54 protein-coding genes and 1 pseudogene (2 of these 55 cut by a window edge) are annotated in these 57,671 nt (G+C 45.3%); 9 read left to right on the forward strand and 46 right to left on the reverse strand.

What is annotated here, in order from left to right; all coding sequences use genetic code 11:
• The 3 genes from AB6E51_RS10215 to AB6E51_RS10225 form a co-directional block, all read left to right on the forward strand.
• Positions 1–174: the end of a 1-acylglycerol-3-phosphate O-acyltransferase gene (locus AB6E51_RS10215; protein WP_017059735.1), read on the forward strand. It extends 594 nt beyond the left edge of the window; the window shows 174 of its 768 coding nt (coding positions 595–768); its start codon lies off the left edge, out of view; the stop codon is at positions 172–174.
• Between the two features lie 147 nt (positions 175–321).
• The gene (locus AB6E51_RS10220) at positions 322–1,692 is read left to right on the forward strand and encodes an MBL fold metallo-hydrolase (RefSeq protein ID WP_372057536.1); all 1,371 of its coding nucleotides are present in this window, start codon (positions 322–324) and stop codon (positions 1,690–1,692) included.
• Between the two features lie 470 nt (positions 1,693–2,162).
• Positions 2,163–3,710 (forward strand): sodium:alanine symporter family protein, encoded by a 1,548-nt coding sequence (locus tag AB6E51_RS10225; protein ID WP_102428291.1) that lies wholly within the window; start codon positions 2,163–2,165, stop codon positions 3,708–3,710.
• Positions 3,711–3,855: 145 nt separating this feature from the next.
• On the opposite strand, the gene AB6E51_RS10230 is transcribed toward AB6E51_RS10225, so the two are convergent.
• From AB6E51_RS10230 to guaB, 5 genes are all read right to left on the reverse strand, one after another.
• Positions 3,856–4,449 (reverse strand): acetate uptake transporter, encoded by a 594-nt coding sequence (locus tag AB6E51_RS10230; protein ID WP_010440610.1) that lies wholly within the window; start codon positions 4,447–4,449, stop codon positions 3,856–3,858.
• Positions 4,450–4,977: 528 nt separating this feature from the next.
• The gene (locus AB6E51_RS10235) at positions 4,978–6,528 is read right to left on the reverse strand and encodes a Na+/H+ antiporter NhaC family protein (RefSeq protein ID WP_102428292.1); all 1,551 of its coding nucleotides are present in this window, start codon (positions 6,526–6,528) and stop codon (positions 4,978–4,980) included.
• A 274-nt stretch (positions 6,529–6,802) separates the two neighbouring features.
• A complete protein-coding gene (locus tag AB6E51_RS10240) occupies positions 6,803–8,500 on the reverse strand; it encodes a glycoside hydrolase family 19 protein (RefSeq protein ID WP_372057535.1) in 1,698 nt (565 codons plus the stop codon).
• Positions 8,501–8,824: 324 nt separating this feature from the next.
• Positions 8,825–10,378: a glutamine-hydrolyzing GMP synthase gene (guaA, locus tag AB6E51_RS10245; RefSeq protein ID WP_372057534.1), complete on the reverse strand. Its 1,554-nt coding sequence runs from the start codon at positions 10,376–10,378 to the stop codon at positions 8,825–8,827.
• A 365-nt stretch (positions 10,379–10,743) separates the two neighbouring features.
• Positions 10,744–12,207, reverse strand: a complete 1,464-nt coding sequence (gene guaB, locus AB6E51_RS10250) for an IMP dehydrogenase (protein ID WP_017062496.1) — start codon at positions 12,205–12,207, stop codon at positions 10,744–10,746.
• A 244-nt stretch (positions 12,208–12,451) separates the two neighbouring features.
• Between guaB and xseA the strand changes: the two genes are divergently transcribed.
• On the forward strand, positions 12,452–13,798 hold the full coding sequence (gene xseA / locus AB6E51_RS10255) for an exodeoxyribonuclease VII large subunit (protein ID WP_065584650.1): 1,347 nt from the start codon (positions 12,452–12,454) through the stop codon (positions 13,796–13,798).
• A gap of 93 nt (positions 13,799–13,891) precedes the next feature.
• Here the strand turns inward: xseA and ureG are convergent, their stop codons facing one another.
• The 34 genes from ureG to trmJ form a co-directional block, all read right to left on the reverse strand.
• Positions 13,892–14,530 (reverse strand): urease accessory protein UreG, encoded by a 639-nt coding sequence (ureG, locus tag AB6E51_RS10260; protein WP_017062498.1) that lies wholly within the window; start codon positions 14,528–14,530, stop codon positions 13,892–13,894.
• Positions 14,531–14,576: 46 nt separating this feature from the next.
• Positions 14,577–15,257, reverse strand: a complete 681-nt coding sequence (locus AB6E51_RS10265; RefSeq protein WP_372057533.1) for an urease accessory protein UreF — start codon at positions 15,255–15,257, stop codon at positions 14,577–14,579.
• A gap of 42 nt (positions 15,258–15,299) precedes the next feature.
• The gene (locus AB6E51_RS10270) at positions 15,300–15,896 is read right to left on the reverse strand and encodes a HupE/UreJ family protein (protein WP_372057532.1); all 597 of its coding nucleotides are present in this window, start codon (positions 15,894–15,896) and stop codon (positions 15,300–15,302) included.
• Between the two features lie 74 nt (positions 15,897–15,970).
• Positions 15,971–16,423 (reverse strand): urease accessory protein UreE, encoded by a 453-nt coding sequence (ureE, locus tag AB6E51_RS10275; RefSeq protein ID WP_017062501.1) that lies wholly within the window; start codon positions 16,421–16,423, stop codon positions 15,971–15,973.
• 130 nt (positions 16,424–16,553) lie between these two features.
• Positions 16,554–18,257: an urease subunit alpha gene (ureC, locus tag AB6E51_RS10280; protein WP_017084416.1), complete on the reverse strand. Its 1,704-nt coding sequence runs from the start codon at positions 18,255–18,257 to the stop codon at positions 16,554–16,556.
• 39 nt (positions 18,258–18,296) lie between these two features.
• Positions 18,297–18,632: an urease subunit beta gene (locus AB6E51_RS10285; protein ID WP_102320707.1), complete on the reverse strand. Its 336-nt coding sequence runs from the start codon at positions 18,630–18,632 to the stop codon at positions 18,297–18,299.
• Between the two features lie 11 nt (positions 18,633–18,643).
• Positions 18,644–18,946, reverse strand: a complete 303-nt coding sequence (gene ureA, locus AB6E51_RS10290; RefSeq protein WP_004735119.1) for an urease subunit gamma — start codon at positions 18,944–18,946, stop codon at positions 18,644–18,646.
• A 133-nt stretch (positions 18,947–19,079) separates the two neighbouring features.
• Positions 19,080–20,027 carry an urease accessory protein UreD gene (locus AB6E51_RS10295; RefSeq protein ID WP_017062825.1) on the reverse strand — a complete coding sequence of 316 codons (948 nt, stop codon included), beginning with the start codon at positions 20,025–20,027 and terminating at the stop codon, positions 19,080–19,082.
• Complete coding sequence (gene urtE, locus AB6E51_RS10300) at positions 20,024–20,719, reverse strand: urea ABC transporter ATP-binding subunit UrtE (RefSeq protein ID WP_017062505.1); 696 nt, start codon at positions 20,717–20,719, stop codon at positions 20,024–20,026. Before urtE ends, AB6E51_RS10295 begins: the two co-directional genes overlap by 4 nt.
• A gap of 1 nt (position 20,720) precedes the next feature.
• Positions 20,721–21,563, reverse strand: a complete 843-nt coding sequence (gene urtD / locus AB6E51_RS10305) for an urea ABC transporter ATP-binding protein UrtD (protein WP_372057531.1) — start codon at positions 21,561–21,563, stop codon at positions 20,721–20,723.
• On the reverse strand, positions 21,560–22,732 hold the full coding sequence (urtC, locus tag AB6E51_RS10310; protein ID WP_372057530.1) for an urea ABC transporter permease subunit UrtC: 1,173 nt from the start codon (positions 22,730–22,732) through the stop codon (positions 21,560–21,562). Before urtC ends, urtD begins: the two co-directional genes overlap by 4 nt.
• Before the next feature lie 10 nt (positions 22,733–22,742).
• The gene (gene urtB, locus AB6E51_RS10315; protein WP_372057529.1) at positions 22,743–24,371 is read right to left on the reverse strand and encodes an urea ABC transporter permease subunit UrtB; all 1,629 of its coding nucleotides are present in this window, start codon (positions 24,369–24,371) and stop codon (positions 22,743–22,745) included.
• 235 nt (positions 24,372–24,606) lie between these two features.
• On the reverse strand, positions 24,607–25,893 hold the full coding sequence (gene urtA, locus AB6E51_RS10320; RefSeq protein ID WP_010440568.1) for an urea ABC transporter substrate-binding protein: 1,287 nt from the start codon (positions 25,891–25,893) through the stop codon (positions 24,607–24,609).
• A 295-nt stretch (positions 25,894–26,188) separates the two neighbouring features.
• A complete protein-coding gene (locus AB6E51_RS10325; RefSeq protein ID WP_010440564.1) occupies positions 26,189–26,416 on the reverse strand; it encodes a zinc ribbon domain-containing protein in 228 nt (75 codons plus the stop codon).
• 40 nt (positions 26,417–26,456) lie between these two features.
• Positions 26,457–27,461 carry a sensor domain-containing diguanylate cyclase gene (locus tag AB6E51_RS10330; protein WP_065584656.1) on the reverse strand — a complete coding sequence of 335 codons (1,005 nt, stop codon included), beginning with the start codon at positions 27,459–27,461 and terminating at the stop codon, positions 26,457–26,459.
• Between the two features lie 289 nt (positions 27,462–27,750).
• Positions 27,751–28,653, reverse strand: a complete 903-nt coding sequence (locus tag AB6E51_RS10335; RefSeq protein WP_102428298.1) for a metal-dependent hydrolase — start codon at positions 28,651–28,653, stop codon at positions 27,751–27,753.
• A gap of 131 nt (positions 28,654–28,784) precedes the next feature.
• Positions 28,785–30,266: a ribosome biogenesis GTPase Der gene (der, locus tag AB6E51_RS10340; RefSeq protein ID WP_017062511.1), complete on the reverse strand. Its 1,482-nt coding sequence runs from the start codon at positions 30,264–30,266 to the stop codon at positions 28,785–28,787.
• 158 nt (positions 30,267–30,424) lie between these two features.
• Positions 30,425–31,585, reverse strand: a complete 1,161-nt coding sequence (gene bamB, locus AB6E51_RS10345) for an outer membrane protein assembly factor BamB (RefSeq protein WP_017062512.1) — start codon at positions 31,583–31,585, stop codon at positions 30,425–30,427.
• A gap of 10 nt (positions 31,586–31,595) precedes the next feature.
• Positions 31,596–32,210, reverse strand: coding sequence for a YfgM family protein (locus tag AB6E51_RS10350; RefSeq protein WP_017062513.1), 615 nt, complete (start codon positions 32,208–32,210; stop codon positions 31,596–31,598).
• A 79-nt stretch (positions 32,211–32,289) separates the two neighbouring features.
• The gene (gene hisS / locus AB6E51_RS10355; RefSeq protein ID WP_017062514.1) at positions 32,290–33,558 is read right to left on the reverse strand and encodes a histidine--tRNA ligase; all 1,269 of its coding nucleotides are present in this window, start codon (positions 33,556–33,558) and stop codon (positions 32,290–32,292) included.
• A gap of 70 nt (positions 33,559–33,628) precedes the next feature.
• The gene (gene ispG, locus AB6E51_RS10360) at positions 33,629–34,750 is read right to left on the reverse strand and encodes a flavodoxin-dependent (E)-4-hydroxy-3-methylbut-2-enyl-diphosphate synthase (protein WP_009848294.1); all 1,122 of its coding nucleotides are present in this window, start codon (positions 34,748–34,750) and stop codon (positions 33,629–33,631) included.
• A 7-nt stretch (positions 34,751–34,757) separates the two neighbouring features.
• Entirely contained in the window at positions 34,758–35,714 is a 957-nt protein-coding gene (gene rodZ / locus AB6E51_RS10365) for a cytoskeleton protein RodZ (RefSeq protein ID WP_372057528.1), read from the reverse strand.
• 440 nt (positions 35,715–36,154) lie between these two features.
• Positions 36,155–37,297, reverse strand: coding sequence for a bifunctional tRNA (adenosine(37)-C2)-methyltransferase TrmG/ribosomal RNA large subunit methyltransferase RlmN (locus AB6E51_RS10370; protein WP_017062516.1), 1,143 nt, complete (start codon positions 37,295–37,297; stop codon positions 36,155–36,157).
• A gap of 441 nt (positions 37,298–37,738) precedes the next feature.
• A complete protein-coding gene (gene ndk / locus AB6E51_RS10375) occupies positions 37,739–38,173 on the reverse strand; it encodes a nucleoside-diphosphate kinase (protein WP_016797173.1) in 435 nt (144 codons plus the stop codon).
• A gap of 106 nt (positions 38,174–38,279) precedes the next feature.
• The gene (pepB, locus tag AB6E51_RS10380) at positions 38,280–39,575 is read right to left on the reverse strand and encodes an aminopeptidase PepB (protein ID WP_065584659.1); all 1,296 of its coding nucleotides are present in this window, start codon (positions 39,573–39,575) and stop codon (positions 38,280–38,282) included.
• 206 nt (positions 39,576–39,781) lie between these two features.
• Positions 39,782–39,982, reverse strand: coding sequence for a Fe-S cluster assembly protein IscX (gene iscX, locus AB6E51_RS10385; protein WP_004740335.1), 201 nt, complete (start codon positions 39,980–39,982; stop codon positions 39,782–39,784).
• 134 nt (positions 39,983–40,116) lie between these two features.
• Positions 40,117–40,455 (reverse strand): ISC system 2Fe-2S type ferredoxin, encoded by a 339-nt coding sequence (fdx, locus tag AB6E51_RS10390; protein WP_010440525.1) that lies wholly within the window; start codon positions 40,453–40,455, stop codon positions 40,117–40,119.
• A gap of 20 nt (positions 40,456–40,475) precedes the next feature.
• Complete coding sequence (gene hscA / locus AB6E51_RS10395) at positions 40,476–42,326, reverse strand: Fe-S protein assembly chaperone HscA (protein WP_017062518.1); 1,851 nt, start codon at positions 42,324–42,326, stop codon at positions 40,476–40,478.
• A gap of 22 nt (positions 42,327–42,348) precedes the next feature.
• Positions 42,349–42,864 carry a co-chaperone HscB gene (hscB, locus tag AB6E51_RS10400; protein WP_010440522.1) on the reverse strand — a complete coding sequence of 172 codons (516 nt, stop codon included), beginning with the start codon at positions 42,862–42,864 and terminating at the stop codon, positions 42,349–42,351.
• 84 nt (positions 42,865–42,948) lie between these two features.
• Complete coding sequence (iscA, locus tag AB6E51_RS10405) at positions 42,949–43,272, reverse strand: iron-sulfur cluster assembly protein IscA (protein ID WP_010440519.1); 324 nt, start codon at positions 43,270–43,272, stop codon at positions 42,949–42,951.
• A 97-nt stretch (positions 43,273–43,369) separates the two neighbouring features.
• Positions 43,370–43,747, reverse strand: a complete 378-nt coding sequence (gene iscU / locus AB6E51_RS10410) for a Fe-S cluster assembly scaffold IscU (RefSeq protein ID WP_004740340.1) — start codon at positions 43,745–43,747, stop codon at positions 43,370–43,372.
• A 33-nt stretch (positions 43,748–43,780) separates the two neighbouring features.
• Positions 43,781–44,995 (reverse strand): IscS subfamily cysteine desulfurase, encoded by a 1,215-nt coding sequence (locus tag AB6E51_RS10415; RefSeq protein ID WP_372057527.1) that lies wholly within the window; start codon positions 44,993–44,995, stop codon positions 43,781–43,783.
• 27 nt (positions 44,996–45,022) lie between these two features.
• The gene (iscR, locus tag AB6E51_RS10420; protein ID WP_010440512.1) at positions 45,023–45,544 is read right to left on the reverse strand and encodes a Fe-S cluster assembly transcriptional regulator IscR; all 522 of its coding nucleotides are present in this window, start codon (positions 45,542–45,544) and stop codon (positions 45,023–45,025) included.
• Between the two features lie 116 nt (positions 45,545–45,660).
• Entirely contained in the window at positions 45,661–46,389 is a 729-nt protein-coding gene (trmJ, locus tag AB6E51_RS10425; RefSeq protein WP_017062835.1) for a tRNA (cytosine(32)/uridine(32)-2'-O)-methyltransferase TrmJ, read from the reverse strand.
• 181 nt (positions 46,390–46,570) lie between these two features.
• On the opposite strand from trmJ, the gene suhB reads away from it, so the two are divergent.
• On the forward strand, positions 46,571–47,374 hold the full coding sequence (gene suhB / locus AB6E51_RS10430; protein ID WP_372057526.1) for an inositol-1-monophosphatase: 804 nt from the start codon (positions 46,571–46,573) through the stop codon (positions 47,372–47,374).
• Positions 47,375–47,677: 303 nt separating this feature from the next.
• Here suhB and secF read toward each other — a convergent pair whose 3' ends face one another.
• The 5 genes from secF to queA all read right to left on the reverse strand — a co-directional run bounded on the left by secF (position 47,678) and on the right by queA (position 53,337).
• Entirely contained in the window at positions 47,678–48,625 is a 948-nt protein-coding gene (gene secF / locus AB6E51_RS10435; RefSeq protein ID WP_016788422.1) for a protein translocase subunit SecF, read from the reverse strand.
• Between the two features lie 14 nt (positions 48,626–48,639).
• Positions 48,640–50,496, reverse strand: a complete 1,857-nt coding sequence (gene secD / locus AB6E51_RS10440) for a protein translocase subunit SecD (RefSeq protein WP_372057525.1) — start codon at positions 50,494–50,496, stop codon at positions 48,640–48,642.
• A 20-nt stretch (positions 50,497–50,516) separates the two neighbouring features.
• Positions 50,517–50,846: a preprotein translocase subunit YajC gene (yajC, locus tag AB6E51_RS10445; protein WP_010440492.1), complete on the reverse strand. Its 330-nt coding sequence runs from the start codon at positions 50,844–50,846 to the stop codon at positions 50,517–50,519.
• A gap of 111 nt (positions 50,847–50,957) precedes the next feature.
• Positions 50,958–52,094, reverse strand: coding sequence for a tRNA guanosine(34) transglycosylase Tgt (gene tgt, locus AB6E51_RS10450; RefSeq protein WP_017056177.1), 1,137 nt, complete (start codon positions 52,092–52,094; stop codon positions 50,958–50,960).
• Positions 52,095–52,284: 190 nt separating this feature from the next.
• Positions 52,285–53,337, reverse strand: a complete 1,053-nt coding sequence (gene queA / locus AB6E51_RS10455; protein ID WP_017062523.1) for a tRNA preQ1(34) S-adenosylmethionine ribosyltransferase-isomerase QueA — start codon at positions 53,335–53,337, stop codon at positions 52,285–52,287.
• A 334-nt stretch (positions 53,338–53,671) separates the two neighbouring features.
• Between queA and AB6E51_RS10460 the strand changes: the two genes are divergently transcribed.
• Positions 53,672–54,118: a CBS domain-containing protein gene (locus tag AB6E51_RS10460; protein ID WP_017062524.1), complete on the forward strand. Its 447-nt coding sequence runs from the start codon at positions 53,672–53,674 to the stop codon at positions 54,116–54,118.
• A 69-nt stretch (positions 54,119–54,187) separates the two neighbouring features.
• Here AB6E51_RS10460 and AB6E51_RS10465 read toward each other — a convergent pair whose 3' ends face one another.
• Positions 54,188–55,093, reverse strand: a complete 906-nt coding sequence (locus AB6E51_RS10465; protein ID WP_017062525.1) for a hydrogen peroxide-inducible genes activator — start codon at positions 55,091–55,093, stop codon at positions 54,188–54,190.
• A gap of 210 nt (positions 55,094–55,303) precedes the next feature.
• On the opposite strand from AB6E51_RS10465, the gene AB6E51_RS10470 reads away from it, so the two are divergent.
• The 3 genes and pseudogenes from AB6E51_RS10470 to AB6E51_RS10480 form a co-directional block, all read left to right on the forward strand.
• Positions 55,304–55,912, forward strand: coding sequence for a peroxiredoxin C (locus AB6E51_RS10470; protein WP_004740353.1), 609 nt, complete (start codon positions 55,304–55,306; stop codon positions 55,910–55,912).
• A gap of 311 nt (positions 55,913–56,223) precedes the next feature.
• Positions 56,224–56,967 carry a copper homeostasis protein CutC gene (locus tag AB6E51_RS10475; RefSeq protein ID WP_017062527.1) on the forward strand — a complete coding sequence of 248 codons (744 nt, stop codon included), beginning with the start codon at positions 56,224–56,226 and terminating at the stop codon, positions 56,965–56,967.
• A gap of 146 nt (positions 56,968–57,113) precedes the next feature.
• A pseudogene (locus tag AB6E51_RS10480) lies at positions 57,114–57,377 on the forward strand (hypothetical protein); the annotation flags it as partial.
• 9 nt (positions 57,378–57,386) lie between these two features.
• Here the strand turns inward: AB6E51_RS10480 and phoU are convergent.
• On the reverse strand, positions 57,387–57,671 hold the end of the coding sequence (phoU, locus tag AB6E51_RS10485; protein ID WP_009848270.1) for a phosphate signaling complex protein PhoU. 414 nt of this gene lie beyond the right edge of the window; the window shows 285 of its 699 coding nt (coding positions 415–699); its start codon lies off the right edge, out of view; the stop codon is at positions 57,387–57,389.

Raw genomic sequence — 57,671 nt, forward strand, 5'->3', positions numbered from 1 at the left:
GAGATGTTGGAACCTATCGATGTATCCGGATACAAGCTTAGCGATGCGAGAGAGTTGGCCAATCGCTGTCACGCACTCATGGCAGAGAAAATAGCAGAGCTTGATGCCGAAGTGGCTCGTTTAGAGGCGCAGCAAAAACCAGAGTTGGATTCAGATCGTTCTTCTACGAACTAACTCGCAACGAAACCACTGAGTCATCGCTCAGTTACTTAAAAAGACACTCAACGATCGCAACTCTCATTGTTCTTGTTTTACTTGCTGGCGCTTATCCGCAAAATAAAAACAGGCGTTATCTGCCTTATAGAGCAATGGGAGTAAACGATGGAAGTGATTCACCATGGTGGCAAACATACTGTCACAGGATCTTGTCACGAATTAAGAGATTCAGGCCAAGCGGTACTCATCGATTGTGGCTTATTTCAAGGTTTAGATCTTCAAGGTAAAAAGCTTCAAGGAGAAGATGCACGCCCTCTTGATATTGAATTTGAAACGTCCCACCTCAACGCTCTGCTGCTGACCCATACTCACATTGATCATATTGGTCGATTACCTTGGTTACTCGCCAGTGGATTTAACCAGCCAATTTATTGCACGCAAGCCACCGCCGAACTCGCTCCTTTAATGATTGAGGATGGCTTAAAACTGCAAGGGCTCAGCAATAAACAATCGAAGCTGATACTCAAAAAGATTCATTCGCTAATTGCTCCCAAGCCTTACGGGGAATGGTTTCCAATCACGTCTAAACAGCAAAACAACGGAAAGGATCATCATAGGCCAAATACTCTACATGCTCGCTTTCAACCTGCGGGGCACATCTTAGGTTCTGCCTATATCGAGATTAAGTTACCTAACCAAGAAGTAGTTGTGTTTTCTGGCGACTTGGGCCCGAGTAACACACCACTGCTGCCGGATCCCAAGTCACCACAGCAAGCCGATTATCTGTTTATCGAATCCACTTATGGCACCAGTACACATGATGATATTGCTACGCGATCTGAGCGTCTCAAGGCCATTATTGATCGTTCACTGCTCGATGGTGGCGTTATTCTAATCCCGGCTTTTAGTATCGGCAGAACTCAGGAATTGCTGTTTGATATCGAACACCTGATCTTTGAGCATCAACTCAGTAGCGATATTCCTATTATTCTCGATTCTCCGATGGCTCAAAAAGTGACGCGTTCATACCGACGTTTTAAAGAGTTGTGGGGACAAGAAGCAAAGCTGCGTCTTGAACTGAAACGTCACCCACTCGCTTTTGAGCAGTGCATTACCGTTGATGGACATAGAATGCACAAGAAAATCGTGAATCGCCTCAAGTCGACAGGTGAACCCGCGATTGTGGTCGCAGCTTCTGGAATGTGTCAGGGCGGCAGGATAATGAACTACTTATCAGCCTTGCTTCCCGATAAACGAACCGATGTGATTTTAGCTGGCTATCAAGCTCACGGAACGCTCGGACGAGAGCTGCAACAAGGCGAAATGCAGGTTTTTATTGATAACAAAGACGTTGAGGTTAACGCTCAAATTCATGGCATGTCTGGCTATTCTGCCCATGCTGATAAAGAAGATCTCTACCGATTTATAGACGGCATCGCGACTCCACCGAAAGAGGTACATTTGATTCACGGAGATCCAAACACTCAGTCTGAGTTCGCTCAAGCTTTGGTTGGGAAAGGATTTAAAGTCGTTTAAAACAGGCGATTGATTCACGATTTCTGATTGCGGTAATCCTTACGGAAAGTTCTAAAAATTACTACTGATATTTTAAATAATACCTCCCCTTAAACCTGCCTAATTTCACTATATCGGTGATATATTCTTGCGTCTTTACCGTCGTAATGTGTTAACAGTCATTAGTACTGAACAACGTTTCCTCTCATTTTTCTTCTATTTTCCCTTCTGACACATATTGTGAGTTTCGAAAATTTGTATTAATCACTATTTATTCACTTTACAAACCGACACTAAAAACAACTAATTGCATATCAATTTTAATGGAACGATTATCAAATTAGCACTAAGCGTTAACAAACACCCCCTGTAACATGCTTTATGTCACAGTAATCCTAATAGGCAGTTAAATAATTTAACACTCGAGTTACAAGTGAAGTATTGTGTTGTTCGAAAAACAATCATAAGCAAAACTAACAGGGAAAATACTCATGCAGTCATTCGTTGATTTTTTGAATGGAATAATCTGGAGTCCAGTACTTATCTACCTATGTTTAGGTGCAGGTTTGTTCTACTCCATCATGACTCGATTTGTTCAAATCCGTCACTTCTTTGAAATGTGGCGCTTGCTACTATCGGGTAAAAGCTCGTCAAAAGGCATCTCGTCTTTCCAAGCTCTGGCCGTTTCTCTATCTGGCCGTGTCGGTACAGGTAACATTGCTGGTGTTGCTGCCGCTATCGGTTTCGGCGGCCCAGGTGCAGTATTCTGGATGTGGGTAGTGGCTTTCTTTGGCGCTGCAACAGCTTACGCAGAATCAACGCTAGCGCAAATCTACAAAGAAGAAGATGAAGGCCAGTTCCGTGGTGGTCCGGCTTACTACATCGAAAAAGCGATGGGTCAAAAATGGTACGCTTGGATCTTTGCTATCGCGACTATTTTTGCATGTGGTATTTTGCTTCCAGGTGTTCAGTCAAACAGTATTGGTAATGCTGTAGAAGCTGCATTTGGCTCAGGTGACATGATTGAAACAGCTATCGGTACATTCAGTTTCGCTAAAATTTTCACTGGTACTGTAGTTGCTATTATCCTAGCGTTCATCATCTTTGGTGGTGTTAAACGTATTGCGAACTTCACACAAATCGTTGTTCCATTCATGGCACTGGCTTACATCATCATCGCGTTCGTTATCATTCTGCTAAACATCGGCCAAGTGCCAACGGTTTTCGCAATGATCATTGGCGATGCATTCACACCTATGGCAGGCTTCGGTGCTGCAATTGGTTGGGGTGTTAAGCGTGGTGTTTACTCAAACGAAGCGGGTCAAGGTACAGGTCCTCACGCGGCTGCGGCTGCAAGTGTTGATCACCCAGCTCAGCAAGGTTTGGTACAAGCTTTCTCTATCTACATCGATACTCTTCTAGTATGTTCTGCTACAGCGTTCATGATCATCATCACTGGTGCTTACAACGTTCACGGCGGCGCTGAGGGTGTGTTCCTTGTTCAGAACCTAGCAGCAAACATCGGTGCGAATGGTCCTGTATTTACACAGCTTGCTATTGAAAGTGCACTACCAGGCATTGGTAAGCCATTCATCGCATTTGCTCTGTTCTTCTTCGCATTTACAACGATTCTTGCTTACTACTACATCGCAGAAACGAATATTGCTTACCTACGTCGTACCATCAAGATCCCTGGCATGATGTTCGTACTTAAGCTTGTTCTTATCACTGCCGTTTTCTATGGCACAGTTAAAACAGCGAACCTTGCATGGGCAATGGGTGATGTTGGTGTTGGCTTGATGGCATGGTTAAACATCGTTGGTATTCTGATCATCTTCTTCATGTCTAAGCCTGCGCTTAAAGCTCTAGCTGACTACGAAGAACAGCAGAAACAAGGCGTAACTGAGTACACATTCAACCCTGTAAAACTAGGCATTAAAGGTGCAACTTACTGGGAAGAGAAGTACAAGCGTAAAACAGGCAAGTCTCCAGAAGCAGAAGCTGCAGACACTAAACCTGTAGAGCAACCTTCAGCTTAAGCTTTCCTTAGCAAATAGATCGCTTTAACAAATAGTGCTATTAATAACGCATAAAAAAGGGGTTAGCTATTTCGGCTAACCCTTTTTGTTTTATTCATAACCAATAAATGGCTTATAACAAACTAACTGTTCCCGAGTTAGAGTATTAAGCAGCGATTTCTTGTGTTGCCATTTGAGGCGCTTTCTTCTCACCGATAGGCAGTACTGTGCGGCCGTATTCGTTGTTGATTACTTGTGCCATTGCAAAGTAGATAGCTGAAGCGCCACAGAAGATACCTTCAAAACCAGCGATAGTGCCGATTAGTTCGCTGCCAGTGAAATCACGAGCGGCTAGCAAGAAGAACAAAATAGTTAGTGAACCGAATACTACTTGCTTCGCAACTGGGTAACATAGAGAACCGATGAACATGAAGCCTGTGAAGATACCCCATAGTAATAGGTACCAACCCATGAATGCAGCAGGGCTTGCTGGAAGGCCCATGTAAGGCATTACAATCAAACCAACCAAAGACAACCAGAATAGGCCGTAAGAAGTAAACGCAGTTGTACCGAACGTGTCACCACGTTTGAAACACATAGTGCCCACGATAACTTGGCTCAAACCACCGTAAAAAATACCCATTGCAAGAATCATAGAATCGATTGGGAAGAAACCTGCGTTGTGGATATTAAGAAGAATGGTGGTCATACCGAAACCCATTAAGCCTAGTGGCGCTGGGTTAGCTAGTTTGGTCGACATTACGAATTTACCTTATTAAAGTGGTTGATTAAAAAAAAGCGATAAAAACTATCAGAAAATTTTAATCTATAAACCGTACAACTAGGTAATCCAGTTATCGAAAACTAAGATTGTACAAATGATCTTATGGAAAATAGGTTTCATAATGAACCTATTCAATTCACCGAAACTATCAATAAACAGATTCCCTATCACGTTCGTTCCTCACTGTAAGGAATGACGAGTGAGGTAAGTGTTGAGGCAATGAGACAAAGCCTGGTGCTACGTCACTCTAGAATCGAGGGACGGGATATCTGGAATCTACTCTTCGATATGAGCACTTGCGGCACACAAGAGCCCTCTGTCACGTTCGTTACTTACTGTGGGGAATGACGAGGTTTTTTTAGGTACGATAAAAGAGATGGGGATGCGAAAAGAGTCTTTAGATTTGAGTAAGCGCCCCCTTAATAGCAAACGTAGGCAACAGGTGGCGAGCTTTTCGTTACTTGTTTACTCCATTAAATCTCGTATCTACTTGGACAGATTAAATTACGCTTGTTGTGGTTTAGATTCAGACACTTGAGATTGAACGTCTGAAGAAGCGTTTTTACTCGCATCGCGCTTGGCTAACAACGTCACGACAATCAACTGAGCAACAAGAGCACCTAATACAACCAATGCACTTCCCGTAAAGCCTGCGACTACAAAACTAATCAGAGCAATAGAGCCGTTCATCAATGCGTAAGGTAGCTGCGTCTTAAAGTGTTCAAACTGATCACACCCAGCCCCGGTTGAAGAAAGAATCGTGGTTTCAGAGATCGGTGAGCAGTGATCACCAAACAAGCCACCCGATAACACGGCACCAATCGCGACGAGAAGCGGAGCATCTATCGCAATCGCGGTTGGAATAACTAAAGGCATCATTATCGCGAAGGTTCCCCACGATGAGCCCGTTGCGAATGAGATAATGGCAGACAGCAAGAACGCGACCGCAGGTACTAACCAGTAAGGGAAACCGCTCTGTGCTTGCTCAGCAATATAAGCCGCTGCACCCAACTCTTTACCAACGGTGCTTAATGCCCAAGCCAGTACCAAGATGATCGCGACTGGCATCATGTTTCCCATACCTTTTAAGTACACAGAAACACCATCTGAAAGCTTTCTTACACCGTAGTAAGCCATTAGCGAGATTAAGGTAATCGCCGCAAAGAAGTAAGCCGATGATAAAGCAGCTCTGAACGATGAACCTGCGACCTTTTGGAATGGGAAACCTTGTGGTACCAGCATGGCACACAACACCACCAGCATCACTAACAATGGTGCCCAGACAAAAGATGCCTTTGCATTTTTATGCGAGAACGGATTTAGTGATTCGTTATTCACGCCAGAGTTAATTCCCGCCTGGCAATCACGCTCAGCTTTTGCCATTGGCCCAAAATCTAAACCTTTAACGGACACGAGCGGAACGATGAAAATCGCGAGGAATGCGTAGAACTGAAAAGGAATCGCACCGATGAACGCATCCCAATCAGACATATTGACATTCAACGCCGTAAACTCTTTTTGAATCAGGCTCATGATATACACGCCCCACCCGATAAAAGGGATAAGGATCGCGACGGGTGATGATGTAGAGTCGATGATGAATGCCAACTTCTGTCTAGAAAGTTTCAGTTTATCGAAAAGAGGGCGAAAGACAGGACCAACAATCAACGGAGTACCTAAGTCAGAGAAAAATATCACGATTCCCCCAAACCATGCAGAGATTTGCGCTTGGCATTTATTGCTTACCCACTCCGTCACTCGCTTGGCAAACGCAACACCACCGCCCGACTTTTCCATCAAAGCGACAAAACCACCGATGAACACCAACAGCATAATCACGCCAGCGTTGTAGCTATCTGTAAGCTGAGGGACTAGGTAACCTTTAACCATGGTACCAAACGTATCAAGCGGGTTAAGTTCGCTAAACATGCCAGTCAGCATTGCAACACCACTCAGCACACCAGCAAAAAGGCCTATCACCACATTCCTTGTCGCCAATGACAACACCAAAGTAATCACAATGGGGATGAGTGACGTGATATCTGTCTGTTCCATAGGTACACCTTAACCCTAAAATAAGAGAATAAATATAAATTAAATTTGAATATAAATTCACAAGCATCATTTGTACAGAACTTTATCCTCTAACTGGATAATTAGTCTTTAAATGCGCTTCAACATAGCCAAATAGACCAATCACCCTGCTTAAATAGCCAAGTTCGAAACGAAAAAAAGCCGAAAGTAGACACTTTCGGCTTTTGATTATTTATATCGCTATGGTCGTACTACTGAGCTCGTAACTTAGGCCACCTTTTCAGTATTCAGACGATCAATTACAACTAATTTCATCCCAGAACCAATTCGATTGAACTGGGCTTTCCCATACGCCCGGGCCGTTTTTAGCCACGAAGCACTTGCCGTTATGCGTCACTTTGTCGCCATTACTCACTTGGCTAACGCCCGCTTGCCAGGTGATAAACACAGATGGGTCAACAACGACAGGTGACTCGGTAACTGGCGGTTCAACTGGTGTTGGGTCTACCGGAGCAGGATCAACAGGCGTTGGATCTGTCACAACTGGTGGTGTTGGCTCGCCCGCTACTAGTTTCCAAGGGCCACCATTGGCAGGGTCATCCCCTTGTGTCCACCATTTCGCTTCATAGGTTGCGCCGTTATGCGTCACTTGGTCACCCGCGTTGTAAACCTTGGTCGCACTCCAACCATTACCACCCGGATCAGTACCAGGGTCTACCGGATCAAGCTTATCGACCACCTTCACTTCAGGCCAACTCGCATGAGAACCATAGAAGTTGGTCACACACTTCTCGTAATCACCAGCCACCAGTGCGGAATAAGCCGTTTGGAAACCAACAAGCTCACACTCAAACGAGTAACCTTCTGGGCGGTCTGCGTAGTATTTCCAGTTACCATCCCAGTTGGTGTACAACACATCCGTTGCTCCGTTGAGGTTTAAGCTTCCGTAAGGCGTTTGCTGCCAACAAGTATTGGCTTCATCCGCTTCTACCGGAATTTCATAGTGCGCTGCTAACCCTTCCCAATAACGAATACGGTTAACGGGTTGGCCTTTGTCTTTGTTCTGCTCGCCACATTCAATACCACCATTGATCACGTTGATTGTGGTACCAAAGCCATAGCCAATACCCGCATCCAATTCACGTTGAGATGGCGTCCAAGTGCGGTCGATGACATGCAGCATAGCTGGTTTAGGTGCTTGAGGGGTAAGGAAAAACCAAATTGCAGACGCTAAGTTCAACCAAGAGTCCGCCACTAAGCCCGGATTGTTGAGAAGCACCGTCGCGTCACCATCAAACATCACTTCAGAGAACGCGCCATAATTAAAATGGTAAGAAAGCTGTTTAGCACCACGTCCGAAGTAGCCCTGTCCCGCAGCACATGGCCAACGGGCATTCTGCCAATCGTTCTGACCACAACCGGTGGTGTAACCTTCTTGGCCTTCAGACCAACCCATTTCGCGAACATGCACCAGCGCTTGCTGCCACTCTTCTAGAGCTAATGGATTATCAGAGGTGTTGTCTATCGCGATATGCCCACCCGTCTCTTGTGAAAATTGAGCAAAGGCCGTGATGATGGATTTCTTACAGATGGCATCGGAGTCACGGCCATCGGTGTACTCTCCACAGAACGCTGGGAATTTACCGATCGCACGTAAGAAGCGAGTGTAGGTGTATTCTGGCGCTGCCATCTGAGTGAGGAAGTCCCATTCAGATTGAGGGAACACGCGCTCTACACGCTTTATGTTTTCAGGATTCGAGGGGGAACCGGGTTCAATCGCTTCAACGATTGTATTCGGGCGAGTTTGAAGGGCCTGTGACCAGATCGCATACATAGGATCGGATGTTTTCGCTTGTTCAGCAGCTTGTAGAGCCGACTTTTCAACAAGGTAACCATTCGGGTTTTGCGGATCAGGTTGAATGTTCAAAGACGCATGACTTTGCGCTGCTAATGTGCAGCCCAGTACTGTCGCCAAATATTTGATTTTTAACATGATGGATTCTCTTATCTGTCCTTAATAAGTCCATCAAAGAGTATGCTTCACATGTGGAATGGCCTAGCTGTAGCTGTGTGAATTTATAAAAAGTGCGAGTGATCTTTTTGATACATGGCTCAGCACAACAAAGCGTCTCATGGTTTCTTGAGCTGATATCTAGTTTCCAACTCATTTGGTTTCTAGTTATTGTTCATTTGATTTCGAGGTATTGCTCATAAGCCTTTAATGTAATGAATCAATATAATCAATCGAAAAGAAAAAAGCCCCGAACTGAGTTCGAGGCTTAAGATCTTAATCAAAGCTGGTTAAATCTCTAAGAGATTATTCCCACTCGATAGTTGCTGGTGGCTTACCAGAAATATCGTAAACAACACGTGAAATGCCGTTAACTTCGTTGATAATACGGTTAGAAACCTTACCTAGGAAGTCGTATGGTAGGTGTGCCCAGTGAGCAGTCATGAAGTCGATAGTTTCTACGGCACGTAGAGATACAACCCAATCGTACTTACGGCCATCGCCCATTACGCCAACTGAACGTACTGGTAGGAATACCGTGAATGCTTGAGATACTTTGTGGTAAAGGTCAGCAGCGTGAAGCTCTTCAATGAAAATAGCATCTGCGCGACGCAGTAGATCACAGTACTCTTTCTTGATTTCGCCAAGAACACGAACACCTAGACCAGGACCCGGGAATGGGTGGCGGTAAAGCATGTTGTATGGAAGACCAAGCTCAAGGCCGATCTTACGTACTTCATCTTTAAACAGCTCACGTAGAGGTTCAACAAGACCCATTTCCATATCATCAGGAAGGCCACCAACGTTGTGGTGAGATTTGATTACGTGTGCTTTACCTGTCTTAGATGCTGCAGACTCGATTACGTCTGGGTAGATAGTACCCTGAGCAAGCCATTTAGCATTAGATAGTTTCTTAGACTCTTCATCGAAGATATCTACGAATACGTGACCGATGATTTTACGCTTAGCTTCTGGTTCAGCTTCGCCTTCCAGAGCGTTAAGGAAACGATCTTCTGCATCGACTTTGATGATGTTTAGGCCGAACTGGTCACCAAACATATCCATAACTTGCTCAGCTTCGTTTAGACGAAGAAGGCCGTTATCAACAAATACACATGTTAGTTTGTCGCCGATAGCGCGGTGAGCAAGCATCGCAACTACAGATGAATCAACACCACCAGAAAGACCAAGGATAACTTCGTCGTCACCTACTTGTTCTTTAATACGTGCAACTGCATCTTCAATGATTGAAGCTGAAGTCCACAGACCTTCACAACCACATACGTTAAGAACGAAGTTCTCAAGCATTTTCAGGCCGTTTTTAGTGTGTGTTACTTCTGGGTGGAATTGAACACCGAAGTACTTCTTCTCTTCGTTTGCCATTGCAGCGTATGGGCAAGTGTCTGTTTCAGCGATCTTTGTGAAATCAGCTGGAATCTCAACTACTTTGTCGCCGTGGCTCATCCAAACATCTTGAGTAGACTCAAGGTCAGCGAAAAGTGCAGATTCACCAGTTACTTGTACAGCAGCGTAGCCGAACTCGCGTTCAGTAGACGTTGCTACTTTACCGCCAAGTTGCTCAGCCATAGTTTGCATGCCGTAGCAGATACCGAATACAGGAACACCTGAATCAAATACGTACTGAGGTGCACGTGGAGAGTTCTCTTCCGTTACACTTTCAGGGCCACCAGATAGGATGATACCGTCTGGATTGAATTCACGAATATCCGCTTCTTCTACGTCCCAGCTCCAAAGTTCACAGTAAACACCGATCTCACGAATACGACGAGCTACTAGCTGTGTGTATTGAGAACCGAAGTCCAGAATTAGAATACGTTGGTCATGAATATTTTTAGTCATTGTAAGCAGTCTTATTGGCTATGTGATAAAACGGAGGCGAGTTTACTCACCTCTGATTAACTCTTCAAGAAATAAAGCAAACGTTTTCGTTAGATATCTTTAACCACGTGTTTTGAGAAAATCGGACTTTTAACAAAACAGGCGGTAGATATAATACCAATCACAGTAAGTAAGTGTTCAGGAATAGCGTAGGAAAAAAGCCTGAGAACGAGGCAGGATTTTCTGATAAGTAGTTATTCTACAATCAAAAATTCTAACGAAGTTATCGAGGTTTTTAACAAGCTAGGATGACCAGTTATTTACTACGATTGGTATATTAATGTGCCGACTAAATCAGCACATTATTCAAACGTTTGGACGTATTATTAACCTAAACGGTAGTTAGGTGCTTCTTTCGTGATTTGAACATCGTGTACGTGAGATTCTTTCATGCCCGCACCAGAGATACGAACAAACTCAGCTTTAGTACGCATGTCTTCAACAGTTGCAGAACCCGTTAGGCCCATGCTTGAGCGTAGACCGCCCATCTGTTGGTGAACGATCTCTTTTAGACGACCTTTGTATGCGATACGACCTTCAATACCTTCTGGAACAAGCTTGTCTGCAGCGTTGTCAGATTGGAAGTAACGGTCAGAAGAGCCTTGAGACATAGCGCCAAGAGAACCCATACCACGGTAAGACTTGTAAGAACGACCGTTGTAAAGGATAACTTCACCCGGTGCTTCTTCAGTACCAGCGAACATTGAACCAACCATCACACAAGATGCGCCAGCAACGATAGCTTTACAGATATCGCCAGAGAAGCGGATACCGCCATCTGCGATTACTGGAATACCGTATTCGTTTGCAACTTCCGCTGCGTCTGCGATTGCTGTTACTTGAGGAACACCAACACCAGTAACGATACGAGTCGTACAGATTGAACCTGGGCCGATACCAACTTTAACTGCACTAACACCCGCTTCGATAAGAGCACGTGCGCCAGCACCAGTTGCTACGTTACCACCGATGATTTGTAGATCAGGGTATGCAGCGCGAGTTTCGCGGATACGGTTAAGTACGCCTTCAGAGTGACCGTGTGAAGAGTCGATAAGTAGAACGTCTACGCCAGCTTCAACTAGAGCAGCAACACGCTCTTCGTTACCAGCACCAGCACCAACAGCTGCACCTACACGTAGGCTGCCGCGCTCATCTTTACATGCGTTTGGTTTACGTTCTGCTTTGTGGAAATCTTTTGCAGTGATCATTCCAGTAAGTTGGAAGTCATCATTTACAACAAGAACTTTTTCAACACGCGCTTCGTGCATTTTCTCTTGAACTTCTTCACGAGTTGCACCTTCTTTAACAGAAGCAAGGCGAGCTTTAGGCGTCATTACTACATCAACTTTCTTAGAAAGGTCAGTAACAAAGCGAACGTCACGGCCAGTAATGATACCAACCAATTCGTTTGTTTCAGTAACAACAGGGAAACCGGCGAAGCCGTGTTTTTGAGTAAGGGCTACAACATCAGCGATTGTCGCGTCAGGGCTTACAGTTACTGGGTGAGAAACCACACCAGCTTCGTAAATTTTAACCTGGCGAACCATTTCAGCTTGCTGCTCGATTGACATATTCTTATGAATAAAGCCAATACCACCTTCTTGCGCAAGGGCAATTGCTAGGCGTGCTTCCGTAACAGTATCCATCGATGCAGAGATCATTGGGATGTTTAAAGAAATGTTTTTCGTTAACTGAGTGCGAAGATCAGCTGTGTTCGGAAGAACGGTTGAGTGTGCTGGGACGAGTAAAACGTCATCAAAAGTTAAAGCTTCTTTTGCGATTCGTAGCATTTGCAATATCTCACAACAAAGGTGTTAAAAGGAGTAAACCCAACTTTATCGTTTCGCATAATAAAGTGATTTGGATTTGATATTGCAGACGGATTATACGCACGGCGAAATCGCTTGGCTACACATTTTTGTATTTTTAATTTGCATTTACCCCCTTGCTATGTATTATATTGCCGCTATCTTCCATACTCACGCCCTGTGAGATTCCAAGAAAGACCTTCCTTCAAGGAAAGATAGTGCTTCTATGACTAATCCAAACATCTTTACTGTTTCTCGCCTCAACTCAGAGGTTCGTCTCCTATTAGAAAACGAAATGGGAATAGTCTGGCTCGTTGGTGAAATCTCAAACTTCTCTGCACCTGTCTCTGGTCACTGGTACCTCACGCTAAAAGACTCTCGCGCTCAAGTTAAATGCGCCATGTTTCGTGGCAATAACCGCCGTGTGACCTTTAAGCCTCAGAACGGCAATCAAGTTTTAGTCAAAGCTCGCCTATCTCTTTACGAGCCACGCGGTGACTACCAACTGATCATCGAAAGCATGCAGCCAGAGGGTGACGGTAAACTTCAGCAAGAATTTGAAAAGCTGAAGATGAACCTTGCCGCAGAAGGACTGTTTGCTCAATCAAGTAAGCAAGCTCTTCCTGAACACCCAAAACGTGTTGGCGTTATCACATCTAAAACCGGTGCAGCGCTGTTTGATATTCTTGATGTACTAAAAAGGCGCGATCCTTCGCTACCGGTTGTGGTTTACCCGACCATGGTTCAAGGCGAAGAGGCGGCGATTCAGATTGCCCAAGCGATTGGACGCGCTAACGAACGCAATGAATGTGATGTGTTAATCGTCGGCCGTGGTGGCGGCTCACTGGAAGACCTATGGTGCTTCAATAACGAGATCGTAGCTCGCACAATCGCAGCAAGCCAAATCCCGATTATCAGCGCCGTTGGCCACGAAGTGGATGTCACTATCGCTGATTTCGTTGCCGATATGCGTGCCCCAACGCCATCAGCTGCCGCAGAATTGGTTAGCCGTGATAACAGTCATAAAGAACAAGCTTTCGCGTCTAAACGTGCTCGCTTAGTCAGTGCGATTCGTCATGTGTTAATCAAACAGGCGCAATCAACTCAAACGTTGAAATACCGCTTAGAGAAGCAACACCCTAGCTACCAACTTCAAAAGCAGAGTCAGCAGCTTGATGACCTAGATATGCGTTTGCGTCGTGGTATGACTCAATACCTAAAACAGCATGCACAGCGTGTTGAACGTAAACAGCACCAGCTTCAATTGAACTCGCCAGTGAAACGCCTTGGCGAACAGAAACTGCATCTGCAACGTTCAGAGCAAAAGCTATTGGATGCAATGGACAAGACATTACTAACCACTCGCCACCAGCTCGCTATGGCTGCAGAGAAGTTAGAGACCGTTAGTCCACTGGCAACCCTAAAGCGTGGCTACAGCATTACTCATTCAGAATCGAGCAAGACGGTATCATCGATTAACGATGTCGAAGTCGGTGAAGTGATCACCACTCAAGTTGAAGACGGTGTGATTGAGTCGCAAGTGACCACAAGAGTGACTAAGAGCGAGCTTTAAGTTCGACCTAACGTTTCAAACCAGAAAGCCCTATCGATAATCGACAGGGCTTTTTAGTATCTAACGCTTTCAAAAAACTAACCTATTCCAACCCTACTCAGTAGTAGAAGGCTCCTTCATGGTTAGCATCCCTTCAGTCACAATAAAGTTGATGATGAAGTCTAGCCCTTGGCTCTCTTTGAGGTTGGTGAACACGTATGGCTTGGTTGGACGCATGCGTTGTGTGTCTTGCTCCATCACCTCAAGTGACGCACCCACATATGGTGCTAAATCGATCTTATTGATAACCAGCAGATCAGAACGCGTAATACCCGGTCCGCCTTTACGTGGGATCTTCTCCCCTTCCGCTACATCAATCACGTAGATGGTAAGATCGGCTAATTCAGGGCTGAACGTCGCACTCAAGTTATCACCGCCACTTTCGACGAATACCACATCGAGGTTCTTATGCAGCTTGGCAAGCTCTTCTACCGCAGCTAAGTTCATCGACGCATCTTCACGGATCGCCGTGTGCGGACAGCCACCCGTTTCAACACCAATAATACGATCTGGTTCTAGAGCCTCTGCTCGCGTAAGTATCTTGGCATCTTCTTGAGTGTAGATGTCGTTGGTTACCACTGCGATATTGAGCTTGTCGCGAATCGCTTTACAAAGCACTTCTAATAGCGCTGTTTTACCAGACCCTACCGGGCCGCCAATACCAATTCGAAGTGGTTGCTTATAACTTTCCATTGTCTACTTCCTTATATTCTTTTTGCTACATCGTTCGCGCTAACCGCTACGAACGAAATAGTCGTGTGTATTGTGTTTCGTGCAATGAACTCGCTAATGCCATCGAAGGCGAAAAGCTGCCTATCATCCAATCTTCTATCGTGCGGGCCTTTTCGATCACCTCAGGAAAGGTGTTGGTGATATTAATCAATGCCAACTGACCATCGGTTTGACCTAAAGGCACTAACTTGACCCCTGCGGTAACGATGTTTTCAAGCCAACTCCATAAATAACCCTGCTTGAGGCTCTCTAAATCAATACCCCAATGCTGAGCCGCCATACACATGCCCAACAATTGGTTTGGATGACTATCAACAGAATCCACCAGCGAAATATCGATATCCAAGCGCTTCAACAAGGTGTTCAATGCATGCCCACGCTGCTTTTCTTCCGCTCGCAATTCACTGGTTTCACGGCTTGAGTATAAGTAGTTACACCAATGCTCAATCTCATCGATTTCACCCTTTTCTAGCGCGTGATAAAGACGCTCTAAGATGGGCAATTCCAAGGTCGCGACACTGGAGTTGACGATGGTGTTGAGCCACTGTTCCATGCTGTTGCGATCGGTCACCCAACCCGCTTCAACCGCTAACTCTAAACCCTGCGAGTAAGTGAACCCACCAATCGGCAATGACGGACTGATCAATTGAAACAGGCGATAGATGGCGACATTTTCTGTTGTGGTCATAACCGTGCCCTCAGTCTTCCAGAATCAAATAAGTTCGAGAGCTTACGCGCCTAACAGTAATAGTGCGCTTGCTGAAGCCACACCAACCGACAACCATTTAGAGTAAACCGCGCGGCCGACAAATGTACCGATAACCATCAGAGCCAAAGCTGTGATACTCATACCAGTTGCAAACTGAGTTAGGTTACTTGCCGCTTCAACGCCATGCGCATAACCATGGAAAAACAACATACCAATCGAAGCCGCTAATACACTGTTCACTCGCTTAGTCGATGGTGAGAACACGTGCCATAAACATAAGCTGACAACGAATAGAGAAGCGATGATTGCAGGTTCAACAATCACAGAGAAGCCTAGGGCTTGGCCTGCGATAAGCCCTACCACCAAAGACACCAATCCGCCGCCAATCAGAGCGGCTTTTGTCTTGGTGGAGAATAAAAGTGCGCCAATTAACAGACCAAAAGCGATCAACATGATCAGGTGATCCATGCCAGTCACAGGGTGAGTTAAGCCAGACATAAACGAGTGAGACTCATGAACCGAATGCTCCCCATGTCCTGGGTGAGCAAAAGCCATCGTTGATGTTGTTAGAGAAGCTATTGTGAAAGTGCATAAGCCTACAGCTGTTTTAAAGTTCATCGCGAGTTCCTTGCGTTTATAGTTATTAATATCGTGGTTGTATCTAATAAATGGGTGAGTCTCAAATGACTCGATTAATGATGGTGATGATGTCCACCAGAGCGACCGCCATAAGCACCGCCTTCTGGTTCAAACGGTTGTTTCTCAGTGGTCACTTTCGCGCCTAAGCCTTCAACCATTTCATCTAAAACATGGTCGTGTTGATAACGAACCCAACCCGCTTCCACTTGCAGCGGAACATGACGGTTACCAAGGTGATACGCCACTCGCGTTAACAGGAGCAAGTCTTCACAGTAAACAGTCGAAACGGTTTCTGGTGCCGCTTTCACTTCTACGACTAAACCGCATTTACTTGAGAGTTGTTCGCCACCACGCAAGATATGACCTCGTGGTAGAAACAGTCCGGCATTGCGCCCGTCATCGAGCATCACCTTAAGACGGCTCTTAATGCGGCTATCGATCGGCAGGCTTAAGTAGCCGTCCGGTGCATTTTGTATTTGAGTATTCAGTTGAGTCAGTTCAATCATGCTATTACCTCAATCTCCTTGTGAGATTTATAACGTTTAAATTAGGAGCCTTCAGCCTAAAAGCCCTTAGCTAAGAGCTAGAACAAGAGCCTTCAGCTCAGCGCTAAAATAAAAGCCTTCAGCCGAGCTCTTAAAATAGAAAATACCGTTGTGCCATTGGTAGTTCTTCAGCAGGCTCACAAGTTAGCAATTCACCATCGGCGCGTACTTGATACGTCTGAGAGTCGACCTCAATTTTTGGCATCCAATCGTTGAGCTTCATGTCGGCTTTGCTGATATTTCGGCAGTTGCTCACAACACCAATCAGGCTCTGTAGACCTAATTGTTTATCTATGTTCTGTGCCTTGGCTTCTTTGGAAACAAACAACATTGATGTGTTCTGACATGCCTTGCCATAGCTACCAAACATAGAGCGATAGTGAACTGGCTGAGGGGTTGGGATTGAAGCATTTGGGTCACCCATCGGCGCCATGGCGATCATGCCGCCTTTCAAAATCACACTAGGTTTCACACCAAAGAAAGCGGGCTTCCACAACACTAAGTCTGCTAATTTCCCTGCTTCGATAGAACCGATTTCATGAGACATACCATGAGTGATCGCTGGGTTGATGGTGTACTTAGCGACATAGCGTCTTAATCGGAAGTTATCGCTGTAGTCTGAATCTTCTTTTAGGCTGCCGCGCTGAACTTTCATCTTGTGCGCAGTTTGCCAAGTTCGAGTGATCACCTCGCCTACACGTCCCATTGCTTGTGAGTCCGAAGCGATCATCGAAAAGGCACCTAAGTCATGAAGAATGTCTTCTGCGGCAATGGTTTCACGGCGGATACGTGACTCTGCGAACGCGACATCTTCAGCAATCGATGGTGACAAGTGATGACAGACCATCAACATGTCTAAGTGCTCATCGACGGTATTGATGGTGTAAGGGCGTGTTGGATTGGTTGAGGAAGGCAAAACGTTCGGCTCACCTGCAGCACGAATAATATCGGGAGCATGACCACCGCCCGCACCTTCGGTGTGATAGGTATGAATCACGCGGTCGCCGATTGCGCCAAGTGTCGATTCAACAAAACCAGATTCATTCAGAGTGTCGGTATGAATCGCAACTTGTACGTCCATCTCGTCAGCCACACTCAAACAGGTATCGATTGAAGCGGGAGTGGTTCCCCAGTCTTCGTGTAACTTCAAACCCACCGCGCCTGCCGCTACTTGCTCACGTAGTGCTTCTGGCTGACTGGCATTGCCTTTGCCTAACAAACCAAAGTTCATCGGGAATTGATCGAGTGACTCTAGCATGCGGTGCATGTTCCAAGGCCCCGGTGTGCATGTGGTCGCGTTAGTACCTGTGTTTGGTCCAGTGCCACCGCCGATCATGGTTGTCACACCTGACGCCAGTGCTTCTTCAATCTGTTGTGGGCAAATAAAATGAATGTGTGAATCAATACCACCAGCAGTCAAGATTGAACCTTCGCCTGCTAAAATTTCCGTGCCCGGGCCAATCACAATATCAACGCCCGGTTGAACATCTGGGTTGCCCGCTTTGCCCAATGCCTGAACTCGACCATCTTTGACTGCGACATCGGCTTTTACGATGCCCCAGTAATCCAACACAATTGCGTTAGTGATCACCAAATCTGGAGTTTCGGCACTTGGACGTTGGCTTTGCCCTTGTCCATCACGGATAACTTTGCCGCCGCCGAATTTCACTTCGTCGCCGTATACGGTGTAATCTTTTTCAACTTCTAGCCATAAATCAGTGTCAGCAAGACGCACTCGGTCACCGACTGTTGGCCCAAACATTTCGGCATAAGCCTGTCTGGATATCGTCGCCATGTTCAATCCTTTGTTATTTTCATTATTCCGTGGGAGCGCTTAGAGCTTGCCCATCACCTTTCCTTGGAAGCCATAGATCTCTAACTTACCGGCGTAACGCACTAACTCGACGCTACGCGACTGACCCGGCTCAAAGCGGGTTGCAGTACCCGCAGGAATATTGAGTCGAAAGCCTTTAGTGACTTCTCGGTTAAAGATCAGCGAAGGGTTTGCTTCATAGAAGTGGTAATGAGAGCCAATTTGGACAGGACGATCGCCAATGTTTTGCACCTTAACGGACGTTGTGTCTCGGCCTTCATTGAGAGTGATGTCACCCGGTGCGGTTTCTACTTTTCCGGGAACGAGTCCTGAGTATTGTTTTGTGGAACCAGCCATATTACTTCTCCCTACACGATAGGTTCATGAACGGTCACCAGCTTGGTGCCATCAGGAAAAGTGGCTTCGACTTGTACATCAGGGATCATGGAAGGGATCCCCTCCATAACGTCATCGACAGTAAGAAGTGTGCGTCCAAAATCCATTAATTCTGAAACGGTTTTACCCTCGCGGGCACCTTCGAGAATGGCACTGCTGATCAGTGCGATAGATTCTGGGTAGTTGAGCTTTAAGCCTTTTTGTTTGCGCTGCTGTGCCAGCATTCCTGCGCAGAAGATAAGTAGCTTATCTTTTTCTCTTGGTGTTAATTCCATTTAGCCGCCCGCTGTTAGTGTTGTTTTCTTATTGCTCAAAAACGCATGAGCAGTAAGTGGGATTCAATCACAGCAAGCTTGAAAAAATGTACCTAGGGTCGGAAGTCACCCTAGGTACAAAAAGGGCTAATCGCTAAGTCGCCCAAATCCTTGGTAAATCAGGAGTCGTACCACATAAATGAGAGCGAGTTGCTTGCCAAATCTGACCAAAGGCTTGGAGGATATCTTCACTCCAATTACCCAAGGCTCGCACCACAATCAATCCTTCTATCTGAGTAGCACCCAATATTAATGTGGGTTCACTCGACGTTTTTGATGTAACTGATTGCTGTGAAGCTTGCTGTGTAATAGATATGAGCAAGCTCTGTACCAACTCTAGATCTTGCTTCTCATTTGAGGTGATATAAAAGGTTCCCATCATTGAATAATCAAGTAACCCCATATTTATCATTAACTTATCGCCACCATGAAAATTAAAGCCTTCAGTCAGAAGCCTTTGATTATCAAGATAGATTTCTGTTTTCCCAACGAGATGACCATGCTCGAATCCCTCATTCTGTGCAGGGCGTCCAAAACAGTGCATCTCCCAACCCCAAAACTGTGCACCCTTTTCTAGGCGAATTTCAGTATCTAAACGAACGTGTGCATTGGGGAAAAAGATGTTCTCTTGCGGCATCCATTCCAAGCGTGCATCTTTCTTCACTCGTAGGGTCTGCTTCTGCTTGGCGTACTTGTTGTTTGAGCGATAAAACTTGGTCGCACCGGGTGTGGTGATCAACGCATGCGCACCGCTTTCGATGGTCGCTTCAATATTGAGAGTGTCACCACCTACCACTCCGCCGGGGGGATGGAGTAAATAGGTGTGACACGTTTCCCCATCAGGATACAGGGGGCGTTGCACCGCAAGCGGACCAGACTGCTGACGATTCTTTAATACGGTTTTATCACTGCGGTCGACAAAAGTGAGGTTTAAACTCGCTTGCCAACCATCACGAATATCTTGTTCGATGGTCTCATTCAAAGATAAAGCTTCTACTAAAGAAGCCTTGCTTACTTCATTCGGAGAAAAGAGAGAATTCATACGGTTAGGTACTCCTTTATCAAGGACTCATCGAGCCCTGTCATTTCACCTTCTGCCACTTGGCGTCCACGGTCGATAATGCAAAAACGGTCACCGACCTTTCTTGCAAACGGCAGCTTCTGTTCAACCAACAGAACCGTGAGCCCCATTTTCTCGTTGAGCATGCGAATGATGTCGCCAATCTCTTGCACAATATTGGGTTGAATACCCTCCGTCGGCTCATCCAAGATCAATAGCTTTGGATTAACCACCAGCGCACGCCCAATCGCTAGCTGTTGCTGCTGGCCACCCGATAAATCACCACCGCGACGATGTAGCATCTCTTTTAACACTGGGAAAATATCGAAGATGAATTCAGGGATCTTGCGGTCACCCTTTTTACGAATCGGTAAACCGACCTCTAGATTTTCTTGAACAGTGAGCATTGGGAAGATCTGGCGACCTTGCGGTACATAGCCGATCCCTTGGCGTGGACGGTCCTCGGCATCGGTTTTCAAAAGTGACTCACCCGATAAGGAGATGTCACCGCTTTCAACCTTCACCAACCCCATAATGCATTGCAGTAAGGTGGTTTTACCGACACCATTTCGCCCCATTAGCACCGTGCATTTACCTTCTGGGATCTGCATATCCAAATCCCACAGCGTGTGGCTCTCACCGTAATATTGATTAACTGATTTAACCTCTAGCATCCTATTCTCCGAGATAAACTTGTTTAACTTCAGGGTGAGCCTGCACTTGATCCATGGTGCCTTCAGCCAACACATGACCTTGATGAAGCACGGTGACATGGCTGGCGATAGAACGAACGAAATCCATATCGTGTTCAACGACCACAACCGAGTGCTTACCTGCCAGTGAGTTAAGTAACTCAGAGGTGCGATCCATTTCTTGGTGAGTCATACCTGCCACGGGTTCATCCACCAGCAACAGCTTAGGGTTTTGCATCAATAGCATGCCGATCTCTAACCACTGCTTTTGTCCGTGAGACAGGTTACCTGCCAAATTCGCCGCTTCGTCTTTTAAATGAATCAGCTCAAGTACCGAGGTCAATTTGTCTTTCTGTTCACCAGACATCACAGCGGTGAACGTCGCCCACACTGAGCGGTCACCGGCCATGGCTAATTCAAGGTTCTGCCACACAGTTAAACACTCAATCACGGTAGGTTTTTGGAATTTACGCCCAACGCCTGCATTGGCGATTTCGGCTTCGTTCATCTTCAATAAGTTGATGTTCGAACCCAACCACACCTCGCCGGTGTCTGGCTTAGTTTTACCTGTGATAATGTCCATCATGGTGGTTTTACCTGCGCCATTAGGACCTATGATACAGCGTAGCTCTCCCTCTTTGATGTAGAGGTTGAGGTCGTTTATCGCTTGGAAACCATCGAAGTTTTTGTTGACGCCTTCGACATACAACAGCACGTTATGTCGAGTATCGATGGCAGGATGAATATCGGGTTTGAGGTAATCAAAGACTTCGTCTCGACGAGTGAACGCCTGAACCGATTCCTTTACGCTATTAAATGTGGTCATGCGATCACCTCCTTGGCCTTGTGCTGATCATCCTTATCTTTATCTTGGTTTTTCCCATTTGATGCCTTGCGCAGCTGCTGCCACTTTTCACTGACAAAGCCAATCACACCTTGTGGGAAGTACATGGTTGAGAGTACGAATAGTCCACCCAGAGCAAACAGCCACACCTCCGGGAACTCAACCGTAAACCAACTCTTGGCGTAGTTGATGATCAATGCACCGACAATGGCACCAAACAGAGTGGCACGACCGCCTAAGGCTACCCAAACCACAATCTCAATCGAGTTAAGAGGAGCAAATTCTCCCGGATTGATAATACCCACTTGAGGGACATATAAAGCCCCGGCAATACCGGCGATAACCGCAGAAAGAACGAAGACCCACAGCTTGATGCCATCGACGTCATAGCCCATAAAGCGAGTGCGTGATTCCGTATCACGAATCGCTAATGCCACACGACCTAATCGACTGGTCACCACCATGCGACAAGCTATGTAGCTGAGAATAAGCGCAATACCAGTCGCGACAAACAGACCTATCTTGACCGCATCACTCTGCAAACTCAGACCGATGATGTCTTTGAAATCCGTCAGTCCGTTGTTGCCACCAAAGCCCATCTCGTTGCGGAAAAATGCCAGCATCAATGCGTAAGTTAACGCTTGAGTCATGATAGAAAGATACACCCCTGACACTCGAGAACGGAAAGCTAAATAACCGAACAAATAAGCCAATGCGCCCGGTACCAACACCACCATTAGGCAGGCGAACCAGAACTGATCAAAGCCCTGCCAGAACCATGGCAACGCCGACCAATCAAGAAACACCATGAAGTCAGGTAGGATTGGGTCACCATATACCCCACGGTCACCAATCTGGCGCATTAAGTACATGCCCATCGCATAGCCACCAAGCGCAAAGAAAGCGCCATGGCCTAGACTCAAGATTCCGAGGTAGCCCCACACAAGATCGAGCGCCAACGCCAACATTGCGTAACTCAGGTATTTGCCCATTAATGAGATTGTAAAAATCTCAACATGAAGCGGGTGTCCACTTGGCAACATGGTGTTAGCCAGCGGAATAAGAATGACGGCCGCAAGAATGGCAAGGATGGTCAGTTGACCACCTTTGTCACCACGCATCGCCGAAAGTACAAATGATTTAGACTGCATGATGTTGTCCTTAACCTTCAGCCGCACGGCCACGTTGCGGGAATAGTCCGCGTGGACGTTTTTGAATAAACAGAATGATGAAAACCAGTACTAGGATCTTGGCGAGAACCGCACCAGCCCATGGTTCTAAAATCTTATTAAATAAGCCAAGGCTGAGCCCTGCGACTAGTGTGCCCCATAAGTTGCCAACCCCGCCAAACACCACCACCATGAAAGAATCAATGATGTACGCCTGCCCCATATTTGGGCCAACGTTAGTCAGTTGAGAAAGCGCTACACCCGCAACACCTGCGACGCCAGAGCCTAAACCGAAGGTCATCGCATCAACACGTTCCGATCGAATCCCCATCGCACGAGCCATACCACGGTTTTGAGAAACGGCACGAACCTGAAGGCCTAACGGTGTCTTTTTCAGAACCATCAATAACCCCATAAACACCAAGCCACAGAACAAGATGATGTAAAGACGGTTATAAGTCAGCGATAGCATAGGATTCAATTGAAGCGCACCAGACATCCATTCAGGTGTACTCACTGATCGGTTCAGCGGAGAGAAAATAGAGCGAACGGCTTGCTGCAAGATTAAGCTGATACCAAAGGTGGCGAGCAAGGTCTCTAATGGACGCCCATAAAGGTGACGAATCACGCTTCGCTCAATCGCAATACCCACTAAGCCCGAAACGATGAATGCTGCAGGAATAGAAAGTATTAGCGCTAAACCAATATGATTCGGCATCAGAAGTTGCAATACATAGGTGGTGTAAGCGCCAATCATGATCAGCTCACCATGAGCCATGTTGATAACGCCCATCACACCAAAGGTGATCGCTAAGCCAATGCCCGCTAGTACCAATACCGAACCTAAACTCAAGCCAAAGAATACGGTTTCAACACCTGAGTACAGAGCTTGGCTTTGTTGATAATCGTCCATCGCACGCTCTGTTGCAGCCAAAATGCTTGGTTCTTGCTCACCGTTAAGTAGTTGGTTCAGTGTTTTTAGAACGACTGAATGCTTAAAGTCGCCCACTCGTTCAATCGATGTTACTCGAGCTTCAGTTGTTGCACTGTTATCAAGCGAGGTAAAAATAGCTAATGACAAATCCATTAGTTCAGCGACTTTACCATCGGTCTCATTTTCTCTAAGTTCGGATAAACGATCGATGATAGTGGCATCCTTAGTTCCCAGTAGATCGAGAACCGCTTGATAACGCACATCTGGGTTACTGCTATTTAATCCAATAGAGGCAATTTCACCCCGTAAGATCCCGCGAAGTTTGTTGTTTACGCGCACCTTTTTAAACAGCTTAGCATTGTCGATATTGAGAGTTGATTCATCCCATCCAGACTGAGCTGAAGTGGCTGTTTTGGTGTTTTGAATGAGATAGAGCTGTTTATAATGTTCGTTTTTTTTATCATTGAAGTAATAGAGATTGCCGTTTAACCATCCATATAAAATAGCCTTCGACACGTCTTCCGTTTGTGTCTCAATGATCCAATCGATGGCTAGCTCTTTATCCGATGTTTTTTTACCAACTAGCGCCTTGGTAAAGCTAGCTTCATCCGTTATTCCAGCAAAAGCCAACTGAGCACTGATAGCCATGAGCAACAGCGCCTTAAATACGTTTAATACGTTCTTCATCCCTGCTTCCTTAACCAACAAGTTAGATATTGTTATTTTTTACTTGGTGGATGTTTGGATAGTTGTTGTGACTTGAAACTAATTTGAGCCTTCTCTTTCGTTGCGCCTCCATGCAGAAGCACTCTTCCCTAAAGAGAAGGCTCAATATTCATAGCTAGTAGTTACCGGTAATAGCTAACACCCAGTAACGAAAGCTGATAACCAGTAACTAGTTATCAGCTAAGAGCGAATAACTCTAGTTACCACCAGAACACTTTTTAGTTTCAACGTTGAACGCACCACATGAGAATGGCTTAGACCAACTAGAGAATAGTTTTGCTGATTCAGGTAAGTAGTTAGACCAAGCATCACCTGCAACAAGGCCTGTGGTTTCCCAAACGATGTCAAACTGGCCATCATCTTGAATCTCACCAATCAATACAGGTTTAGTTATGTGGTGGTTTGGTAGCATGGTTGAGTAGCCACCAGATAGGTTTGGAACAGACACACCAATCAATGCATCTTGCACCGCTTCAGCATCGGTTGTGCCCGCATTAGTCACAGCTTGAGCCCACATATTGAAACCAATATAGTGTGCTTCCATCGGGTCATTCGTTACACGTTTGTCACTCTTAATGAATGACTGCCATGTTTCAACGAACTCTTCATTGACTTCGGTATCGACGCTCATGAAATAGTTCCATGCCGCTAAGTGACCCACTAGAGGTTCAGTATCCATGCCCGATAGCTCTTCTTCGCCAACCGAGAATGCAATCACTGGAATGTCTTCAGATGAAACACCTTGAGCACCAAGCTCTTTATAGAAAGGTACGTTTGCATCGCCATTCACAGTAGATACAACGGCGGTTTTCTTACCAGCTTCACCAAACTTCTTGATATCTGAAACAATAGATTGCCAATCAGAATGACCAAACGGTGTGTAGTTGATCATGATGTCTTCTTCTGCGACACCTTTACTTTTTAGGTAGGCCTCTAAGATCTTATTGGTGGTACGTGGATAAACGTAATCGGTACCTGCAAGCACCCAACGTTCCACTTCAAGTTCATCCATTAAGTAATCAACGGCAGGAATCGCTTGTTGGTTTGGCGCAGCACCGGTGTAGAAAACGTTTTTAGAGGACTCTTCGCCTTCATACTGTACTGGGTAGAAAAGGATGCTGTTTAGCTCTTCAAAAACTGGCAGCATGGATTTACGTGATACCGATGTCCAACCACCAAATACCACATCCACTTTTTCTTTCTCGATAAGCTCACGTGCTTTCTCAGCAAACAGCGGCCAGTTTGACGCAGGGTCAACAACTACAGGCTCAAGCTTCTTACCAAGTAAGCCACCTTTTTTGTTTTGCTCGTCGATGAGCATAAGAACGGTATCTTTTAGCGTTGTTTCACTGATCGCCATAGTGCCTGACAATGAATGTAGAACGCCGACTTTAATGGTATCGTCAGCCGCAAGCACTGTTGCAGAAGAAAATGAAAGTGTTGTACACAGTGCAGCTAGCGATAAATTGAACACCTTGTTCATGATTGTTACTCCATAATTGTATTTTTGTTATTCAATTACAGAGTTACAAGAAGAGTGCCAAACTTAAAACATAACCAACAAAGTTTTAAGCCTTTGTATTTAATAGTACTTTAACTAAGTTAACACCAATGCAGTGCATAGCGACAAGGTTACTATGTTTCATGCTGGTGCAGTGACGATAAGATTGAACCAAGATGACACACGCATATTCGCTAAATACAAAAAAGGCCCAATATTTTCATACTAGACCTACAAAAAACATCTCAGATTATCGTCTTGCCATTGAGAGGTAAGACTATTCGGCTTGTTGAAACTCGAATTTCACTCTCGACTTAGATTTAAGCTCGTTACAATCACCATTGCAGAAATAGCTCGCAGCCCCACAAGCTTGAAGCTTCTCTAATTGGCTGCTGCACTCAGGACAAAAGCCCACTTTTGTAAAGTGATCTTGGCAGCTTTCACAGTGGTATTTACCATCCCAGCTAAGTTCTGACTGGCATTTAGGGCAGATATTTTCACTCATAGGAAATCCTAACTTTTTACTTTCAGTACTAATAAGCAATCTACTCTTTCTTCGCCTTGGCTTGCTTGATTTGATACATGCTTTTGTCAGCTGACGCAATCAACTGATCGAGCCCTTTAGGCGACTTTTCACAAGCAATCCCAACACTGACTGAAAACTGAACGCCATTAATATAGAGAGCTTTATCCAACGCTTTTTCTAAGCTGTGATAAAAGTCTGACACTTTTTGTTCGGTATCAAAGCAAGAAAACACTACAAACTCGTCACCACCGTAACGACCTACCTTGGCACATGCCGTAGTCGCTTCATCGAGAACTTTTGCAACGGCTAACAGAACATCATCGCCAAAGCTATGGCCATACGTATCGTTGATTGACTTGAATTTATCAACATCAACAAACAGGCAGGCCATCACTTTGTCCGCAAAACATCGTTTAACTAAAACCTTCTTAGCTTCACTTAACAATGCTCGGCGGTTCAAGCAATGCGTCAGCGAATCATGACTGGCAAAAAAGTTGAGTTGATTCTCTAGCTCGTATTTCTCTAGCGCGACTGAATACAAAGAAGCAAGCAGCTCCAAGATCTCGAGTTCAAATTCATGAGGTTCTGAAATGCATCGGCTGTAAATCGCAAATGTACCTAGCACGTGGCCATGCGAAGAGATGATGGGCACCGACCAACAAGCGTGTAAGTTGGCTTGATTGGTCAAGGTTAAGAAAGGCGCCCAATTTGAGTGAGTATTAATATCAGAGACCATAACAGCTTTCTTAAGCGCAGCTGCCTCGCCACAAGAGCCTATCCCCGCACCAATTCCTACCCCTTCAATCTGTTGATTGTAAAAATCAGGCAGGTTTGGGGCATATTCAAGGTGTAACGTTTTAGACTCTGAGTTGAGCAGTAGAATTGAAGCCATGCGCTGCCCAAAAAGCTGCTCGGTAAGCTGAATAATCTTGTGATTTAAATCTTTGCGATCCATCCCAAGCGCAAGCTTCCGTAGCAAGCTATTGACGGCTCGATGACCTTCTAATAAAAATTGTTGTTCCATTCACTAAGGCTTTCAATTGTGTAATCGGGTACAACTTGTTCTTATGCAAGCTTGTTATTGGTTAATAATAACACACTAAATTAGTACGACACACAATCGAAGATCATAGGTTGATCTTTCGCTTTATCTATTTTGATCAGCGATCTACCCCAAAAAGAATATTTATATCACCACACACCGAAAGCATAAGTTACATATGCTGCATTTCAATTTCAAATAGTCATTTATATCAAAAGTGACATGTAAAAATAAAATAAACAGCACAAGCCATTTCGATCTGTAGTCTAAATCATCGAATTACATGCGTCAGCATTTCAATGTTTTGGCCATCTAGCTGGGTCAGCTTAACGGACAGCGCACCAAGTTCTGAGGTATTTCCAATGTGTGTGCCACCACAAGGAATAGTGACCTGAGTATCTGCGTCAAGCTGCCACTCCCAGTAACGAGAGTCTGTTAACGCCTCGCCTTCTAGTCTCATCGCAACTGGCGTCGGCTCTGCAAGCCAGCCCGCAAGCATTTGGTTGATATCAGCTTCGATGTCATCAAGATTTGCTAGCATGTCTGCAACGTTCAAACCGCGCTTCTTCAGGGTTTTGCCTAAGCGATACTTATCGGTACACAGCTCTGGAGTCACAAAGCTCGTCACTTGTGCATAACTATTGAAGTCGTAACTGCCAAGCGGATCTTTTCTGTCCGCATCTTTACGCCAGTAGCTCTCAGCCAATACTTTATTCAAGGCTAGGAAAGCGATGTGGCCAGCACTGTGACCACGGCTCAAACTGGCTTGGTACTCTTTATCAACCGACAACACGACTTCGTCGTTAACCTTAATCATAGAAGCAGATGTAGGTAGCTGGTGGACAACAACAAACGCCCACCCTTCCGTATCACGCTTAACAGGGATATCTGCTGCGATATGAAGCTTGCCAGTAGATTGTTCTATAGCACCAACAAGGCAGTCTTCAACGGGAAATTGCACTTCACCAACATTCACAAAGCCTTGGTCTGCAGGGTGATCGGGCCAAATATGACTCACTGGGTGGAAAGGTGTTACGTCGGCAATCAGGTAAGTTTTGCTGTCGTCGCTTTCAACGTACTGCGCTTTAGCATTGAGCTGCCAAGCCTGATGACAAAATTGAGTGATGGTTGGTGTTATTGCTGACACAGGTGTAATCAAATCGCTAGTAGTCATATCGTTCTTCTTCTGGAATCTAGTCTGATTCGTTGAGCCATGATGATAAAAACGTATTGTTATGGCTTAACGTGTATTTTGCTTAAAAAAATACCCGAGACAGGCTCGGGTATCAAATCTATTGGAAAGGTTTACTTACGACCTTTAACCATGCTCATCATACGCTTACGTTTACGTTCTTGAGAAATTGTCAGCTTGTTTGTCTTAGCTTCAAATGGGTTCTCGCTGTTCTGGAATTGAATGCGAATAGGTGTACCCATGATTTCTAGTGAACGACGGTAGTAGTTCATCAAGAATCGTTTGTATGAATCTGGCAAGTTACGAACTTGGTTGCCGTGGATAACGATAATCGGTGGGTTGTAGCCACCAGCGTGCGCGTATTTCAGTTTCACACGACGGCCACGAACCATAGGCGGTTGGTGATCATCAGTCGCCATCTTCATGATACGAGTTAGCACAGAAGTACCAACACGAGTAGTCGCTGATTTGTAAGCTTCTTGTACAGACTCAAACAAGTGACCAACACCTGTACCGTGAAGTGCAGAGATAAAGTGAATACGTGCGAAATCAACGAAGCCTAAGCGACGGTCTAGCTCTTTCTTAACGCGTTCTTTAACGTCGTTATCTAGGCCATCCCACTTGTTTACGGCAATAACAATTGAACGACCAGCGTTCAACGCAAAGCCTAGCAAGCTTAGATCTTGATCAGAGATGTTTTCGCGAGCATCGATAAGCAGCAATACAACGTTAGCATCTTCAATCGCTTTCAGTGTTTTAACCACTGAGAACTTCTCTACCGTTTCGTTGATGTTTTTACGACGACGAACACCCGCAGTATCGATTAGAACGTATTCACGCTCGTCACGCTGCATTGGGATGTAGATAGAGTCACGAGTCGTACCTGGCATATCGTAAACAACCACACGCTCTTCACCAAGAATACGGTTAGTTAGCGTTGATTTACCTACGTTAGGACGGCCAATGATCGCTAGTTTGATCGGTTGATCTTGAAGACGCTTGAATTCTGCTTCAGCTTCTTCTTCTGTAAATTCAACCTGCTCTTCTTCTTCGTCTTCAAACTCAGTTAAGTCGCTTACTTCGCCATTCTCAGCTTTTAGCGCTTCTGCGAATGGGTTAAGAGCAAGGTCAATAAGTGCAGTAACACCACGACCATGCGCCGCAGCGATTTGGTACATGTCTTCTACACCTAGTTGCCAGAAGTCAGCACTTGCAGCATCAGGGTCGATACCATCAACCTTGTTTACTACTAGCATTGAAGGCTTTTCTAGTTGACGTAGGTGCTTAGCAATCGCCACGTCTGAAGGTGTTAGACCCGCACGGCCATCTACCATAAATAGAACGACATCAGCTTCATCAATCGCCGCTAGCGACTGTTCAGCCATTTTAGTTTCAACACCTTCTTCAGTACCGTCGATACCGCCAGTGTCAATAACAATAAAGTCATGCTCGCTAAAATGAGCATGACCGTATTTACGGTCACGCGTTAAGCCAGGGAAATCCGCAACCAATGCATCACGAGTTCGAGTCAATCGGTTAAATAACGTAGATTTACCTACGTTCGGACGCCCTACTAGAGCAACAACAGGTACCATAACAACCTCTACAATTTCTTCTCTAAATGTAGTTATAGGTAAGCACTTGTTCGCAAGTTTAAACTCTTACCTATAACCACACGGTTTATTAATTTTTAACAACAAAACGGCTCCTGACTGTTACCAACCAGGAGCCGACTGTGAATTATATCACGCTTTTATTGGCTAATCGTTAGTTTCTTTACATCGCCATTGCGAGTCGTCACTAAGTAGCCTTCAGGCAGTTCAATTGGTGCAACCGCAAAGCCGCTATCATCGACAAGCTGTTGAGCAACAAACTCACCCGATGAACGATCCAACCAGTGCAGATAACCTTCAGTATCACCCACGACTACATAACCATTAATAATAGCAGGTGCTGTCAGTAAGCGGTTTTCTAACAATGGAGTGCTCCACAGTTCAGTACCACTACGCGCATCAACCGCAACCACATGGTCTTTGTCGGTAACAACGAACAAACGGCTACCATCACTTGCTAAATCAATCGCTGATGAGTAGTTACGTTTCCAAATTGGCTTACCAGAACGAAGGTCGATAGCAATCAGCTGACCATTGATACCTACGGTATACAGGGTGCCACCAAGAACAATTGGAGATGCATCAACATCAACCAAACGATCAATTTCCGTTGCACCTTTTGGTGTGCCTACTGGCTGTTGCCAAATAAGCTGACCACGATCAACGATAGCCGCAGCTAGACGACCATTTGCTGTACCCCAGAATACACCACCAGAAACTGCAACAGGCGAGCTATCGCCACGCAGTGTTAGGCTTGGTACTTCCGTACTGATGGTCCATTTTTGTTCACCGCTTGCTTGATCTAACGCGATCAACATACCGCGACTGGTATGAACAATGACCATGTTGCTATCAGTTGCTGGGGATGCAAGCACCTCGCCATTGACTGATACACGCCACAGCTCTTCACCGGTCGATTCTTCCAGTGCGATCACTTCGCCATTTTCAGAACCAACAAAAACTTTACCGTAAGCCGCCGTTAAGCCACCCGATAAACGAGCCAATACGTCTTTCTCAAGATCGACTTTCCACAGCGCTTTACCTGTATCAGGATCAAGCGCTTTAACCATACCTTCACGGCTTGCAACAAACACTTTGTCGTAAGCCAATTCTGGCGTTAGTTTTGAAAAGTAGTGACCAACACCATCACCAACCGACGTAGACCATTCCTGACTAGGAGTGAACTCGCTGTTTACCGTTGGTACTGGAGCCATGATTACGGTGTCTTCTTCACCCGCACAGCCAGCTAGTAGGCCAAGAGCAATCGCACACAACGCCGCTTTTGGAAACATCTTCTTCATTCAAAGCGCCTTATTTAGCTAGGTCGTCAAGTTTGATTTGAAGCGTTTGGCTAGCGTCAACAGCTTGCTGTGCTTCTGTGTAAGCACTGTATGCTGCGTCAGTGTCGCCTTTACGAAGTGAGATATCACCACGCAGTTCAGCAACACGGCCTTTCCAAGATTCATCTGTCATAGCAGCAAGATCAGTCAGTGCTGCGTCAAATTCACCTTGCTCAGCTTTAATACGTGCAACACGGTAAGTAAGTAGTGGCGCAAGTGCCGCGTCCTTAGTTGCCGATTTTGCCCACTCGAGCTGTTCAAGTGCCGCCGCTAGATCGCCTGCTTGTACTTGTACTTTTGCTAGTTGCATAGCAGCAAGTACTGAGTACTCAGCATCTTTGTTTGCGTCGATGAAAGCTTGAATATCAGATTGAGCATCAACACCCTTAACATCAAGAGCTGAAATTACAGAGGTGTAGCTTTCTGAAGCTGCTTCACGCGCTTCAACTACTGAATCTTGGTAATAGCGCCAGCCAAATAGACCACCTAAACCAATAACCGCACCAAAGATTACGGCTTTACCGTTCTCTTTCCACCAATCTTTAATGGCTTCAACTTGTTGCTCTTCGCTATCGTAAAGTTCCACTTCCTGTCCTCTTTAATTCTTTAAACGCCAGCATAGTGCTGACGTTAGTATTCATTATGAGCGTTTGCTCAATGGCTAATTAGATTAGCGCAGCAACTTTCTCTGCAACTTCCGTTTGAGACACGGTTTCTTGCTCGCCGCCAACCAGATCTTTTAGCACAACTGTATTGTCAGCAACTTCGTTCTCACCAAGTACCAGCGCCACAACAGCACCTACTTTGTCAGCACGTTTGAATTGCTTCTTGAAGTTACCACCACCGAAGTGGTTCATTACACGCACGCCTTCAACGGTGTCGCGTAATTGATTCGCTAACTGCATGCCCGCGATCATAGTACCTTCGCCAGCAGCAACTACGTATACATCAACGCTACGACGAACTTCTGTTAGCTCTAGCGTTTCCATCATCAGAACCAGACGCTCTAGACCCATTGCGAAGCCAACTGCATTGGTTGCTTTGCCGCCTAGTTGCTCAACAAGACCATCGTAACGACCGCCGCCACATACTGTACCTTGAGCACCAAGGCTGTCTGTGATCCACTCAAATACAGTGCGGTTGTAGTAATCTAGGCCACGTACTAGACGCTCATTAACTTGGTATTCGATACCAACAGCGTCAAGAAGTTCACACAAACCAGCAAAATGTTGCTTCGATTCTTCACCTAGATATTCAGATAGTCGAGGTGCGTCACCTAAGATAGCTTGAACATCAGGGTTCTTAGTATCAAGTACACGTAGAGGGTTAGTGTGCATGCGACGTTTGCAGTCTTCGTCAAGCACATCAATGTGTTGCTCAAGGAAAGCCACTAACGCAGTGCGGTAGCTAACGCGATCTTCTTGAGAACCGATTGAGTTCAGCTCTAGGCGAACGTGCTTGTCGATGCCTAGCTCACGCCATAGACGTGCTGTCATCATGATAAGTTCTGCGTCAACGTCTGGACCGTCTAGGCCAAACACTTCAACACCACATTGGTGGAATTGACGGTAACGACCTTTTTGAGGGCGCTCGTGACGGAACATAGGGCCCATGTACCATAGGCGCTGTTCATCACGGTTGATAAGGCTGTTTTGAATACATGAACGTACACAACCTGCTGTGCCTTCTGGACGCAGCGTTAGGCTATCGCCATTGCGGTCGTCAAAGGTGTACATCTCTTTAGAAACAACGTCTGTCTCTTCACCAACTGCACGGCTAAATAGGTTTGTTTCTTCAACGATAGGCATACGTACTTCGTTGTAACCGTATGCGCTCACCACGTTTTTAACTGCGCTTTCTACTTTCTGCCACAGTGGTGATTGAGTTGGAAGGCAGTCGTTCATGCCTCGAATTGCTTGGATATTTTTAGCCACAGTATTTATTCCGTAATTTCTCACGACCAGGTGTTAGTGCGAATAGACAATCACACCCCATCGCGTTGTATTAATCTTCTAAGTTTTCTACATCAATGCGATTTGCTTTATCAAGCACTGACGCTTTTGCACGAATCTTAGCTTCAAGTTTGTCGACAAGGTCATCGTTGTCGAAGCGCTCTTTCTGACGCTTACCATCTTCGTAGAAGGCACTCTTACGTGCACTACCAGCTAAACCTAAGTGAGACACTTCAGCTTCACCAGGGCCGTTAACCACACAACCGATGATAGATACGTCCATTGGAGTGATCACGTCTTCTAGGCGCTCTTCAAGGGCATTAACGGTGTTAATAACATCGAACTCTTGACGAGAACAGCTCGGACACGCAATGAAGTTGATGCCACGCGAACGAATGCGCAAAGATTTAAGAATATCAAAGCCAACTTTGATCTCTTCAACCGGATCAGCCGCTAGCGATATACGCAGCGTATCGCCGATACCTTCAGAAAGAAGCATTCCTAAACCTACCGCTGACTTCACAGAGCCTGCACGCGCACCACCCGCTTCGGTAATACCAAGGTGGAGAGGTTGATCAATCTGCTTAGCCAGCAAACGGTAAGAACCGACAGCAAGGAATACATCAGAAGCCTTCACGCTGACTTTGAATTGATCAAAGTTCAGACGGTCTAGGATATCTACATGACGCATTGCTGATTCAACAAGCGCTTCTGCTGTAGGTTCTGTGTATTTCTCTTGGATCTCTTTCTCAAGAGAACCGCCGTTAACACCAATACGAATCGGAATATTCATATCACGTGCACAATCAACAACTGAGCGGATACGGCTTTCGTTACCGATGTTACCTGGGTTGATACGCAGACAGTCAACGCCGTATTCCGCCACTTTAAGTGCGATACGGTAGTCGAAGTGAATATCAGCAACCAAAGGAACAGAGACCTGCTGCTTGATTAGCTTAAAGGCTTCAGCTGCATCCATAGTCGGTACAGATACGCGAACGATATCAGCGCCAACTTTTTCCAGAGCTCTAATTTGAGCAACGGTCGCGGCTACATCTGTTGTTCTTGTGTTGGTCATGGATTGCACAGCAATTGGTGCACCATCACCGATCGGCACATCACCCACATAAATACGGGTTGATTTGCGACGAATAATAGGAGATTCGTGTTGCATATTAACTCTAAGGTAAGGTTATTCTAGCTACTTTGCCTGAAGTATACCCAGAAAGGTCGACAGGTTCACTTGCAAATGTCATTGATACGCCTTCTGGCGCACCTAGAATCACTTTATATGGCGCAGTTCCTGATAGATTTAACGACTGACCTGCTTTTTTGATGCCAGTCGACAAGGTTTTACCCGTTGCATCTTTTACTTGGATCCAGCAATCAGCGGTGAACTGCATCACTAGTTCGTTAGCCACAGCTTCAGGAGCCGTGCTAGCTTCAACCGTTTCTGCATTCGCAGCAGCTTCAGCAGTTGGTTCAGTCTCTGTTGTTTGTTGTGCAGAAGTTTCGTCAGCTGGAGTAACAGCACCTGAAGTATCTTCCGCATCGCTTATTGCAGCAAGGCCTTCAGTACCTTCAACAACAGAAGCACCCGCTTCGTTTTGTTCAGCTTCAATCACTTCTAAAGAGGTGAATTCAGGGGCAAGTGATTCTTCTACCGCTAGCTCTTCTGAGCTTTCAGTATTCGCTAAAGATTGAGATAGGGTGTCTTGTTGTTGGTTCTGCCACCACCAAAGTGAGGAGATACCCGCAATGACCGCAAAAATACTCCAAGTCAGGATCATAATACGGCTGTTGTGCTTCTCGGTTTTGGTCTTACGAGAAAAGCTCAACATTTCTTGCTCTTGATGCTGAGCATCACCGGCATGATGCAGCGCACTCAATACGACTTTTTCGTCAAGATTGACGTATTTCGCGTATGAACGAATATAGCCACGCATAAACGTCGCCACTTGATCTGACTCGAATTGGTTTTCTTCAATTTGTTGGATCAGAGTAACGCGAAGTTTCAAGCGATCAGAAATCTGCTTTTGCGTTAAACCAAGAGATTCTCGTTTGTTCTTAAGCAGCGTTCCCGCTTCCAAAGCTGGAGCTACGTTTTCTTGCGCTTGTGTATCTTGTTCTGTGTTCATAGAGAGTGAACTTCTAAAGTATTATCGCAGGTTGAGGAGAGCGTTTTCTTATTGTCGTTTAAGCTCAATCTAACAACCCACGTTATGTGGAATTTTTCCTGCTATCTAAATCATCAACCCTTAAAGGCGAACATCATTCATTTATTATGGATGACCTTCTCAGGAAGCTAGTTTATCAAGTAGCCAACCTAAATAGACATATTGATGATCAGTAGCAAGCGAGCACTTAAATTAATTTAAGATTAGTTAATCATAAGCTAATGCCATTACAAGGCAAAAACACTTTAAACAAAATTTACCGTCAGCTCATGGTTTTGTCCAAAATTTGACGAAAAATGTAAGAAAGCGTGGGCAAGAAGTCCAAAAAATCAAAAACTGCACCCCAGAAAAGCAACAAGCCAGAAGTAAGACTTCTGGCTTGTTTAGGTTCTAATCGCGTTTTATACCGCTTTTACTTCAATCACACCACCGGCAATCAAGTTCGCTTCAGAGGCTGCTTTAAGCATTTTAGTACGCTTGGTTCTATCAATCACATCACCGACTAACTGACCACACGCGGCATCAATATCATCACCACGAGTCTTACGAACGGTTACTGTGTAGTTGTATTCCATCAGCGTTTTTTGGAAGCGATCAATACGAGAGTTGCTTGGCTTCTTATAAGGCGACCCCGGGTAAGGGTTGAATGGAATCAAGTTGATCTTACAAGGCGTCTCTTTCATTAGCTCAGCAAGTTCACGTGCGTGGTCCATATCATCATTCACATGATCCAATAACACGTACTCAACCGTTACTTTACCGCGGTTAGCATTTGAAGATGCAATGTAACGACGAACAGATGCTAGGAAGTCTTGGATATCCCAACGGTCGTTGATCGGCATGATTTGGCTACGTAGTGCATCGTTTGGCGCATGTAGAGAAATAGCCAATGCGACATCGATGTTGTCTGTCATTTGGTCAAGGCCAGAAACAACACCAGAAGTTGATACGGTTACACGACGCTTAGACAGTGCGAAACCTAGATCATCAAGCATGATTTCTAATGATGGCATTAGGTTCTTCATGTTCAATAGAGGCTCACCCATACCCATCATTACAACGTTAGTAATTGGACGACGACCGGTTTCTTTTTCTAGGCCGATTTCGCGAGATGCGCGCCAGATTTGGCCAACAATCTCTGAAACTTTTAGGTTACGGTTGAAGCCTTGTTGAGCTGTAGAACAGAACTTACATTCAAGTGCACAACCAACCTGTGAAGATACACATAGCGTCGCACGGTCACCATCTGGGATGTATACCGTTTCAACGTCTTGGTCGCCAACGCTCATCGCCCATTTAATTGTGCCATCTGAAGAGTGTTGAGCTTCAGAAACAACAGGTGCAACAATCTCACAGCGACGTTGAAGTTTCTCACGTAACTTTTTGTTGATGTTATTCATTTGTTCGAAGTCATCGACACCGAAGTGATAAATCCACTTCATCACTTGCTCTGCTCGAAACGCTTTCTCATTCAGTTCTTCTGTGAAAAATTTACGAAGACCTTTACGATCAAAATCGAGTAGATTGACTTTAGCTGTGGTCATGATGCCTCTCAATGACGGAACAATAATTAAGGGCGCGAATTGTACAGGCTTTACGCAACTTCAACAAGCATTGTAAAACCCTGTGTTTATTAAGACATTCAAACTTAAGCGATTAAAATTTGAACAATTGTATTTATCGGCCTGAGATTACCCAATTTAAACAAAGATTCCCGATTACACTCCTTCGTCGCTTTCGGGAATGACGTAAATAATCACCAATTGCTCGATAATATTTACCACGAGATGGTTGCTCCAAAGTTCCCCGTCATTCCAGAACTGAGGAACGAAGTATCTGGAATCTCCAATAACAAAAACAGATTCCCGATTACGCTCCTTCGTCGCTTTCGAGAATGACGACTAAATTGATTATCGAGAGCGTAAAATCCACTTACAAAAAAGGCCTCACCGAAGTGAAGCCTTTAGAATCATTTGCTGTGCCGATTATTGAGCTGGGCGTGGGCAAATTTCAGATTCTGGGAAGAAGAATTCGATTTCGCGAGCTGCAGACTCAGGGCTGTCGCTGCCGTGTACTGAGTTGTAACGCATGCTGATTGCGTAGTCAGCACGGATAGTGCCACATGCCGCTTCTTCTGGGTTTGTTTTACCCATAAGCTCACGGTAACGAGCGATAGCGTTTTCGCCTTCAAGCACTTGAACCATGATAGGACCAGAAGTCATAAACTCTTTAAGAGCTGGGAAGAACTCTTTGCCTTCATGTTCAGCGTAGAAGCCACTCGCTTGCTCTTCAGTAAGACGAACCATTTTAGCAGCAATAATTTCTAGGCCTGCTTTTTCGATACGGTGGTAGATTTCACCAACTAGGTTACGCTTAACTGCATCCGGCTTAACAATTGAGAACGTTCTTTCTAGAGCCATAGGGATTCCTTCACTTCATTTTTTTGTTATTAAATACTGAAATTACTGAGATCTTTCGATCTGAGCTTTATGAATGAGCGGCACAAAATACCGCTCACCCTTATTATTATTTTGCTTGGTCGATAAGAAGACGAGCCAGTGTGCGAACGCCCATACCCGTTGCGCCTGCCGCCCACTTATCACTTGCTGACTTACGGTAAGTACCCGCGCAATCCATATGAATCCAACCTTTTTTGTAATCATCTACAAAGTAAGAAAGGAATGCCGCTGCTGTACTTGCACCCGGTGTGTAATCGCCTGTGCTGATGTTTGAAAGATCAGCAAAGTTTGAAGGCAACATACCACGGTGGAAATCAGCAAGAGGCAGTGGCCATAAGCCTTCTTTCTCTTGATTTGCCGCCGTTAGCGCTTGGTGAGACAACTCATCATCGAAGCTTAATAGTGCGTGGTAGTCGTTACCTAATGCGTTTTTAGCCGCGCCTGTTAGCGTTGCACAGTCGATGATCAGCTCAGGGCTTTGTGCACTTGCGTACATCAGGCCATCAGCTAGCACTAAGCGACCTTCCGCATCAGTGTTCATGATCTCAACTGTTTTACCGTTTTTGTAGGTAATGATATCGCCAAGCTTCAATGCGCGACCAGAGATCATGTTCTCTGCGCAACATAGAATAAGCTTGATGCGCTTGTTAAGACCGCGTTCAATCGCAAGACCTAAGCCACCAGTAATCGTTGCTGCGCCACCCATGTCAGCTTTCATCGCTGTCATGAATTGGCCTGGCTTGATACTGTAACCGCCCGAATCGAACGTAATACCTTTACCGACTAAACAGGCAAATACAGGTGCGTTTTCATCGCCTGTTGGGTTGAAGTCCAGTTGCAGCATTGCTGATGTACGCTCAGAGCCACGGCCGACCGCGTAGATGCCTTCCCAACCTTCGGTTAGTAGATCCTTGTCTTTAACGATCTTCGCTTTAACAGTGCCCGCTGGCGCCACTGACTTGATGTATTCTGCAGCCATTGTCGCAAGTTGACGAGGTGCCACTTCTTCAGCGGTTTTATTGATAATGTCACGCGTCCAGTCAGTTGCGCGAATACGAGCTTCAAGCTCAGTTTGATCGGCTTCTGAAAGTGCATCCCATTCCAATGCATTCTTTTTCTTTGGTCCACGGTAGCCTTGGTAGAAAGCCCAAACGCTTTCTAGATCCCAACCTTCACCACGAAGTGAAACGAATGCGATACCTTGTCCGTCAAGCGTACGACCCGCACGTTGAACTGCGCCTAGATCGTGGCCTTCACCAATGTGAATTGTCGCTCCCGCTTCTGAGAACGATAAAATAGCTCTTGCTCCCCACTGAGGCTGGGCAGCTTCTTGACTTAAAAATACTGGCATCTGTGTAGACATGATTTCTCCTTGTCATGAACCACTTCGAGAGTGTGATTCTGATTATTTTTTATTAGCTCACTGATGTTAGCATTATGTAGGATGAAAATGTCATTTTGATAAAAAAACGGACCATAAGGTCCGCTTTTTTTAGTAAGAATTGTTAACTTGACTGCGTTTTATATTGGACTGATGCCAACCCGCGACCAAATCATCAGATAAGAGGATTAATCCATCTCATCCATCCAGCACAAAATAATAGCCTCTAAGATTTTTTCATTCGAGTGGTTAGGCTCGTCGTCGAACTCTTCAAGGTCTAGCACCCATTGATGCAGATCGGTAAAACGTACCGTTTTAGGATCAGTATCAGGGTACAAATCACATAGCTCAATTGCGATATCTCGCGAATCAATCCACTTCAAGCTCATAACACTTCCTTATATTTATCAGCGACGCTCTGTCACCTTTATGATCTATATTCTAGGCCAGTTTTCTTAGTATGTTTGTCTAAGCAATAACTCTCTCAGTCATCGCTGTATTAGCCATGACTGAGAACAGGTTCTTAATGGTCTTCAGAAGCCAGGTTCAACGTGTACTTTGGAATCTCTACAACAAGATCCGTATCAGCCACTTTAGCTTGGCAACCCAAGCGAGATTCCATCTCTAAGCCCCATGCTTTATCTAGCATGTCGTCTTCTAGATCATCACTCTCTTCTAAAGAATCAAAACCTTCACGAATCACAACGTGACATGTTGTACATGCACACGATTTTTCACATGCGTGTTCAATACCAATACCGGCCTTCAATGCAACATCAAGAACCGTCTCACCAGTTTTTGCTTCTAAAACAGCGCCTTCTGGACATAGATCTTCGTGAGGTAAAACAATAATCTTTGGCATGTTTATCTATTCTCTAACTATTAAATATTATCGACTGACTGACCTGACAGTGCAGCACGAATTGATTTATCCATACGACGAGAAGCAAAGTCTTGGCTCGCTTTGTCGGTATTCTTAATTTCTAGTTCAATAGCATCAGCGTTGTCGCCATTACGCACTTCAATCAGTGCTTCAATCGCTTGAACAAGTTGTTGTTTGCCTTGCTCATCAAGTAGCTCGTCACCGTCGGCTTGCATTGCAGCGATAAGGCCTTCGATAACGCGATCCGCTTCTACGCGTTGCTCAGCAAGAGCACGCGCTTGCATGTCTTCTTTTGCAAACGTCATCGAATCTTTCAGCATGCTAGCCACTTCGTTGTCGCTTAGACCGTAAGAAGGCTTAACTTGGATTTCAGCTTGAACGCCAGTGCTCTTCTCCATTGCGGTAACTGATAGCAGGCCATCAGCATCCACTTGGTAAGTAACACGAATATGAGCAGCACCTGCAGTCATCGGCGGGATGCCTTTCAGAGCAAATCGAGCCAGTGAACGACAGTCATCAACCATCTCACGCTCGCCTTGCACGGTGTGTACTGTCATTGCAGTTTGACCGTCTTTGAACGTGGTAAACTCTTGTGCACGAGCAACTGGGATCGTGGTATTACGAGGGATGATCTTTTCGACTAAGCCACCCATGGTTTCGATACCCAGTGACAGAGGGATAACATCCAATAGCAGCATCTCAGAGTCAGGCTTGTTGCCAACTAAGATATCCGCTTGAATCGATGCGCCAATCGCAACCACTTCATCAGGGTTAATACTGGTTAATGGAGTACGACCAAAGAAGCCACCGACCATTTCACGAACAAGTAAGGTACGAGTTGAACCACCTACCATCACGACTTCTAGTACTTCATCCGCGTCAACTTCCGCATCTTTCAGTGCTCGGCGGCACGAAAGCAGCGTTTTCTTAACTAGTGGCTTGATGATCTCTTCGAACTCTTCACGAGTTAAAGAGCCAGACCAACCTAGTGCTTCAACATTAACGCTTTCAGCTTCAGATAAGCCAATCTTCGCTTCTGTTGCTGCGTCTAGAAGAATACGGTTCTGTTCTGCTGTCAGCTCTAACAAGCCCATTTGCTCTTGGAAATGATCCGCAATTAAATGGTCAAAGTCATCGCCGCCTAATGCAGAGTCACCACCGGTTGCTAAAACTTCGAAGACACCTTTAGACAGGCGTAGGATAGAGATATCAAACGTACCACCGCCTAAGTCATAAACAGCGATTACCCCTTCTTTACCTGAATCCAAGCCATAAGCAATCGCAGCTGCAGTGGGTTCATTAAGAAGACGTAACACATGAAGACCAGCAAGTTGCGCTGCGTCTTTGGTACCTGCACGTTGTGCATCATCAAAGTACGCAGGGACGGTAATCACGGCACCAGCCAATTCACCACCTAACGTCGACTCAGCACGTTGACCGAGTGCACGAAGAATATCTGCAGATACTTGAATTGGGTTCTTATTTCCTTGCGCTGTGTTAATCACAGGCAGGCCATTATCACTTTCTTCAAACTGATATGGCAGAGATGGATATCGCTGTTGAATATCTGACAGTGAACGACCGATTAATCGCTTAACTGAGATAATGGTATTTTTAGGATCAGTTTGTGCATTTACACGCGCTTCATCACCAGTGGTGTACGACTCTGACTGATAGTGAACAACGGAAGGGAGAATACTGCGACCTTGTTGATCAACAAGCGTGCTTGCCTCACCACTGCGCACTGACGCAACCAATGAGTTTGTTGTACCTAAATCAATACCCACTGCAAGCTTGTGCTGGTGAGGAGCGGCGCTTTGCCCTGGTTCTGCAATCTGAAGTAGTGCCATGGATGTGTCCTTGTTATACGAACTAGCCGATCAAACGATCTTCAACTAACTCGATTTCATTCTTTAATTTTGCAATAAACTTAAGCTTTCTTACTCGGTCTGCAGCTTCTAACCAAGCTTCGCTGTCGAGTTCTTGTTGGATAGCGCTTAATTGTTGTTTATACATTTTGCTAACCTTTCCTTCAAATGCAAACAAAGCATCTTCAGGATCAGAACTGTCGGCGATATCTTCCAGCTCTTCACGCAATTCCATTTGCTCCATCAGGAACATAGGATCTTGCATAGTCTGCTGCTCACCACGAATATCCTCACCATGTTGAACTAACAGGTATTCAGCGCGGCTGACTGGATTTTTCAACACCTGGTACGCATCATTGATTTGCGCAGCTTTTTGCACAGCCAGCAAGCGATCTCGCTCAGAAGCCGTGGCAAATTTATCAGGGTGGAATTGGCGTTGCAGATCTCTAAACTGAGAAGAAAGAAGGCTACCATCCAGTTGAAACTGAAGTGGTAGCCCAAATAATTCGAAATGATTCATGTAACGGTGGTCCTAAGTTTAGGCTCTTTGCTTAGAGCCTAATTTTATTCTTCGCTCATTATAAACGCTCAACGATTGAGGCGTTTATACATTGAAGCTCTCACCACAACCACATTCGCCTTTCGCGTTAGGGTTGTTGAATTCAAAACCTTCGTTTAGGCCTTCTTTTACGTAATCAAGCTCAGTACCGTCTAGGTAAACTAGGCTCTTTGGATCAATGATGACCTTAACACCTGAATGCTCGAACACTTCGTCTTCTTCGTTGAGCTCGTCAACGAATTCCAGTACATACGCCATACCCGAACAGCCAGTAGTTTTTACCGCTAAGCGCAACCCGATACCTTTACCTCGGTTATCTAGGAAAGCTTGAACTCGGCTTGCTGCCGTATCTGTCATGGTGATGGCCATACTACAACCTTGTGTTTTATATAAATTGAGAACTCAGGGGGAGCACAAAGGGTGCTCCCAAATATTGCTTATTTTTTGTGATTACTTAATGAAACGATTAACGCTTCTTTTTGTAATCCGCAACTGCTGCTTTGATTGCATCTTCAGCAAGAATTGAACAGTGAACTTTCACTGGTGGCAACTCTAGCTCTTCTGCGATTTCAGAGTTTTTGATAGCAGCCGCTTCATCAATACTTTTACCTTTAACCCACTCAGTTACTAGTGAGCTAGACGCGATTGCGCTACCGCAGCCGTAAGTTTTGAATTTTGCATCTTCGATAATGCCTTCTGGCGTTACCTTGATTTGAAGTTTCATTACGTCACCACAAGCTGGTGCGCCAACCATGCCGCTACCTACACTTGGGTCTTCTTTATCAAACGAACCTACGTTACGTGGGTTTTCGTAGTGATCAATTACTTTTTCGCTATATGCCATGATAGTTACCTCGAATCCTCTATTTCCGTGAGATTAGTGATGAGCCCACTCAACAGTGTTCAAATCAATCCCTTCTTTATACATATCCCATAGAGGAGACATGTCGCGTAATTTGTTTACCGCTACACGAATTTGTGCAATCGCGTAGTCGATTTCTTCTTCCGTTGTGAAACGGCCGAATGAGAAACGTACTGAGCTGTGTGCCAGTTCATCGTTCAGACCAAGAGCACGTAGAACGTATGAAGGCTCTAGGCTTGCTGATGTACATGCAGAACCTGATGATACCGCTAGGTCTTTTAGAGACATAAGCAGAGACTCACCTTCAACGAAAGCGAAGCTCACGTTTAGGTTGTGTGGTACACGTTGGTCTAGGTCGCCGTTTACGGTTACCGCTTCTAGATCTTGAACACCTTTCAATAGGCGCTCACGAAGTGCTAGTGCGTGATCGTAATCTTTCTGCATGTCTTGTTTAGCGATGGCAAAAGCTTCGCCCATACCCACGATTTGGTGAGTAGCAAGCGTACCAGAACGGAAACCACGTTCGTGACCTCCACCGTGCATCTGTGCTTCAAGACGAATACGTGGCTTACGACGAACGTACAAAGCGCCGATGCCTTTAGGGCCGTATGCTTTGTGTGCAGAAAGAGAGATAAGGTCAACTTTCATCTCTTTTACATCTAGTGGGATTTTACCCGCAGACTGAGCCGCATCAACGTGGAAGATGATCTTGCGTGAACGACATAATTCGCCGATTGCAGAGATATCTTGGATTACACCAATCTCGTTGTTTACGTGCATGATAGAAACAAGAACCGTATCTTCACGCATTGCTGCTTGTAGCTTGTCTAAATCAATGATGCCGTTTGCTTCAGGCTCAAGGTAAGTCACCTCAAAACCTTCACGCTCTAGTTGGCGACATGGATCAAGAACCGCTTTATGTTCTGTTTTACACGTGATTACGTGCTTACCTTTCTTCTCGTAAAAGTGCGCTGCACCTTTGATAGCAAGGTTGTCTGACTCTGTAGCACCTGACGTGAAAACAATCTCACGTGGGTCTGCATTTAGTAGATCGGCAATTTGCTCACGAGCATTATCTACTGATTCTTCTGCCTGCCAGCCGTAACGGTGTGAACGAGATGCAGGGTTACCGAAGTTACCGTCCATCGTCATGCACTGAACCATTTTTTCAGCAACACGTGGATCGACTGGGCATGTAGCTGAATAGTCAAAGTAAATAGGCAGTTTCATTTTCTACTCCAATGTAAAAACTGACCGCTAAGAGCGGGCATTAACACCGTGAGGTGCTGCACTAATCGTTGTAGTGCTCGTATTTTTATGTGCAAAACCATTATTAACCGCAAGATCGATATCTTGACGATCAGAAATCTCTAAAACTTCGTTATCTTTCATTAGCTCACCGAGCGTAATGTCATTTAAGAAGCTGCTGATTCGGGAGCTTAAATCACGCCAAAGAGTGTGAGTTAAACAACGACTACCACCTTGGCAATCTGCTCGACCGTGACACTTAGTTGCATCAACTGATTCGTCTACTGCAGCAATTACAGTTCCGACAGCGATGTCGCTCGCTTCAGCACCTAAACGGTAACCACCGCCAGGACCACGAACACTAGCAACTAAGCCAGCTTTACGTAACTTAGAAAATAGCTGTTCTAAGTAAGATAATGAGATGCCCTGTCGCTCTGAAATATCAGCCAGAGGAACTGGGCTTTTTTGCGAATGCAGTGCTACATCTAGCATAGCTGTTACCGCATATCTTCCTTTAGATGTAAGTTTCATATCACACCGAATCCACATTGTTTATGTGGTTGGAATCTTCCCATACCCGACTAAATTGGTCAAGTATTTGGTTGACTATTTTAGTCAAGTATTCACCCTTAGGGTTTGTGTGGTTTTTATTTGTCGTTTTTGCTCTTCTCAATTGAAGTCAAAATGCCGCGTAGAGTGTTGATCTCTTGCAACTCTGGACGAGCTCGACTGAACAGACGACGTAGTTTATTCATCACCTGACCTGGCTTATCCTTAGAGATAAATTGGGTATCAATGATCACTTTTTCAAGGTGCTCATAGAACATTTCTAGTTCTTCGTGACGAGGGTACTCATCTTGTTGCTGTGGCTGATATTGGCTAGCGACCATATCAAGGTGAGCTACACGCACTTCGTAGCTCAGAGTCTGCACTGCCATTGCTAGGTTTAGCGAGCTGTATTCAGGGTTAGCTGGGATACATACATGGAAGTGGCACTTCTGAAGCTCATCGTTAGTCAAGCCAGTACGTTCACGGCCGAACACTAATGCGACTGGGTGCTTTTGACCTTCAATCGCAAACTTTTGTCCACACTCACGAGGCTCAAGCATTGGCCATTCAAGCGTACGTGAACGTGCACTCGAACCAACAACCAAACCACAGTCTTTTACGGCTTCGTCTAATGTAGAAACGATGGTCGCGTTTTCTGCGATGTCACCTGCACCCGCAGCCAGTGCTAAGGTCTGCTCGTCAACTTCACATTGAGGGTCTACAAGAACTAATTGACTCAAACCCATCACTTTCATTGCGCGAGCTGCTGATCCGATATTTCCCGAATGAGACGTACCAACCAGAACGACTTTTACATTGTCTAACATGCTATATGACACCACTTTAAAAATAATCGCGAGATATTAACACATAGCAAAGTAAAATGGTCAGACCCTTCGCGTAATGTGAAACCAAGAGTTCAAAAAATAACCACTTCCCTTTTGGTAAAACTTTGGTATACTCGCCGCCGCTTTAAATTGTTCTTTAACATCTTGTGGGAAAAACCATATGCATCCAATGCTAAACATTGCGATACGCGCTGCGCGTAAAGCTGGCAACCATATTGCTAAATCTCTAGAAACAACTGATAAGATCGAATCGTCTCTAAAAGGTAACAACGATTACGTTACTAACATTGCTCAAGAAGCTGAGTACATGATCATTGAGACAATCAAAGCATCTTACCCAGAGCACAGCATTATTTCTGAAGAGTCAGGCCTGACTGAAGGTAAAGACTCTGATGTACAATGGATCGTTGACCCACTAGATGGCACCAACAACTTTGTAAAAGGTTTCCCTCACTTCTCTGTATCTATTGCTGTTCGTATGAACGGTCGTACAGAAGTTGCTTGTGTTTATGACCCAATGCTAAACGAGCTATTCACTGCTCAACGTGGCGCTGGCGCTCAACTTAACAACGCTCGTATGCGTGTTACTCAACTTAAAGACCTTCAAGGTACTGTTTTAGCGACTGGTTTCCCATTCAAGCAAAAACAACACTCTGAATCTTTCATGAAAATCATCTCAGCTTTATTCGTAGATTGCGCTGACTTCCGTCGTACTGGTTCTCCAGCTCTTGACCTATGTTACCTAGCGGCTGGTCGTGTTGACGGTTACCTAGAACTTGGTCTTAAGCCATGGGATCTAGCTGCTGGCGATCTAATCGCTCGTGAAGCTGGCGCTATCATGACTGACTTTGCTGGCGGCACTGACTACATGACGTCTGGTAATGTTGTTGCTTCAAGTGCACGTGGTGTTAAGTCTATTCTTAAGCACGTTCGCGAGAACTCTAACGAAGGTATGCTGAAGTAATTCAGACCTTACGTTAATGCTCTTTAGTTAAGGGCAAAAAATTTAATGAAGAGCCTCGCTATCCGCGGGGCTTTTTTGTATCTGCGGTACGAGATACGAGCAAGACGACGGTTAGTACAGTGAGCACAAATCACTTACCCTATCAGTTGCATTTAGCCCCTCACTTGATAGTGATTTACGGATTGGTAAATGCTAAAAAGCCCCTTAGATAGCACAAGCTTACCTATAAAATACAGATATAAAAAAACCGCTAGTTGCCTAGCGGTTTTTTTTTGGTTTAGCGAAACTTGTTAGGTTTTAGGCCTAAGGCATTTCGTCAAACTCTTCACCTTCTTTGTCCACTTGTGGTGGCATTAGGTGTTCACGCGTGATACCCAACTTCATAGCCAGTGCTGATGCAACGTAGATAGAAGAGTAAGTACCCACTGTAATACCTAATAGAAGTGCAGTCGCGAAGCCGTGAATCATAGCACCACCCTGTACAAACAGAGCGATAACCACGAACAACGTTGTACCAGAAGTGATCAATGTACGGCTCAATGTTTGTGTGATTGAGCTGTTCAGTACTTCAGGTGCTTCGCCTTTACGCATCTTACGGAAGTTCTCACGAATCCGGTCAAATACCACTATGGTATCGTTGAGGGAGTAACCGACCACCGTAAGCAAGGCTGCTACGATAGTAAGGTCTACCTCAATTTGCATTAGAGAGAACACACCTAGTGTGATGATAACGTCGTGTGCTAGGGCTAATACAGCACCTGCAGCCAAACGCCATTCAAATCGCACTGACACGTAGATCAAGATACAGATAAGAGAAACTAGAATAGCAAGGCCACCAGCTTCTGTTAGTTCATCACCCACGTTTGGACCAACGAACTCGATACGGCGCATTTCAACTTGCTCACCAGTACCATCTTTAATTGCAGTCAGGATCTGGTTACCAAGCGTTTCGCCTGCAACACCGTCACGTGGACGTAGACGAACCATTACCTCACGCGCAGAACCAAAGTTCTGAACCGTAGCATCACCAAAGCCTTCAGCTTCTAGTGCACTTCGAATGTCAGGTAGGTTTGCTGGTTGCTCGAAACCCACTTCAATCAGCGTACCGCCGGTAAAATCTAAACCCCAGTTCAACGACTTCGTTGTTAAGGTGAAGATAGCAGTACCAATCATCAAGATAGAGAATACAAAGGCAACCTTTGACCAACGCATAAAGTCGATCATTTTTTCTGCTTTTAGAATCTGAAACATATTAATTCCTAGCCTTAGATCGACAGTTTCTTAACGCGTTTGCCGCCATACATCAGGTTCACGATACAACGTGTTCCGATAATAGCTGTAAACATTGAAGTCAAGATACCGATAGACAGCGTTACCGCGAAGCCTTTGATAGCACCCGTACCCACAGCAAATAGAATGATTGCTGTTAGTAGTGTGGTGATGTTGGCATCGGCGATTGTGCTGAATGCGTTCGCGTAACCTTGGTGAATCGCTTGTTGTGGACTGCGTCCATCTCGAAGCTCTTCACGTATACGCTCAAAGATCAGAACGTTCGCATCGACCGCCATACCGACCGTTAATACGATACCGGCAATACCTGGCAGGGTCATGGTAGCCCCCGGGATCATCGACATCACACCGATAATCAACACCAAGTTAGCCATTAGCGCAACGTTCGCAATCAGACCAAAGCTACGGTAGTAAAGCAGCGTGAATAACATAACCGCAGCCATACCCCAAACCATCGCCATGATACCCATATCGATGTTTTGCTGCCCCATAGATGGACCAATGGTACGTTCTTCTACAATCGAGATAGGCGCAATCAATGCACCAGCACGAAGTAGAAGTGCCAAGTTATGAGCTTCAGCTGTTGAATCAATACCAGTAATACGGAAGTTACGACCAAGTGCAGATTGAATCGTCGCTTGGTTAATCACTTCTTCGTGCTTACTCAAGATAACTCGACCTTCCGGTGTTTTACGACCGCTGTCTTTGTACTCTGCAAATACCGTTGCCATTAGCTTACCGATATTCTGACGAGAGAACGCAGACATCTTGCTGCCACCTTCGCTGTCTAGCGAGATGTTAACTTGAGGGCGACCATATTCATCAACACTTGAGCTTGCATCAGTAATACTTGAACCGCCTAGAATAACGCGCTTCTTAAGTACCACAGGACGACCATCACGATCTTGCTTGATTTCGCTACCCGCAGGGGTACGACCAGAAGCGGCAGCGGCTAAGTCAGCACTGCTATCCACTTCACGGAACTCAAGCGTCGCGGTAGCACCAAGAATTTCTTTAGCGCGAGCCGTGTCTTGAACACCAGGCAACTCCACTACGATACGGCTAGAGCCTTGACGTTGAACCAAAGGTTCAGCAACACCAAGTTCGTTTACACGGTTACGTAGAATGGTAATGTTTTGCTCTACCGCGTAGTTGCGGATTTCTTGAAGACGAGCCTCTGTGAAGCTAGCAACCAAAGAAAAACGACCATTAGATTCAGAATCTACAAACGTCATGTCTTGGTGCTTAGATTGCAGTAGCGATTTAGCTTCAGCAAGTTGCTCGGCGTTACGTAGAATCACTTCAACCGCATCTTTACCAGACGGGCGAATTGCACGGTAACGGATTTTCTCTTCACGAAGTTCACTACGGAACGCTTCTTCTTGTTGGCCAACCAGCTTTTGCATCGCAGCGTCCATATCCACTTCCATCAAGAAGTGAACACCACCACGTAGGTCAAGACCAAGTTTCATTGGTGCAGCACCAATAGATTCAAGCCAATCAGGAGTTGAAGCCGCTAAGTTTAAAGCAACGATTACATCTTCATCTAATGCTTCAGTGATGACATCACGGGCACTGATTTGAGAGTCTGTATCGTTAAAGCGAACAAGAATGGAACCGTTTTCTAGAGCAACGGATTTAGTAGAAAGATTTTCAGCTTCAAGAGCATTGGTGACAGCATCCAGCGTAGACATATCTACAGAGGCGCCGCGCGCCCCTGTAACTTGAACTGCCGGATCTTCACCGTATATATTCGGAAGTGCGTACAACGCAGCGATGGCGATAGTAAACACCACCATCAGGTACTTCCATAACGGGTAACGGTTTAGCACAGCGAGGATCCTCTAGCTGTTTATAGAGATTTCAGAGTACCTTTTGGTAGCACTGCTGTAACGAAGTCTTTCTTGATAACTACTTCGTTGTTTGCATTCAGTTCGATAGCAACGTAGTCACTGTCTTCTGCAATCTTAGTGATCTTGCCGATTAGGCCGCCGCTTGTAAGAACTTCATCGCCTTTGCCCATAGAAGACATAAGGTTCTTGTGCTCTTTAACACGCTTAGCTTGTGGACGGTAGATCATGAAGTAGAAGATCACAGCGAACATACCTAGCATGATAAGCATTTCGAAACCGCCGCCTGCTGGTGCACCTTCTGCTGCTGCGTGAGCTTGAGAAATAAACATTTAAAACATCCTCTATTTATATTTTCGTAATTGTTTGTCTAATTGGGTTGCATCCCTTTATTTTCAAGCCCCATCACTCGGAAGAGAGATAGGGCTCGCAAAAAAGAAATACTAAGATTCTTTACCTAGTGGTGGCACTTCACGCCCCATTCTTGCGTAGAACTCTGCAACGAACTCTTCAAAGCGGTCTTCATCGATAGACTGACGAATGTCTGACATTACTCGTTGGTAGAAACGCAGGTTATGAATCGTGTTCAGTCGAGCACCTAGGATTTCGTTACAACGATCCAAATGGTGTAAGTACGACTTGCTGTAGTTCTTACAAGTGTAACAGTCACACTCTGAATCTAGTGGTGTTGTATCGGTTTTATGCTTCGCATTACGGATCTTGATCACACCTTCAGTCACAAACAGGTGGCCGTTACGTGCATTTCGCGTTGGCATTACACAGTCAAACATGTCGATACCGCGACGAACACCTTCAACCAAGTCTTCCGGTTTGCCTACGCCCATTAGGTAACGTGGCTTATCTTCTGGCAGTTGAGGACATGTGTGCTCAAGAATGCGGTGCATATCTTCTTTTGGTTCGCCTACTGCTAGGCCACCTACTGCGTAACCGTCAAAACCAATTTCTGTTAGGCCTTTAACGGATACATCACGAAGGTCTTCGTACACGCCACCTTGAACGATACCGAACAGTGAGTTCGGGTTTTCAAGTTTGTCGAAGTGGTTACGTGAACGCTCAGCCCAACGAAGAGACATCTCCATTGAGTCTTTTGCTTCTTTGTGTGTCGCAGGGTAAGGCGTACACTCATCGAAGATCATTACGATGTCTGAGCCTAAATCTTTTTGGATTTCCATAGACTTCTCAGCGTCCATGAAGATCTTGTCACCGTTTACAGGGTTACGGAAATGAACACCCTCTTCAGTGATTTTACGCATTGCACCTAGGCTGAATACTTGAAAGCCGCCTGAATCAGTCAGGATAGGACCGTGCCAGTTCATGAAATCGTGCAGGTCACCGTGCATTTTCATGATTTCTTGACCAGGACGTAGCCATAGGTGGAATGTGTTACCTAATAGGATTTCAGCACCTGTGTCTTTTACTTCTTCAGGTGTCATACCTTTAACAGTACCGTAAGTACCTACAGGCATGAATGCTGGGGTTTCAACGGTACCGCGTTCAAACTGAAGTTGACCACGACGTGCGCCGCTATTAGTTTTTTTAAGTTCGTATTTTAATTTCACGAAGCCTCCAATATGCCAGAGAAACAATCTGACTGTTAATTCAGAACCTTAGGCCAAACAAAAGTTCAGTCTAGTGGGTTCTATGAGGAGCGGTCGCGTATTCCTTGCGAGAGATTAGACAGACACCCTGCCCGACTCCTAGCTTACTGCTAGCACCCGTAAATTTTTGTATCGCTTAAACCAGCTTAAGTTAGCTCGTTTTCTTATTGATGAACATCGCATCGCCGTAGCTGAAGAAACGGTATTCGCTCTTCACGGCGTGATCGTAAGCGCCCATCACGTTGTCGTAACCTGCAAATGCACTCACCAACATAATCAGTGTTGATTCTGGCAAGTGGAAGTTGGTAATCAGGCAATCCACCAACTGGTATTCATAGCCAGGGAAGATGAAGATTTCTGTATCACCAAAGAAAGGAACGAGCTCGGTGCCTTTCTTCAATGCATCTTGCGCTGCACTTTCTAGTGAGCGTACTGATGTTGTACCAACAGCAATAATACGTCCGCCACGAGCTTTTGCTGCAGCTACGGCGTCGACCACTTCTTGCGGCACTTCAACGTACTCAGCATGCATGTGGTGATCATTGATGTTATCTACTTTTACTGGCTGGAACGTACCAGCACCAACGTGAAGCGTCACGTAAGCAAACTCAACACCTTTTTCTTTCATGTCAGCCATTAGCTTGTCATCAAAGTGAAGGCCTGCTGTTGGCGCTGCAACCGCACCCGGCTTTTCATTATAGACAGTCTGGTAGCGCTCTTTATCTGCATCTTCATCAGGACGATCGATGTAAGGAGGCAGTGGCATGTGACCAACACTGTTAAGAATCTCTAAAACGCTTTGATCGGATGTGAAATGGATTTCGAATAACGCATCGTGACGCGCCACCATTTCAGCTTCATATTCATCGTTCTCACCAAGGAACAACTTGGTACCCGGCTTCGGTGATTTAGAACAACGAACATGCGCAAGAATGCTTTTCTCATCAAGCATACGTTCAACCAGCACTTCAAGCTTACCGCCTGATGCCTTGCGACCAAATACACGAGCTGGAATCACTCGAGTGTTATTGAAAACAACAAGATCGCCTGGCTCAACCAAGTCTAAAACGTCTTTAAACGAACCATCAGCTAGGTTACCGCTGTTGCCATCTAATTTAAGCAGGCGGCTTGCTGTACGCTCCTCTTGAGGGTAGCGAGCAATGAGTTCATCTGGTAGGTCAAAGTGAAAATCTGAAACTTGCATGTGTCTAGTCTTGTCTTAGTTGATGAGATTTGTGCCGTTGACGAATCATAAATCGTAGTTGCTGGATAATCGTTACGGTAAGTCAATCGTTACCAGAAACACATCGCAAACACGACTAAAAATTTCGCAGTGGGCTAGTATAGGCACACGAGCCGCAATAGCAAGGTTTACAGCACTGGATTATTGTAAAGAGGCGTAAAATAATGCGACTGATTCACCTCCTCAAGCTAAAGAATTAGTTGCATAAAACTCACCCAAGAATGCGTCAGATCTCAGTTATTTTTTGGATAAAAAACTATAGTAATAGCAACAAATAAAAAAGAAGGAGGTTCGTATGATCAAGGTTGAAGATATGATGACTCGCAACCCTCATACCCTATTGCGCTCACACTCACTGGCCGATGCTAAGCACATGATGGAAGCACTTGATATCCGCCATATTCCGGTCGTCGATTCCGACAGGCAACTACTAGGTGTCGTCACACAACGAGACGTTCTCGCCGCTCAAGAATCCAGCCTACAAAACATCCCACAAGCTCAATCTTTTACTCTTGCTACTCCCCTCAACGACATCATGCACAAAAGTGTTATGTCGGTAGAGCCGCGTGCAGGATTAAAAGAATCGGCTATCTACATGCAGAAACATAAAGTGGGCTGTTTACCTGTCGTAGAAAACCACGAACTAGTAGGCATTATTACAGACAGCGATTTTGTCACGATAGCGATCAATTTACTGGAGCTGCAAGAAGAAGTAGAGCCAGAAGAAGCAGAAGTAGAGTAACGCTCGGAATTGATATAAAGAAGAGCGGCCAATTCAGCCGCTCAGAGGGATTGTTGTCGCAGCGGATTATTATAGAAGCTCAGATACCACATCCGCTAATTGATGGAATGTCTCACGACGCGAAGAGCTTGGTCGCCAGACAAGGCCAATATCTCGGTAGGCCTGCTGACCAGGAGGATCGATCACAACGAGATTCTGGTTTTCCAATAAACCGTGGTCGATCGCCATTTGCGGAATAAAGGTGGTTCCTAAACCATTGGCCACCATTTGCACCAATGTGTGAAGGCTCGTCGCAGTGAACGGGTTGATCTTCTCTTTATCCGTTAACTTACAAGCCGACACAGCATGCTCGGTTAAGCAATGCTCGTTCTCCAACAAAAATACAGATTCGTCTGGCAGGTCATCGTATTTAATCGGAACGCGAATACCATCAGCTTGATTGCGACTGATCACCATCCGGAAAGGGTCTTGCCCAACAACTTGGCTTTCCATATTGTCGATATCGACAGGCAAAGCCAGAATCAGCACATCTAAGTCTCCATGACGCAGCGCAGCCAATAGGTTGGTCGTTGTGTCTTCACGTAACAGCAAATTTAATTGTGGAAAGCGCTGGTTGGCTTCCTGTACCAAATCGCACAAAAGGAACGGCGCTATAGTAGGAATACACCCGACTCGCAGCTGCCCTTGCATCGCATCCCCGTTACATAGATTTCCAAGCTCTACGAGATCTTGTCCTTTCGCTAGTAGCTCTCGACCGTGCTTGACCACCAGCTCACCTGCTTGCGTGAAAACTAGCGGGCTCTTTTTATCTTTCTTCTCATAAAGCGGGCAACCAATCAGCTCTTCTAGGTTTTGAATGCCTTTACTTAGCGTAGATTGACTGACGAAACAGCGATCTGCGGCATCACTGAAATGACGAGTTTCGTGAAGAGTAACAAGATAGTGAAGTTGCTTAAGACTTGGCCATTTATTCATGAAATTACTTTGTAATATGAGTAGGATAAGTTAGGTAAAGGTCATTCGACCTAAGGACAGGACAAAGAATAAGCTTATCGCTTTTTTCGATTAACTTAATCTATTTAATTCGCTTTTTTCTATAGTACCGATTGTACTATAGTTTGTCCCGTAGAAACGGAGCCCAAACAAAGATGTGTTGGGCCAACTAATTTTTTAGGAGATTCCAAAATGGTACTAGTAGGTCGTCAAGCCCCTGACTTTACTGCAGCAGCTGTTCTAGGTAACGGTGAGATCGTTGATAACTTCAACTTCGCAGAATTCACTAAAGGTAAGAAAGCTGTAGTTTTCTTCTACCCACTAGACTTCACTTTCGTTTGTCCTTCAGAGCTAATCGCTTTCGACAACCGTCTTGAAGATTTCCAAGCTAAAGGCGTTGAAGTAATCGGTGTTTCTATCGATTCTCAATTCTCTCACAACGCATGGCGTAACACTGCTATCGCTGATGGCGGTATCGGTCAAGTTAAATACCCTCTAGTTGCTGACGTTAAGCACGAGATCTGCAAAGCATACGATGTTGAGCACCCAGAAGCAGGCGTTGCTTTCCGTGGTTCTTTCCTAATCGACGCTGACGGCCTTGTACGTCACCAAGTAGTTAACGATCTTCCACTAGGTCGTAACATCGACGAAATGCTACGCATGGTAGACGCACTAAACTTCCACGAGAAGAACGGTGAAGTTTGTCCTGCACAATGGGAAGAAGGTAAATCAGGTATGGACGCATCTCCAAAAGGTGTTGCAGCATTCCTATCTGAGCACGCTGACGACCTAAGCAAGTAATTACCTCTTAAGCCCGAACTCAACGCGGGTTAATGGTTGGAAGATTCTCTTTAAAGAGACATAAAGCATAAGCTAATAGCGCAAAGCGCACCGCCAATCAGTTAAGAAGTAAAGTCCTATTAAAAGCCCGAAGTTAACGCTTCGGGCTTTTTGTTTTCCCCCTCCTCGCTCCCCTAGACTGACTCTTGTAATAGATAATTGAGGTAGCGATAAACCTAAACTTTACCTCTATTTTCCCTTATCCCCATCTATTCAGAATCACACCTAGATTGCTATTATTTCATCAGTATCTTTTTGAACGGATAAACACGATGAACACCGAAATTGAAGTCTGTATCGATAACTTAGAATCTCTTCATACCGCACTATCTGGTGGCGCGAATCGAATTGAGCTTTGCTCTTCATTAGCACTTGGCGGATTAACTCCAAGCTTCGGAATGATGAAACAAGCGGCAATAGTTTCGTCGGTTCCGGTCTACGCTATGATACGCCCAAGACAAGGCGACTTCATTTTCGATAACGACGATATGCTCTGTATGCTTGAAGATATTGAAGCTTGCGCAAATGCAGGATTGGATGGGGTCGTACTTGGTGTGTTAGCGCCGAACGGAAGTATTGATATGCCAAAGATGCAACAACTGGCTGACAAAGCGCACTCGTTAAAGCTTGGGATTACCTTCCACAGAGCCATCGATCAAAGCTCTGATTTCCAAGCAGCATTAGAACAAATCATTACACTTGGATGCGAAAGAGTCCTGACATCAGGGCTTGCTGCTAATGCTGAGCAAGGTATCGATGTATTGGCTGCAATGGTCAAACAAGCCGATGGACGAATTGATATCATGGCGGGGGCTGGCGTTAACGCTGCGAATGCCAAAATGATTCAAAGCGCTACCCAAGTACCTGCTCTTCACCTTTCAGGTAAATCGACAAGGCCGAGTCTAATGGAAAACAACTCAAGTGCTCAAATGGGCAGTGATAATATTGATGATTATCAGATCCCAGTGACAGATGCGAGTAAGATATCTGATGTGAGAGCCGCCCTCACCGCTTAGGGCAATAGTCGCCAGCATAAATCCAGAGAACCTCGCTGACTAATCTAACTGACTGACGTATATTAGATTTAATAGCGCAGAAAATTTTCATGGATAGATATGGCTAAAGACTTATTCAGCTCTCTTGATTTAAACCTGTTACGAAGCAAAACATGTTTGGAAGAAACCAAATCCACGGCTTTCAGGCTGAAATTGGCGTGGCAAGTTATGACGGTACGAAAACGCGCTCAGGCGAAGTAGAAGAGAAAACAACACATGGTATAAGCCTAGGCGGGGCCTACGTTTACCAAGCGACACCAATGCTTGGATTACGTGCTGGTGTTGATATGAATATTTTTGATCACAACAAAACCTTTGTGCCTTACGACACAACGGTCAATTTCAATCTTGGTGCCATTATTAGCTTCTAAAGATAAGCTCTATTTTAGTGCGTCATCAAGGCTTTGATCACCGAGGTGACGTACATCTTTACCCTTCACAAAGTAAATAATGTATTCGCAGATATTTTGGCAGCGGTCTCCCACTCGCTCAATCGCACGAGCTGACCACATCACCTGCAAAATATTAGGGATGTTCTTAGGGTCTTCCATCATATAGGTCATTAACTGACGAATAACGGCTTCGTATTCCGCATCCAACTTATCATCAAGTTTGTGAACTTCAGCAGCCGCATCAACATCCATACGAGCAAAAGCATCTAACAC

Origin of the sequence: Vibrio sp. 10N.247.311.47 (assembly GCF_041467535.1) — a bacterium.
In the GTDB taxonomy this organism is placed as follows: Bacteria; Pseudomonadota; Gammaproteobacteria; order Enterobacterales; family Vibrionaceae; genus Vibrio; species Vibrio crassostreae_C.

Bases quoted from the DNA above. Each gene is read 5' to 3' on its own strand.
- ureE (WP_017062501.1), bottom strand. From the start codon at position 16,423: ATGATTGAACTGACTCAACTGAATACTCAAATACAAAATGCACCGGAC.
- hscB (WP_010440522.1), bottom strand. From the start codon at position 42,864: ATGAATCATTTCGAATTATTTGGGCTACCACTTCAGTTTCAACTGGAT.
- AB6E51_RS10335 (WP_102428298.1), bottom strand. From the start codon at position 28,653: ATGACTACTAGCGATTTGATTACACCTGTGTCAGCAATAACACCAACC.
- AB6E51_RS10475 (WP_017062527.1), top strand. From the start codon at position 56,224: ATGAACACCGAAATTGAAGTCTGTATCGATAACTTAGAATCTCTTCAT.
- AB6E51_RS10415 (WP_372057527.1), bottom strand. From the start codon at position 44,995: ATGAAACTGCCTATTTACTTTGACTATTCAGCTACATGCCCAGTCGAT.
- urtC (WP_372057530.1), bottom strand. From the start codon at position 22,732: ATGCAGTCTAAATCATTTGTACTTTCGGCGATGCGTGGTGACAAAGGT.
- ndk (WP_016797173.1), bottom strand. From the start codon at position 38,173: ATGGCTCTAGAAAGAACGTTCTCAATTGTTAAGCCGGATGCAGTTAAG.
- bamB (WP_017062512.1), bottom strand. From the start codon at position 31,585: ATGAAGAAGATGTTTCCAAAAGCGGCGTTGTGTGCGATTGCTCTTGGC.
- AB6E51_RS10370 (WP_017062516.1), bottom strand. From the start codon at position 37,297: ATGACCACAGCTAAAGTCAATCTACTCGATTTTGATCGTAAAGGTCTT.
- fdx (WP_010440525.1), bottom strand. From the start codon at position 40,455: ATGCCAAAGATTATTGTTTTACCTCACGAAGATCTATGTCCAGAAGGC.
- AB6E51_RS10240 (WP_372057535.1), bottom strand. From the start codon at position 8,500: ATGTTAAAAATCAAATATTTGGCGACAGTACTGGGCTGCACATTAGCA.
- ureC (WP_017084416.1), bottom strand. From the start codon at position 18,257: ATGGCGACGATATCCAGACAGGCTTATGCCGAAATGTTTGGGCCAACA.
- ispG (WP_009848294.1), bottom strand. From the start codon at position 34,750: ATGCAACACGAATCTCCTATTATTCGTCGCAAATCAACCCGTATTTAT.
- AB6E51_RS10230 (WP_010440610.1), bottom strand. From the start codon at position 4,449: ATGTCGACCAAACTAGCTAACCCAGCGCCACTAGGCTTAATGGGTTTC.
- AB6E51_RS10220 (WP_372057536.1), top strand. From the start codon at position 322: ATGGAAGTGATTCACCATGGTGGCAAACATACTGTCACAGGATCTTGT.
- AB6E51_RS10270 (WP_372057532.1), bottom strand. From the start codon at position 15,896: ATGAACTTTAAAACAGCTGTAGGCTTATGCACTTTCACAATAGCTTCT.
- AB6E51_RS10225 (WP_102428291.1), top strand. From the start codon at position 2,163: ATGCAGTCATTCGTTGATTTTTTGAATGGAATAATCTGGAGTCCAGTA.
- iscX (WP_004740335.1), bottom strand. From the start codon at position 39,982: ATGAGCTTGAAGTGGATTGATTCGCGAGATATCGCAATTGAGCTATGT.
- AB6E51_RS10325 (WP_010440564.1), bottom strand. From the start codon at position 26,416: ATGAGTGAAAATATCTGCCCTAAATGCCAGTCAGAACTTAGCTGGGAT.
- guaA (WP_372057534.1), bottom strand. From the start codon at position 10,378: ATGACTAAAAATATTCATGACCAACGTATTCTAATTCTGGACTTCGGT.
- urtE (WP_017062505.1), bottom strand. From the start codon at position 20,719: ATGCTAGAGGTTAAATCAGTTAATCAATATTACGGTGAGAGCCACACG.
- queA (WP_017062523.1), bottom strand. From the start codon at position 53,337: ATGCAAGTTTCAGATTTTCACTTTGACCTACCAGATGAACTCATTGCT.
- hscA (WP_017062518.1), bottom strand. From the start codon at position 42,326: ATGGCACTACTTCAGATTGCAGAACCAGGGCAAAGCGCCGCTCCTCAC.
- urtB (WP_372057529.1), bottom strand. From the start codon at position 24,371: ATGAAGAACGTATTAAACGTATTTAAGGCGCTGTTGCTCATGGCTATC.
- der (WP_017062511.1), bottom strand. From the start codon at position 30,266: ATGGTACCTGTTGTTGCTCTAGTAGGGCGTCCGAACGTAGGTAAATCT.
- guaB (WP_017062496.1), bottom strand. From the start codon at position 12,207: ATGCTACGAATCGCAAAAGAAGCTTTAACTTTTGATGACGTTTTACTC.
- AB6E51_RS10265 (WP_372057533.1), bottom strand. From the start codon at position 15,257: ATGACCACAACAGAAAATGTCGCCATCTATCGCCTGTTTCAATTGATC.
- iscA (WP_010440519.1), bottom strand. From the start codon at position 43,272: ATGGCCATCACCATGACAGATACGGCAGCAAGCCGAGTTCAAGCTTTC.
- AB6E51_RS10465 (WP_017062525.1), bottom strand. From the start codon at position 55,093: ATGAATAAATGGCCAAGTCTTAAGCAACTTCACTATCTTGTTACTCTT.
- rodZ (WP_372057528.1), bottom strand. From the start codon at position 35,714: ATGAACACAGAACAAGATACACAAGCGCAAGAAAACGTAGCTCCAGCT.
- AB6E51_RS10330 (WP_065584656.1), bottom strand. From the start codon at position 27,461: ATGGAACAACAATTTTTATTAGAAGGTCATCGAGCCGTCAATAGCTTG.
- urtA (WP_010440568.1), bottom strand. From the start codon at position 25,893: ATGAACAAGGTGTTCAATTTATCGCTAGCTGCACTGTGTACAACACTT.
- AB6E51_RS10235 (WP_102428292.1), bottom strand. From the start codon at position 6,528: ATGGAACAGACAGATATCACGTCACTCATCCCCATTGTGATTACTTTG.
- iscR (WP_010440512.1), bottom strand. From the start codon at position 45,544: ATGAAACTTACATCTAAAGGAAGATATGCGGTAACAGCTATGCTAGAT.
- ureA (WP_004735119.1), bottom strand. From the start codon at position 18,946: ATGGAATTAACACCAAGAGAAAAAGATAAGCTACTTATCTTCTGCGCA.
- AB6E51_RS10470 (WP_004740353.1), top strand. From the start codon at position 55,304: ATGGTACTAGTAGGTCGTCAAGCCCCTGACTTTACTGCAGCAGCTGTT.
- yajC (WP_010440492.1), bottom strand. From the start codon at position 50,846: ATGTTTATTTCTCAAGCTCACGCAGCAGCAGAAGGTGCACCAGCAGGC.
- xseA (WP_065584650.1), top strand. From the start codon at position 12,452: ATGACTAATCCAAACATCTTTACTGTTTCTCGCCTCAACTCAGAGGTT.
- pepB (WP_065584659.1), bottom strand. From the start codon at position 39,575: ATGTCTACACAGATGCCAGTATTTTTAAGTCAAGAAGCTGCCCAGCCT.
- secF (WP_016788422.1), bottom strand. From the start codon at position 48,625: ATGTTTCAGATTCTAAAAGCAGAAAAAATGATCGACTTTATGCGTTGG.
- trmJ (WP_017062835.1), bottom strand. From the start codon at position 46,389: ATGTTAGACAATGTAAAAGTCGTTCTGGTTGGTACGTCTCATTCGGGA.
- AB6E51_RS10460 (WP_017062524.1), top strand. From the start codon at position 53,672: ATGATCAAGGTTGAAGATATGATGACTCGCAACCCTCATACCCTATTG.
- ureG (WP_017062498.1), bottom strand. From the start codon at position 14,530: ATGGAAAGTTATAAGCAACCACTTCGAATTGGTATTGGCGGCCCGGTA.
- iscU (WP_004740340.1), bottom strand. From the start codon at position 43,747: ATGGCATATAGCGAAAAAGTAATTGATCACTACGAAAACCCACGTAAC.
- AB6E51_RS10295 (WP_017062825.1), bottom strand. From the start codon at position 20,027: ATGAATTCTCTCTTTTCTCCGAATGAAGTAAGCAAGGCTTCTTTAGTA.
- urtD (WP_372057531.1), bottom strand. From the start codon at position 21,563: ATGACCACATTTAATAGCGTAAAGGAATCGGTTCAGGCGTTCACTCGT.
- suhB (WP_372057526.1), top strand. From the start codon at position 46,571: ATGCATCCAATGCTAAACATTGCGATACGCGCTGCGCGTAAAGCTGGC.
- AB6E51_RS10285 (WP_102320707.1), bottom strand. From the start codon at position 18,632: ATGGCTGGTTCCACAAAACAATACTCAGGACTCGTTCCCGGAAAAGTA.